The 57,671-nt window shown below is 61.5% G+C and carries 48 protein-coding genes and 6 tRNA genes (2 of these 54 cut by a window edge); 16 read left to right on the top strand and 38 right to left on the bottom strand.

Going from position 1 to position 57,671, the window contains the following annotated elements:
• From CTR2_RS06750 to CTR2_RS06665, 18 genes are all read right to left on the bottom strand, one after another.
• Nucleotides 1-61, bottom strand: partial view of an acyl-CoA dehydrogenase family protein gene (locus tag CTR2_RS06750; protein WP_087086018.1) — the 5' end (the start) only. 1,061 nt of this gene lie to the left of the window's left edge; only the first 61 of its 1,122 coding nucleotides appear in the window; the start codon lies at nt 59-61; the stop codon falls past the left edge of the window.
• 99 nt (nt 62-160) lie between these two features.
• Nucleotides 161-1,036, bottom strand: coding sequence for an SDR family oxidoreductase (locus tag CTR2_RS06745; RefSeq protein WP_087086019.1), 876 nt, complete (start codon nt 1,034-1,036; stop codon nt 161-163).
• Nucleotides 1,037-1,095: 59 nt separating this feature from the next.
• Nucleotides 1,096-2,685, bottom strand: coding sequence for an amidase (locus CTR2_RS06740; RefSeq protein WP_087086020.1), 1,590 nt, complete (start codon nt 2,683-2,685; stop codon nt 1,096-1,098).
• On the bottom strand, nt 2,686-4,251 hold the full coding sequence (locus CTR2_RS06735; protein ID WP_087086021.1) for an amidase: 1,566 nt from the start codon (nt 4,249-4,251) through the stop codon (nt 2,686-2,688).
• A 95-nt stretch (nt 4,252-4,346) separates the two neighbouring features.
• Nucleotides 4,347-5,501 carry an acetyl-CoA C-acetyltransferase gene (locus CTR2_RS06730; RefSeq protein ID WP_087086022.1) on the bottom strand — a complete coding sequence of 385 codons (1,155 nt, stop codon included), beginning with the start codon at nt 5,499-5,501 and terminating at the stop codon, nt 4,347-4,349.
• Complete coding sequence (locus CTR2_RS06725; protein WP_087086023.1) at nt 5,498-6,637, bottom strand: acyl-CoA dehydrogenase family protein; 1,140 nt, start codon at nt 6,635-6,637, stop codon at nt 5,498-5,500. Before CTR2_RS06725 ends, CTR2_RS06730 begins: the two co-directional genes overlap by 4 nt.
• Nucleotides 6,638-6,654: 17 nt before the next feature.
• A complete protein-coding gene (locus CTR2_RS06720; RefSeq protein ID WP_087086024.1) occupies nt 6,655-7,809 on the bottom strand; it encodes an acyl-CoA dehydrogenase family protein in 1,155 nt (384 codons plus the stop codon).
• A gap of 28 nt (nt 7,810-7,837) precedes the next feature.
• Nucleotides 7,838-8,596, bottom strand: a complete 759-nt coding sequence (locus CTR2_RS06715; RefSeq protein WP_087086025.1) for an enoyl-CoA hydratase family protein — start codon at nt 8,594-8,596, stop codon at nt 7,838-7,840.
• Nucleotides 8,597-8,618: 22 nt separating this feature from the next.
• Nucleotides 8,619-9,707 carry an NAD(P)H-dependent flavin oxidoreductase gene (locus CTR2_RS06710; RefSeq protein WP_087086026.1) on the bottom strand — a complete coding sequence of 363 codons (1,089 nt, stop codon included), beginning with the start codon at nt 9,705-9,707 and terminating at the stop codon, nt 8,619-8,621.
• A complete protein-coding gene (locus tag CTR2_RS06705) occupies nt 9,704-10,606 on the bottom strand; it encodes an enoyl-CoA hydratase (protein WP_087086027.1) in 903 nt (300 codons plus the stop codon). The genes CTR2_RS06710 and CTR2_RS06705 overlap by 4 nt, the downstream gene beginning before the upstream one ends.
• 1 nt (nt 10,607) lies before the next feature.
• Complete coding sequence (locus tag CTR2_RS06700; RefSeq protein WP_087086028.1) at nt 10,608-11,378, bottom strand: CoA-transferase subunit beta; 771 nt, start codon at nt 11,376-11,378, stop codon at nt 10,608-10,610.
• Between the two features lie 12 nt (nt 11,379-11,390).
• A complete protein-coding gene (locus CTR2_RS06695) occupies nt 11,391-12,269 on the bottom strand; it encodes a CoA transferase subunit A (protein WP_003078407.1) in 879 nt (292 codons plus the stop codon).
• Nucleotides 12,270-12,285: 16 nt separating this feature from the next.
• On the bottom strand, nt 12,286-13,188 hold the full coding sequence (locus CTR2_RS06690; protein WP_176391782.1) for a VOC family protein: 903 nt from the start codon (nt 13,186-13,188) through the stop codon (nt 12,286-12,288).
• Between the two features lie 294 nt (nt 13,189-13,482).
• The gene (locus tag CTR2_RS06685) at nt 13,483-14,565 is read right to left on the bottom strand and encodes an alkene reductase (RefSeq protein ID WP_087086030.1); all 1,083 of its coding nucleotides are present in this window, start codon (nt 14,563-14,565) and stop codon (nt 13,483-13,485) included.
• 9 nt (nt 14,566-14,574) lie between these two features.
• Nucleotides 14,575-15,222: a nuclear transport factor 2 family protein gene (locus tag CTR2_RS06680; RefSeq protein ID WP_087086031.1), complete on the bottom strand. Its 648-nt coding sequence runs from the start codon at nt 15,220-15,222 to the stop codon at nt 14,575-14,577.
• A 16-nt stretch (nt 15,223-15,238) separates the two neighbouring features.
• Nucleotides 15,239-16,006 (bottom strand): SDR family NAD(P)-dependent oxidoreductase, encoded by a 768-nt coding sequence (locus CTR2_RS06675; protein ID WP_087086032.1) that lies wholly within the window; start codon nt 16,004-16,006, stop codon nt 15,239-15,241.
• A gap of 11 nt (nt 16,007-16,017) precedes the next feature.
• Nucleotides 16,018-16,749: an SDR family NAD(P)-dependent oxidoreductase gene (locus CTR2_RS06670; protein WP_087086033.1), complete on the bottom strand. Its 732-nt coding sequence runs from the start codon at nt 16,747-16,749 to the stop codon at nt 16,018-16,020.
• A gap of 234 nt (nt 16,750-16,983) precedes the next feature.
• Nucleotides 16,984-18,471 carry a short-chain fatty acyl-CoA regulator family protein gene (locus CTR2_RS06665; protein WP_087086034.1) on the bottom strand — a complete coding sequence of 496 codons (1,488 nt, stop codon included), beginning with the start codon at nt 18,469-18,471 and terminating at the stop codon, nt 16,984-16,986.
• A 171-nt stretch (nt 18,472-18,642) separates the two neighbouring features.
• On the opposite strand from CTR2_RS06665, the gene prpC reads away from it, so the two are divergent.
• The 5 genes from prpC to prpF are packed head-to-tail and all read left to right on the top strand — an operon-like array spanning nt 18,643 to nt 24,851.
• Entirely contained in the window at nt 18,643-19,848 is a 1,206-nt protein-coding gene (gene prpC / locus CTR2_RS06660; RefSeq protein ID WP_238707700.1) for a bifunctional 2-methylcitrate synthase/citrate synthase, read from the top strand.
• Nucleotides 19,849-19,876: 28 nt separating this feature from the next.
• Nucleotides 19,877-20,365 carry a GntR family transcriptional regulator gene (locus CTR2_RS06655; protein ID WP_254913525.1) on the top strand — a complete coding sequence of 163 codons (489 nt, stop codon included), beginning with the start codon at nt 19,877-19,879 and terminating at the stop codon, nt 20,363-20,365.
• 25 nt (nt 20,366-20,390) lie between these two features.
• Nucleotides 20,391-23,018 carry a Fe/S-dependent 2-methylisocitrate dehydratase AcnD gene (acnD, locus tag CTR2_RS06650; RefSeq protein WP_087086036.1) on the top strand — a complete coding sequence of 876 codons (2,628 nt, stop codon included), beginning with the start codon at nt 20,391-20,393 and terminating at the stop codon, nt 23,016-23,018.
• A 9-nt stretch (nt 23,019-23,027) separates the two neighbouring features.
• Nucleotides 23,028-23,603 carry a 2'-5' RNA ligase family protein gene (locus CTR2_RS06645; protein ID WP_087086037.1) on the top strand — a complete coding sequence of 192 codons (576 nt, stop codon included), beginning with the start codon at nt 23,028-23,030 and terminating at the stop codon, nt 23,601-23,603.
• 54 nt (nt 23,604-23,657) lie between these two features.
• Nucleotides 23,658-24,851, top strand: coding sequence for a 2-methylaconitate cis-trans isomerase PrpF (gene prpF, locus CTR2_RS06640; protein WP_087086038.1), 1,194 nt, complete (start codon nt 23,658-23,660; stop codon nt 24,849-24,851).
• Between the two features lie 38 nt (nt 24,852-24,889).
• On the opposite strand, the gene CTR2_RS06635 is transcribed toward prpF, so the two are convergent.
• Nucleotides 24,890-25,837 (bottom strand): sensor domain-containing diguanylate cyclase, encoded by a 948-nt coding sequence (locus tag CTR2_RS06635; RefSeq protein ID WP_087086039.1) that lies wholly within the window; start codon nt 25,835-25,837, stop codon nt 24,890-24,892.
• Between the two features lie 234 nt (nt 25,838-26,071).
• Complete coding sequence (gene prpR / locus CTR2_RS06630; RefSeq protein WP_087086040.1) at nt 26,072-28,081, bottom strand: propionate catabolism operon regulatory protein PrpR; 2,010 nt, start codon at nt 28,079-28,081, stop codon at nt 26,072-26,074.
• A 183-nt stretch (nt 28,082-28,264) separates the two neighbouring features.
• On the opposite strand from prpR, the gene CTR2_RS06625 reads away from it, so the two are divergent.
• From CTR2_RS06625 to CTR2_RS06615, 3 genes are all read left to right on the top strand, one after another.
• The gene (locus CTR2_RS06625) at nt 28,265-29,239 is read left to right on the top strand and encodes a Bug family tripartite tricarboxylate transporter substrate binding protein (protein WP_087086041.1); all 975 of its coding nucleotides are present in this window, start codon (nt 28,265-28,267) and stop codon (nt 29,237-29,239) included.
• A 75-nt stretch (nt 29,240-29,314) separates the two neighbouring features.
• Nucleotides 29,315-30,316: a Bug family tripartite tricarboxylate transporter substrate binding protein gene (locus tag CTR2_RS06620; RefSeq protein ID WP_176391783.1), complete on the top strand. Its 1,002-nt coding sequence runs from the start codon at nt 29,315-29,317 to the stop codon at nt 30,314-30,316.
• 128 nt (nt 30,317-30,444) lie between these two features.
• On the top strand, nt 30,445-31,305 hold the full coding sequence (locus tag CTR2_RS06615; protein WP_087086043.1) for an isocitrate lyase/PEP mutase family protein: 861 nt from the start codon (nt 30,445-30,447) through the stop codon (nt 31,303-31,305).
• Nucleotides 31,306-31,438: 133 nt separating this feature from the next.
• On the opposite strand, the gene CTR2_RS06610 is transcribed toward CTR2_RS06615, so the two are convergent.
• Complete coding sequence (locus CTR2_RS06610) at nt 31,439-32,776, bottom strand: aminotransferase-like domain-containing protein (RefSeq protein WP_087086044.1); 1,338 nt, start codon at nt 32,774-32,776, stop codon at nt 31,439-31,441.
• A gap of 90 nt (nt 32,777-32,866) precedes the next feature.
• On the opposite strand from CTR2_RS06610, the gene CTR2_RS06605 reads away from it, so the two are divergent.
• Nucleotides 32,867-33,469, top strand: a complete 603-nt coding sequence (locus tag CTR2_RS06605; protein ID WP_087086045.1) for a DJ-1/PfpI family protein — start codon at nt 32,867-32,869, stop codon at nt 33,467-33,469.
• A gap of 240 nt (nt 33,470-33,709) precedes the next feature.
• Here the strand turns inward: CTR2_RS06605 and CTR2_RS06600 are convergent, their stop codons facing one another.
• Nucleotides 33,710-34,276, bottom strand: a complete 567-nt coding sequence (locus tag CTR2_RS06600; RefSeq protein ID WP_087086046.1) for a TetR/AcrR family transcriptional regulator — start codon at nt 34,274-34,276, stop codon at nt 33,710-33,712.
• A gap of 150 nt (nt 34,277-34,426) precedes the next feature.
• On the opposite strand from CTR2_RS06600, the gene CTR2_RS06595 reads away from it, so the two are divergent.
• Entirely contained in the window at nt 34,427-35,644 is a 1,218-nt protein-coding gene (locus CTR2_RS06595; protein WP_087086047.1) for an MFS transporter, read from the top strand.
• A 44-nt stretch (nt 35,645-35,688) separates the two neighbouring features.
• Here CTR2_RS06595 and CTR2_RS06590 read toward each other — a convergent pair whose 3' ends face one another.
• Nucleotides 35,689-36,612, bottom strand: coding sequence for a LysR family transcriptional regulator (locus CTR2_RS06590; RefSeq protein WP_087086048.1), 924 nt, complete (start codon nt 36,610-36,612; stop codon nt 35,689-35,691).
• A 128-nt stretch (nt 36,613-36,740) separates the two neighbouring features.
• Here CTR2_RS06590 and metE point away from each other — a divergent pair, with 128 nt between their 5' ends.
• Entirely contained in the window at nt 36,741-39,062 is a 2,322-nt protein-coding gene (gene metE / locus CTR2_RS06585; protein ID WP_087086049.1) for a 5-methyltetrahydropteroyltriglutamate--homocysteine S-methyltransferase, read from the top strand.
• A 165-nt stretch (nt 39,063-39,227) separates the two neighbouring features.
• Here metE and CTR2_RS06580 read toward each other — a convergent pair.
• The 12 genes from CTR2_RS06580 to CTR2_RS06525 all read right to left on the bottom strand — a co-directional run bounded on the left by CTR2_RS06580 (nt 39,228) and on the right by CTR2_RS06525 (nt 50,914).
• A tRNA-Cys gene (locus tag CTR2_RS06580) sits at nt 39,228-39,301 on the bottom strand.
• Between the two features lie 15 nt (nt 39,302-39,316).
• A tRNA-Gly gene (locus CTR2_RS06575) sits at nt 39,317-39,392 on the bottom strand.
• A gap of 57 nt (nt 39,393-39,449) precedes the next feature.
• Nucleotides 39,450-39,525: transfer RNA gene (locus CTR2_RS06570), tRNA-Gly, on the bottom strand.
• A gap of 57 nt (nt 39,526-39,582) precedes the next feature.
• Nucleotides 39,583-39,658 (bottom strand) — tRNA-Gly (locus CTR2_RS06565).
• 57 nt (nt 39,659-39,715) lie between these two features.
• Nucleotides 39,716-39,791 (bottom strand) — tRNA-Gly (locus CTR2_RS06560).
• 109 nt (nt 39,792-39,900) lie between these two features.
• Nucleotides 39,901-42,315, bottom strand: a complete 2,415-nt coding sequence (gene lon, locus CTR2_RS06555; protein ID WP_087086050.1) for an endopeptidase La — start codon at nt 42,313-42,315, stop codon at nt 39,901-39,903.
• 155 nt (nt 42,316-42,470) lie between these two features.
• Nucleotides 42,471-43,733 (bottom strand): ATP-dependent Clp protease ATP-binding subunit ClpX, encoded by a 1,263-nt coding sequence (clpX, locus tag CTR2_RS06550; protein ID WP_087086051.1) that lies wholly within the window; start codon nt 43,731-43,733, stop codon nt 42,471-42,473.
• A gap of 176 nt (nt 43,734-43,909) precedes the next feature.
• Entirely contained in the window at nt 43,910-44,518 is a 609-nt protein-coding gene (gene clpP / locus CTR2_RS06545; protein WP_003068910.1) for an ATP-dependent Clp endopeptidase proteolytic subunit ClpP, read from the bottom strand.
• 133 nt (nt 44,519-44,651) lie between these two features.
• Nucleotides 44,652-45,962 (bottom strand): trigger factor, encoded by a 1,311-nt coding sequence (tig, locus tag CTR2_RS06540; RefSeq protein ID WP_003068908.1) that lies wholly within the window; start codon nt 45,960-45,962, stop codon nt 44,652-44,654.
• Nucleotides 45,963-46,297: 335 nt separating this feature from the next.
• Nucleotides 46,298-46,384: transfer RNA gene (locus CTR2_RS06535), tRNA-Leu, on the bottom strand.
• Nucleotides 46,385-46,469: 85 nt separating this feature from the next.
• On the bottom strand, nt 46,470-49,679 hold the full coding sequence (locus tag CTR2_RS06530) for an efflux RND transporter permease subunit (protein ID WP_087086052.1): 3,210 nt from the start codon (nt 49,677-49,679) through the stop codon (nt 46,470-46,472).
• Nucleotides 49,676-50,914: an efflux RND transporter periplasmic adaptor subunit gene (locus CTR2_RS06525; RefSeq protein WP_087086053.1), complete on the bottom strand. Its 1,239-nt coding sequence runs from the start codon at nt 50,912-50,914 to the stop codon at nt 49,676-49,678. The genes CTR2_RS06530 and CTR2_RS06525 overlap by 4 nt, the downstream gene beginning before the upstream one ends.
• Before the next feature lie 192 nt (nt 50,915-51,106).
• On the opposite strand from CTR2_RS06525, the gene hpnC reads away from it, so the two are divergent.
• The 4 genes from hpnC to CTR2_RS06505 all read left to right on the top strand — a co-directional run bounded on the left by hpnC (nt 51,107) and on the right by CTR2_RS06505 (nt 55,484).
• Nucleotides 51,107-51,988 carry a squalene synthase HpnC gene (hpnC, locus tag CTR2_RS06520; protein WP_087086054.1) on the top strand — a complete coding sequence of 294 codons (882 nt, stop codon included), beginning with the start codon at nt 51,107-51,109 and terminating at the stop codon, nt 51,986-51,988.
• A 130-nt stretch (nt 51,989-52,118) separates the two neighbouring features.
• A complete protein-coding gene (gene hpnD / locus CTR2_RS06515; protein ID WP_087086055.1) occupies nt 52,119-52,958 on the top strand; it encodes a presqualene diphosphate synthase HpnD in 840 nt (279 codons plus the stop codon).
• A 7-nt stretch (nt 52,959-52,965) separates the two neighbouring features.
• The gene (gene hpnE, locus CTR2_RS06510; RefSeq protein ID WP_087086056.1) at nt 52,966-54,312 is read left to right on the top strand and encodes a hydroxysqualene dehydroxylase HpnE; all 1,347 of its coding nucleotides are present in this window, start codon (nt 52,966-52,968) and stop codon (nt 54,310-54,312) included.
• A 149-nt stretch (nt 54,313-54,461) separates the two neighbouring features.
• Entirely contained in the window at nt 54,462-55,484 is a 1,023-nt protein-coding gene (locus CTR2_RS06505) for a Bug family tripartite tricarboxylate transporter substrate binding protein (protein ID WP_087086057.1), read from the top strand.
• A gap of 123 nt (nt 55,485-55,607) precedes the next feature.
• Here the strand turns inward: CTR2_RS06505 and CTR2_RS06500 are convergent, their stop codons facing one another.
• From CTR2_RS06500 to CTR2_RS06490, 3 genes are read right to left on the bottom strand one after another with little or no spacing between them, the layout of a single operon-like run.
• Nucleotides 55,608-55,823, bottom strand: a complete 216-nt coding sequence (locus tag CTR2_RS06500; RefSeq protein ID WP_003068886.1) for a DUF2788 domain-containing protein — start codon at nt 55,821-55,823, stop codon at nt 55,608-55,610.
• A gap of 47 nt (nt 55,824-55,870) precedes the next feature.
• The gene (locus CTR2_RS06495; protein ID WP_087086058.1) at nt 55,871-56,719 is read right to left on the bottom strand and encodes a DUF2189 domain-containing protein; all 849 of its coding nucleotides are present in this window, start codon (nt 56,717-56,719) and stop codon (nt 55,871-55,873) included.
• Between the two features lie 45 nt (nt 56,720-56,764).
• Complete coding sequence (locus tag CTR2_RS06490; RefSeq protein ID WP_087086059.1) at nt 56,765-57,514, bottom strand: HAD family hydrolase; 750 nt, start codon at nt 57,512-57,514, stop codon at nt 56,765-56,767.
• 73 nt (nt 57,515-57,587) lie between these two features.
• Between CTR2_RS06490 and hemH the strand changes: the two genes are divergently transcribed.
• Nucleotides 57,588-57,671: the 5' portion of a ferrochelatase gene (gene hemH, locus CTR2_RS06485; RefSeq protein WP_087086060.1), read on the top strand. The gene runs 1,014 nt beyond the window's last position; 84 of the gene's 1,098 nt are visible here — the first part of the coding sequence; it begins with the start codon at nt 57,588-57,590; its stop codon lies beyond the right edge, outside the window.

The following is a 57,671-nucleotide window of genomic DNA, read 5'->3' as shown; positions in this document are numbered from 1 at the left end:
TGCGCACCTGCGCCGTGCTGCTTTTTTCCTGCAGAAACACCGCAGCGCTCTCGGCGATCATTTTTTGTTCTTCGTTCAGACTTAAATCCATGATGGCTCGCGTCCTGAGTTCTTCATCGAATGGGAAGGCCGGGCCCCATGCCCCGGCTGTTTCTTCTGCTTAGGTCCCGTAGACCTTCTGAGGGGCCTTGCCCTCGGCGATCAGTTGATCGACCACACCTGACAGCTCGGCAGGCTCCCAGCGCGCCTGCTTGTCATTGATCTTGCCGGTGAACCAGCCGTCGGCCACGGACAGCTCGCCGCCCTTGGCTTCAAAGCAGCGGCCCGTCACATGCCTGGACTGGGTGCTGCCCAGCCAGACGACGATGGAGGCCACGTTCATGGGGTCCCAGACGTCGAAGCCGGATTCGGGCTTCCTGACCATATCGGGCATGGCGCCTTCGGTCATGGAAGTGCGCGCAGCAGGTGCCAGACAGTTGGCGGTGATGCCGTAGCGCGCCAACTCCGCAGCCTGCACCAGTGTCAGACCGGCGATGCCGGCCTTGGCTGCGGCATAGTTGCTCTGGCCTATGGAGCCTTGCAGGCCCGCGCCCGAGCTGGTGTTGATGATGCGCGCATCCACGTCCTTACCGGCCTTCTTCTGATCGCGCCAGTAGCCGCCAAACACCTTGGCCATGCAGAAATGTCCGCGCAGATGCACGCGCATGACCATATCCCAGTCCTCTTCGGACAGGCTCAGGAACATGCGGTCGCGCAGCACGCCCGCGTTGTTGACGATGACCTGCACATCGCCAAAGGCGGCCAGTGCCGCATCGAGAATCGATTGCGCACCAGCCACAGTGGTGATGTCACCCGTGTTGGCCAGCGCCTTGCCGCCTGCGGCCTTGACTTCTTCGGCCACGGCCTGGGCGGCTTCGGCACGAATGTCGTTGATCACCACATTTGCACCTTCTTGCGCGAAGGCCAGCGCATAAGCACGGCCCAGGCCACCGCCTGCACCGGTGATGACGACGGTTCTCTGGTTGCAAATACCCATTTCTTTCCCCTTTTGCTTGCTGTGCAGAGCAGGCCCGCAGCCTGTCTGCGCTCTTGAAATCACGCTTTGAAAACCGACAGATCAGGCTGACGATGTGCCCAGGGAACAGCTTGTTCCAGCTGCGCGGCCAGCGCCAACAGGCGCCCTTCGCGGCCGAACGGGGCAGCGAAGTGCGCGCCCACAGGCAAGTTGTCCCTGGTCCAGTGCATGGGCACAGACATTGCGGGCTGGCCTGTCATATTGAAAAGCGCGGTATAGGGCGAAGCCTTGACGGCTTCGCGCGCGAATGAGTCATAAGGCTGGTCAAGCGTCAGCACGCCCAACAGCGGCGGCGGCACCGCCATCACCGGGGTCAGAATCAGGTCGTACTTGAGAAAGAATCGGTCCAGGATCTGCCCCGCCGTATCGAAGTTGGTACGCGCCATCAGCATCTGCTCGGCGGTATAGGACTTGGCCTTTTCCAGATACAGCCAGTCCATCTGCTCTACCTCGTCCTGACGCACGGCGCGACCCAGCAGCTTTTCGCGGGCACGGATGCTGGCCATCATGCCCACGGACGTCACCACGCCCAGGCCCGAGAACACCTCAGCCACAGGCAACTCCGGCATGTCCTCCACGATTTCATGCCCCAGCGCCAGGCAGGCCTTGATGGCCTTGTCCACCGCAGCCTGACAGTCCGCATGCACGGGAATGCCAAAGTAGTTCCTGGACCAGACGGCGATCCTGAGCTTCTTGGGCGCCTGCTTGAGGGCGTCCAGATAGCTGCCCTCCACGTCGCGCGGCGGCACGGTGCGCGAGCCTGGCTCGCGCCCCTGCGTCAGATCGAGCAGGTGAGCGCTGTCGCGCACGCTGCGGCTGATGACATGGTTCATGGACAAGCCCATCCAGCCTTCCATATTGGCCGGACCGGCGGGCAGACGGCCGCGGCTGGGCTTGAGGCCAAACAGGCCGCAGTGCGAAGCGGGAATGCGAATGGAGCCACCTCCATCGCTGGCATGGGCCACGGGCACAATGCCTGCGGCAACCACCGATGCCGCACCACCCGAGGAGCCGCCCGTCGTGTGGGCTGCATTCCAGGGGTTGGGCGACTTGCCATAGAGCAAGGACTCGGTCGTGGGCGTCTGGCCGAACTCGGGCGATGCCGTCTTGCCAAAGATATTGAGACCGGCCGCCTTGTAGCGTGCCACTAGGGTGCTGTCGTACTCTGCCACGGCCCCCTTGAAAAAGCGGCAGCCGTTGGTTGTGACCGTTCCCTTCAGATACTGGTTCAGATCCTTGAGCAGGAAGGGCACTCCCCACATGGGCGCCCTGGCCGTGGCTTCGGCACGTGCAGCGCTGCCCAGAGCCGACATCTGCCTGGCCTGATCGCGTGCCAGGTCGTAGTCCTTGATGACCACTGCATTGAGCTTGGGCAAGGCCTGCGTGCGTGCAATCGCCGCTTCCAGCGCTTCCAGCGGCGTGATATCGCCGCGGCGGATCTGTTCTGCCCAGGCGTAGCCATCCACTGCCATCGCCTCATTTTTCTTCTGTGCGGCCATTGCCGGCACGGCTGTTGCTGCGGCCACGGCACCTGCGCCCTGAATAAAGCCACGACGATCCACACCTTGATTCACTGATTCCATGCTCCCCTCCTTCTTGTTGCTGGACATTCAAGCCTTGAGTGCGGACAGGTCCGGCACGCGATGTGCCCATGGCAGGGCTTGCTCCAGCTGCGCCGCCAGGCGCAGCAAGCGGCCTTCGCCACCAAACGGTGCGACAAAGTGGGAACCCACAGGGAGGTGGTCTGCCGTCCAGTGCAGCGGCACGGACATGGCCGGATGACCGCTGATGTTGAACAGCGAGGTAAAGGCGGAGGAGTTCATGGCCTCGGCGGCATAGCTTTCATAAGGCTGATCGAGTCGCAGCGTGCCCAGTTTCTGTGCAGGCACCACGGTGGTCGGCGTCAGAATCAGGTCGTACCTGGACAGGAATGCATCGATCAATTGCCCCGCCTTGTCGAAGCCTGCACGGCCACGGTACAGATCCAGCGCCGATGCCTTCTTCGCGGCCTGCAACGCAGCCCAGTTCAGCGGCTCCATCTCGTCTTCGCGCACCGCGCGGCCCAGCTGCTTCTCACGGTATTCAATGGCACTGAGCAGACCTGCAGACATGCCTGCACCCATGCCACCAAATATTTCGTTCACCGGCAGCTCTGGCATGGCCTCTTCAACAAAATGCCCCAGGGCCTCGCAGGCCTTGGCCGCTTTGTCCACGGCCTCCAGGCATTCGGCATGCACGGGAATCCCGAAATAGTTCTTGCGCCAGACGGCAATACGCAGCTTGCGCTCGGGCTGGTGCATCGCTTCAAGGTAGCCCCGAGAAACATCAGAGGGAGGTCGCACTCGCGAGCCGAACTCGGGCCCGGCACTCAAGTCCAGCAGCAAGGCAGAGTCGCGCACGCTGCGGCTGATGACGTGGTTCACCGACAAACCTGTTGCACCATCCAGCGCTCCTGGCCCTGCAGGCACACGCCCACGACTGGGCTTGAGTCCGAACAGGCCGCAATGTGCGGCCGGTATGCGGATGGAGCCGCCACCATCGCTGGCATGGCCCACGGGCAGAATGCCGGCCGCCACCACAGCGGCAGTCCCACCGGAAGAACCGCCCGTGGTATGCCCAGTGTTCCAGGGGTTGGGCGTGACGCCGTAAAGCTTTGACTCTGTGGTAGTCGTCATGCCGAACTCGGGAGATGCCGTCTTGCCAAAGATGTTGAGACCCGCAGCCTTGTAGCGCATCACCAGCGTGGAGTCCAGCGACGCGACAGCATCCTTGAAGAAGCGGCAACCATTGCTGGTCACGGTTCCTGTCATGCTCAGACCCAGGTCCTTGAGCACAAACGGCAGACCCCACAGCGGAGCTTTGTCAGTCGCCTGTTTGCGTGCATCGCGGCCCATGGCCGAGAGCTTCTTGGCATGCTCGCGGGCCAGTTCGTAGTCTTTGATGACCACGGCATTGAGCCTGGGCAAGGCTTCAACGCGCGCAATGGCGGCATCAAGAGCCTCCAGCGGCGTGACATCGCCTTTGCGCATCTGCACTGCCATGGTGATGGCATCGGCCTGTGCAACGGCCCTGGTGCCGACTTGCGCTTGCGCTGCTGGCAGACCCAGCGCTGCCGCCGTGGCAGTTGCCCCGGCCAGGAATGCTCTGCGATCTGAATCCGTCGCTTTGTCTTGCATGTCTTTGTCTCCGTTGATTTTTTTGGACGACCTGCTAAACCGCTAACACCTGAACTCCAAGGCATGCAGGCACTGCAGTGCCTGCATGAGCGCCATCAGAGACGTTCGATGATGGTGACGTTGGCCTGACCACCACCTTCGCACATGGTCTGCAGCCCGTAGCGACCGCCCGTGCGCTCCAGCTCGTGCAGCAGCGTGGTCATGAGCTTTGCGCCCGAGGCTCCCAGTGGATGACCGAGCGCAATCGCGCCGCCGTTGACGTTGGTCCTGCCATGGTCGTAGCCAGTCTCCTTGAGCCAGGCCATGACCACGGAAGCGAAGGCCTCGTTGATCTCGACCAGGTCGATGTCGGACATGGTCATGCCCGCCTTCTTGAGCGCATATTCCGTGGCTGGAATCGGCGCGGTCAGGTGCCAGATGGGGTCATCGGCGCGCACGCTCATATGGTGAATGCGGGCGCGGGGCTTGAGGTTGTAGCGCTTGAGAGCGGCTTCGGACACCACCAGCACCGCAGCCGCTGCATCGCAGGTGGAGCTGGAGACGGCTGCCGTGATGGAGGGGTAGGCGGGGTCCACCGGCTCCAGCGTGGCCATCTTCTCTAGAGTGGAAAGGCGAGCCGTCTCGTCCATCCTGAAAGTGCCAAAGGGGACGATTTCACGGTCGAAGCGCCCCTCGGCAATCGCATTCAACGCGCGGTCGTGGCTTTCCTTGGCAAACACTTCCATATCGGCACGACTCACACCCCAGTGGTCGGCAATACGCTGGGCGGCATAGAACTGGTTCACGGGCGCGTTGCCGAAGCGGGCCTGCCAGCCTTTGCTCTCGGCAAACGGCGTGCTAAAGCCCAGGGGCTGACCGGCGAGCATGGCCGAGGAAATGGGAATCGCGGTCATGGTCTGCACGCCACCGGCCAGCACCACGTCCTGCGTGCCACTCATCACGGCCTGGGCCGCAAAATGGACGGCTTGCTGGGACGAGCCGCACTGGCGGTCGATCGTGGTGCCGGGAACATTCATGGGCATGCCGGCTGCCAGCCAGGACGTGCGGGCAATGTCGCCGGCCAGAGAACCGATGGTGTCCACGCAGCCAAAGATCACGTCGTCGTAATCGGCTGCGGGAATGTCGTTGCGCTCGACCAGCGCTTTGATCACATGGGCGCCGAGGTCGGCACCGTGCACGGCGGCAAGAGAGCCCTTGCGCTTTCCGGTAGGAGAGCGCAGCGCATCAACGATATAGGCCTGGGCGCTCATGCAGCCACCTCTTCAGCAACGTTCTTAATAGCATCTTGCGCAGAGCAGGAGGCACATGAATCGATTTCTCGATCAAAAGTCGATCCGGGGCCCACCGGGGCATTGGGACTGCGCAGCAGGCCCTGAGTCAGGCGGGCGGCGTGGTATGCCTTGTCGCCCCAGGCAGCGTCCAGCACCCAGGCGCGCTTCATGAACATCTGCAGATCGACTTCCCAGGTGTAGCCCATGGCGCCATGCACCTGCAGACTGTTGCGTGCCGCAAACCAGCTCGCTTCGCTGCACTGGAGCTTGGCGTGCGAGATACGCACGGCCAGATCGGGTTCACCGTGCTGCAGCGCATAGAAGGCACGGTAGAGCACGGGTTTGGCAAACTCGATCTTGGTGACGATGTCCGACAGGTGGTGCTGCACGGCCTGAAAGCTGCCGATGACCTTGTCGAACTGCTTGCGCTGTGCCACATAGTCCACCGAGAGATCCAGCATGCGCTGAGCCAGGCCCAGCATCTGGGCAGCTGCAGCGAGTGCACCGCGCTCGCCGGCCGTGTCCCAGACCTTCTGGCCCTGAGTGCCATCGAGCAAACGGGTGGCATCGGATGCCGTCCAGCGTACCCGTGACAGACGACGCGAAGAGTCGATACTGCTCAGCGCCGTGATCTCGCACTGTGCAGGCCTGACCAGGTGCAGCTCCAGTCCGGTGGCAGTGGCATGGGGCAGCAACAGCACATCGGCCAATGCCGCGTCCGCCACATTGAGGTTGACGGGATGGCCCACGGCCACGCGGCAGCTGCCTGCGGCAATCCTGGACAGCCAGACACGGCTCTCATGTCCTTGCGGCAATGCACACAGCATGCCCACGGCCACATAGGCTGTGTCGGTCAGGGAATCGGGCAGAGCGTAATAGCCCACCTCCTGCAGCAGCAGTGCCCAGTCCACATCGGCCATGCCCATGCCGCCATCGGCTTCGGGAGCGGACAGGCCCATCAAGCCTTGTTCTGCAATCTTGGCCCACAGCTCGGGGCTGCGACCGGTCGGGGTTTCCCAGATGTCGCGCAGCAGCTCGGGGGCTGCTTCGGTCATCAGAAAGCGGCTGATCGAGTCACGGAATGCGATTTGATCTTCGGTAAAGGTGAAGTCCATGGTTGTCTCCCTGCCGATCAGGATTTGGGCAGACCCAGCATGCGCTGAGCGATGATGTTGCGCTGGATCTCGTTGCTGCCCGCGTAGATGGGACCGGCCTGCGAGAACAGGAAACCTTCCAGCCATTCGTTGGCCTCGGCGTCATCGATGAGCTCGGCACGCGCGCCCAGAATGCGCATCGCGGTTTCGTGAATCATGATGTCCAGCTCGGACCAGACAATCTTGTTGGTGCTGGCTTCGGCGCCAATCTGTGCGCCCTTGTTCAGGCGACCCACCGTGTGATAGGAAGACAGCGTGTATGCCTCCGCCCCCTGCCAGGCACGCAGCACGGCATCGCGGATGGAGTGATCGCGGTCGGCATCGACCTGATTGCGCAGATACAGGTCCACCAGCTTCTGCGCACTGCGCTGATAGCGGGCGGGAGAGCGCAGCAGCAGGCCGCGCTCAAAGCCGGCCGTCGCCATCGCCACATGCCAGCCCTTGCCTTCTGCACCCAGCAGGTTCTCCACGGGGACTTCGACATCGTCGAAGAAGATTTCGGCAAAGTGTTCGCGGCCATTGATGGCACGAATGGGACGCACGGTGATGCCGGGCGTATTCAAGGGCACCAGTATGTAGCTCAGACCATGGTGGCGGCTCGACGTCGGGTCGCTGCGGAACAGTCCAAATACCCAGTCGGCAAAGATCGCACGGGTAGACCAGATTTTCTGACCATTCAGGATGAATTTGTCACCCATGCGAATGGCGCGGCTGCTGATGGCTGCCATGTCCGAGCCGGCGTTGGGCTCTGACCAGCCCTGGGCCCACATATCGTCGCAGCGGGCCATACGGGGTAGAAAGCGGGCCTTCTGCTCGGGCGTGCCGAATTCCATCAGCGTGGAGCCCAGCAGCAGAATGCCGTTCTGGTTCACGCGGGATGGCGCATCGGCTGCCCAGTACTCCTCTTCAAAGATCAGCCATTCGGTCAGGTCGCAGCCGCTGCCTCCCAGATCCTTGGGCCAGGTCACGGCGCTGTAGCCGGCGTCGGCCAGCTTGGCCTCCCACTGGCGATGCTGCTCGAACCCCTCTCGGGTGTCATAGCTCTGCAGTCGTTCCGAAGGCACATTGTTCTTGAGCCATTCACGTACCTGGGCACGGAACGCTTTCTGCGCTGGGGTATAGGTCAAATCCATGGTTGTCTCCTCTTCGCGCTAGTGATGCTCAGAATTTGGCGTCGCGCTTTTCCACAAAGGCGCTGCGCGTCTCGGCAGAATCGGGGCTCATATAGGCTTGCAGGGTGAAGCCCTGCTCCCAGCGGTATTTGTCTTCCAGATTGCCGTCTTCGATGCCGGTCAGCGCTTCCTTGGCGATGCGGATCATGGCGGGGCTCTTGGCGGCGATCTTGTTGGCGATCTCCATGGCGACGTCGCGCAGCTGCTCACGGGGAACTACACGCTCGATGGCCCCCAGGCGCAAGGCTTCTGCCGCACCAATCATCTCGCCCGTAAAGAACAGGTAGCGGGTCTTTTGCACGCCGAACATGCGCTGCAGATGGGCCGCACCGCCCATGGCTCCGCGGTCCACTTCGGGCAGGCCGAAGGTAGCGTCTTCTGCGGCGATCACAATGTCCGATGCACCGCAGATGCCGATGCCGCCGCCCAGCACAAAGCCGTGCACGGCGGTGATGACGGGTACCTTGTTCAGATGCACGGCCTTGAACGTGGCGTAGTTGCCTGCGTTGACGTCAAGAATGAGCTTGTCGTTCTCGGCCAGTTCCTTGATGTCCACACCGGCACAGAAGCCCCGGTTCTCGGCACGGATGACGATCACGCGCACCTCGGGCCTGTCGCCAAGCGCCTGGATTTCCCGGGCCAGGCCATTCCAGCCGGCTGCATTCAAGGCATTCACGGGAGCACGGTCTATCACCAGCTCCGCCACGCCGTTGTCATGAATATTGGAATGAAATTGTTGAGTGGACATATCCGGTCTCGTTGGCTTGTTGTTATGCGGGAGTCAATGCGTTCAATGCGTTGCGACGGTCCATGGCCTGGCGGACAATGCCGCCTATCACTTCCTCGCAGCTGTCGAGCCGGCCAATCAGCGCGGCCACCTGGCCGGCAGACATCACGCCCTCTGCGGGATTGCCATCGACCATGGAGCGCTGCAGCAACATGGGGGCATTGGCAGCCATCACGGTCTGGGCGACGGAAGACGAGTCTTCGCGCATGGCCTTCATGAAGATGCTCAAGGCCTGGCCCGTGGTCATGCCGGTCTCGGCCTTCCACTGCAATGCCAGCCCCAGGGCGATGCGCAAGCGCTTCATGGGGCTGGCTTTTTCGAGCATGGCCAGGTATTCGTTGGGAATCATGCGCTGGGGCATGCCATCGACCAGGTGCGAGATGGAGATCTTTTCCGCATCCCTTGCAGCCAGATAGCGCTGCAGCGTGGCGGCTGGCACCTTGGAATCACTGGTCATCAAGAACCGCGTGCCCATGGCAATACCCGATGCGCCATAGGCCAGAGCAGCCAGCAGGCCACGGCCGTCATAAAAGCCGCCTGCGGCAATCACGGGCACCTCGACCGCATCCACTACCTGAGGCAGCAGCACCGTGGTGGGAACGCTGCCGGTATGGCCTCCCCCTTCACCGCCCTGCACAGTAATGGCATTGGCGCCCATCTCGATCGCCTTCTGAGCATGCTTCAGGGCTCCCACTGTGGGCATGCAGACGATGCCGGCATCACGCAGACGGCCTATCACCTTCTTGTCCGGACCACGGCCGTAGCTCACCGCACGCAGGCGGTACTTCACGGCCAGATCCAGCAGTTGCTGGGCATTGGGCTGAAACATGTGAAAGTTCAGCCCGAAAGGTTGATCGTCGGTCTCGCGCTTGACACGCAGAATTTCGGCTTCGATCCTGTCCGCGGGAATGGTGGCGCCGGCCAGAAAGCCGAAGCCGCCGGCGTTGGTGGTACCTACCACCAGATCAGCGCCCGCCACATAGCCCATGGCCGTCTGGATGACGGGGTAGCGGCACCCCAGCAGGTCGCAGATAGGAGTGCGCAGACTGCCCATATCGTTCATATTGCTCATGCCTTTGACTCTTCTTTATTGGCCTTTGCCATGGACCTGGCATCCTGGCCGCCCAGTTGCCCCATGCCCATCGCCTGACTGTGCGCGTGAGCAAAGTGGTGGTAGCCAAAAGCCATTTCCATGGTGGAACGCAGGCCCTGCAGCTCTTCAGCCTTGTTGACGACCATCTTGGTCAGCGCCAGGCCCAGACGCGGCTGTGCCGCCATGCGCTGGGCCATGGCATAGACCTGGTCCTGCAGTTCGGCACGCGGCACCACGCTGTTGACCATGCCCATCTGATAGGCGCGCTCTGCCGGCATGCGTTCGCCCAACAGCAGGAACTCCTTGGCAATACGCGGATGCAGCTCGTGGGCGTGGGCGAAGTACTCCACACCGGGGATGCCCATGCGCACCACGGGATCCTGGAAAAACGCATCGTCGCTGGCCACGATCAGATCGCAGACCCAGGCCAACATCAGACCGCCCGCCACGCATGCCCCCTGCACCATGGCAATCATGGGTTTGGGGATCTCGCGCCAGCGCCGGCACATGCCCAGGTAGACCTCTTGCTCGCGGGCAAACAGCTGCTCGCCCCCAGGCTTGTTGGTGTGATCCCACCACAGATGGGCACGGTCAAAGGACTTGTTGATGTCTCGGCCAGGCGTGCCGATATCGTGACCCGCACTGAAGTGCTTGCCTTCGCCACGCAGCACGATGACCTTGACGCTGTCGTCGTCGGTTGCCTTGCGGAATGCAGCATCCAGCGCATAGGTCATCTGCGAGTTCTGCACGTTATTGAACGTGGGCCGATTCATGGTGACCGTGGCAATGCCGTTGTCCACGCTGTAGAGAACGGGCTCGTCCGTTTCATAGACGGCTTTGTCCTCGCGTGTCACAAATTCGCTGGATGCATCACCCATATCAGACTCCCATGGCCGTAGCGCGCAGATTGTGCGGATCGAGCTGAGCCAGCAAGGCCAGTTGCTCGGGCGTGGGATCAGGTGTCACACCCACGTTCTCGGGAACATGGATCGGAAAGCCCGTGGCCTCCTTGACCTGCACCGCTGTCACGCCGGGATGCAGCGACACCAGGCGCACTTGATGGCTGGGTCCGCCAAAGTCCATCACACACAGATTGGTGAAGATGAAGCGAATGTCGGTGGTCTCCTCCAGCGTCCAGCCCTTGGCCAGGCGCGCAGGGTTGTAGCCCACGCTGCCCACGGCATCGACCTCGCCCGACACAAAAACCTTGGTGCTGTGGTTGGGCACAAAGAAGGAGTTGGCGTGGTTGATCGAATTGCCGGGGAAGCCGCGCACGCCCAGCATCATCGACTTGGGACGGGCGTAGTCGCTGCCCACCATGGAGATATTGCCCTGACCGAAGCGGTCCACCTGCACGGGACCCACCATGGCGTGGCGCTTGCCTCCCCAGACGTTGTCGAAGATGCGCGAAAAACCCATCCAGCTTTCACGCTTGATCTTGTATTCACCTCGTGGACCTACGGGCACGGGTTCATTGACCACCCAGGCCTCGGAGTCCGTCATGATCAGATCGGTGTTGATGGAACGCATGCACAACGAAGCCGCCAGACGTGGCACCAGGCCAATGCCGGTGGCCAACACTTCGCCATCGTTTTCCCAGGCACGTGCCGCGGCGCAGATGACGCGATCTACCAATGCAATTTCACTCATCTCTGTGCCTCCTCAGAACACGGGCAAGGGCAGGCGCTTGATTGCTTCCATGCCACCCACTTTTTCCAGATATTCCTGCTCCGTGCACTGCACGTATTTCTGCTGGTAGCTGCTCCAGCCCCCCTCCTCCTTGCTGCTGGCCGCGTATTCCTTGAAGTGCTTGACATCAAAGCCATACAGAGGAGCACAGGACGATGGGTGGGCACCGCCGGGCAGATGCACGACACCCGTGGTTTCAGAGCGCTCCCAGAACACCAGGCGCGCGGCTTGCTCCGACTCGAAGCTGCTGGACTCGACCAGTTCGTCGCAGCTCACAAACGTATTGGTTGCGGCTCGGGCAAACAGGTCGTCCATATAGATATCGGGACCTGCAATCTGGCAGACACCGCGAGAGTCCGCGCGATCCACGTGCAGCAGGGCTACATCCAGATTGATGGCGGGCATCGCCACCCACTCCTTGCCGTCGTAGGGCGATTCGATAAGGCGGATGGAGCTGTTGTGCTTGAGCACATCGGTGCCCAGACCGACTCGGGTGGGAATGTAGGGAATACGCATGCCGGCAGCCTTCAGGCCCAGCACCATATGACCTTCGTCAATTTCCATGACCTCGATCTCACCACTCTGGCGGGCCTTGCGAAAGTACGGCTCCAGCGGGATGAAGTCCAGCGACACAAAGGCGAAGATCAACTTCTTGACCTTGCCGGCCGCACACAGCATGCCCACATCGGCACCGCCATAGGCCACCACGGTCAGATCCTTGACGGGGCTGCGCAGCAGCTCGCGCACCAGGGCCATGGGCTTGCGCCGGGGCCCCCAGCCACCAATTCCGATCGTCATGCCGTCCTTGATGGATGCCACAACGTCCTTCGCTGTCATCAATTTATTGGCCATGTCTCCAAGCCTCCTATCAGTTGTTTTCAGGGCGGCCCACGCTGAAGTCGTGCCCCCAGAGGCTTACGGTCGTGAACTCGTGCGTGATGTGGTGTTCCCAGTCGATGACAGCGCCGCCATAGCCGAACTCCAGATCGAAGTTGGAGGGCGTCTTCATGTAGAACGAGATCATCTTGTCGTTGGTGTGCTGACCCAGAGTGGCAGAGAGCTTGACCTGGCTCTTTTGCATGCGGTCCATGGCACGGCCCACTTCGGGCATGTTGTCCACCTCCACCATCACGTGCACGCAGCCCGATGCGGAAGGGAACTCGGCCAGGGCCAGGCTGTGGTGACGGCCGTTGGCGCAGTGGAAGAAATGGATTCGTACCGTGGGGCCGGCATCGCCTGCGGGCTTGAAGTTGTAGATGTCCGAAAGACCAAAGCCCAGCACATTGCGCACAAAGGCCACGGTCTTGTCAAAGTCGGGAGCGGGCAGCACGGTGTGTCCCAGACCATAGTCGCCGGTGATGAAGCGCGACACCCCCTGGGGCGATGCGAAATGACTGAAGTCGGACTTGAAGCCCCAGACGATCTCATGACGGTTTCCGGACGGATCCATCACGATGGCCAACTCCTGCACATGGCGCTTGGCACACAACTCGGAGCTGCCCATTTCGTAGTGCACATCAGCGGCCTGCAGCACCTTGAGCGCCTGCTCGAAGGCTTGCTTGTTGGCCACTTCCCAACCGGATGCGGAGTATCTGTCATTGCTGCCAGGCTGAACCTGGAAGCGGAACTGACGCTCATCCATCTTGATCAGCAGATCGCCATCGGCAGTGGTGCTTGGCATCATGCCAAGCACATCACGTGCGTAGCTGACCCAGCGATCCAAATCAGAGCTCTCGGCAACAACGTACGCTAGTCCACGTATTTCCATCATGATGTCGGGGCCTCCAACCCAAATCCTTTAGTGATGCTGAGGATTCTGAAGAGGAGAGCCTTTGCAAACATCGTCCATTGAGACTAACGATTTAGCGCTTCATCACCCAAATTTAATAGCATCCATACAAGAATCAGCATGCTGTTCAGCGGAATAGACTAGATTGCTTTCAGCCCTTTGAAACAGGCCGATCCGACACCCTTGCGACAGCCGTGAAAACCCGCAGTGCAAAAAAAAAGGCCGCACCCCCAGGCGGGAATGCGGCCAACACGATGAACTCAGTTTCTTGATTGATCAGACGATCTGCACTTCTTCTGCAGACGCATAGTCGTTGTAGCCCCTGGCACCGGGGGTGTAGAGCGTGTTGCGGTCAAACCTGGCCAGAGGCAGACCCTGACGCATACGCTGCACCAGATCGGGGTTGGCGATGAAATGCCGCGCAAAAGATACTGCCTTGCCCTCGCCTGCCTGCAACGCGGCTTCGGCGCTTTGCGCATCAAAGCCATCGTTGAGAATCAGGTTCTCGCCAAAGTTCTCACGCGCCAGCTTGAAGGCGTCGATTGAAGGATCGAACACCGCACGCATCACATGCAGATAGGCAATCCCCAGCTTGGCGGCCTGACGCATCAGTTCGGCATGGGTTGCAGCGGAGTTTTCATCCGCAGTGTCATTGAAGGTGTTGCCGGGGTTCAGGCGCAGCCCCACGCGATCGATGCCGATGGCCTCCCCCATGGAGCCCAGGCATTCCACGGCGAAACGTGAGCGACTGCTGGCGTTGCCACCATATTCATCGGTACGCCGATTGGTGCTGGAGTGCAGGAACTGCAGACTCAGATAGCCGCTGGTGCCATGCAGCTCGACGCCATCAAAGCCCGCATCCATGGCGCGCCGAGCAGCCGCAGCATGCTCGGCAATGGCCTTGCGCACCTCTTCCGTCGTCAATGCCTGGGGCAGGTCGAAATCCTGCATGCCTGCAGCATCGGTCCAGATCTTGCCCTGAGCCTGAATGGCGGACGCCGATACGGAACGCACACCAGCGGGTTTGATATGACTGCTGCCGATACGACCGGAGTGCATGATCTGCAGCACGATGGATCCGCCACGCGCATGCACGGCGTCCGTCACACGGCGCCAGCCGCGCACATGAGCGGCAGTTTCGATGCCGGGCTGACGACAGTAGGCTTGACCCGCGACCTCGGGCCAGGCCCCTTCAGCCACGATCAGGCCGGCATCAGCGCGCTGGCCATAGTGCTCGGCCATGATGTCGGTGGGCGTGCCATCGGCATCGGCGCGGTTGCGCGTCATGGGGGCCATGACCACGCGGTTTTGCAGAGCAATCTTGCCCAGCTGGGTGGGCGTGAAAAGCGTTTGACTCATGCCGGCTCCTTAGCGCACACGCATGCGCGGCGCGGGTGTGCCACGGCGCATGCTTTTGAGGAACTGCTCCAGCGGCGCGGGCGCGGCCACTTGCGGCAACTCATCCTTGTCGGGGCGCTGGGCCCAGAATTCCTTCCAGCTCGGGAACAGGTCGTGGAAAGCGCCATGGTAGGGCTCACGACCTGGCCAGCGCATCTTCATGTCGCCAATCGGTGGCTTGTTCAGGTCGGTGGCATACCAGTAACAGGGCAGACGGCGACGGAAATACCACTGGCCGTCAATGCGCTCGTAGTCGTCCCAGTACAACATCTGCATGATGACCCACTCGGCACCGCACTCATGCTCGTTCTTGGAGTAGACCACGCCGGTGGCGTGATCCCGATCCACAAACTCGATGATGTGCTGGCCCAGATGGTGCGAGGTTCCCGTGAACTGGTCACGCAGCGTGCTGTCCTGCCAGGCCATGAAATGCGCCCGCCCCACTTTTTCCTTGCCCACCTTGATATCGGGAGCGAACAGGTTCACATGGGCGTCCATGTCACGCATGTCCAGCGACAGGGAATACTTGCCTGCCAGCTGACGAATAGCATCCAGCGACTCCAGCCTGTCGATACGCTCTTCCAGCTTTTGTGGCCACTGATTCACAGGTTCACTCATCTCTTCAGCCTCTTTCTTACAGCGCCGTCACCAGCACCGCGGAACGGCCGCCATCCACGGGCAGAGCGGCACCTGTCACATAGCTGGCTTCGTCGCTGGCCAGGAACAGCACAGCATTGGCCAGCTCGCCAGACTGACCCACGCGCCCCATGGGAATGAGTTTTTCGGTGTTCTTGCGCGACGCCTCATCGGCCAGCATGCCTGCCGTGGCAGGCGTTTCCACCACCGCCGGGATCACCACGTTCACGCGGATGCCTGCTGCCGCACCTTCGGCAGCCGCTGCACGCGAAAAGTTGATGATGGCCGCCTTGGCTGCCGAGTAACCGGACATAAAAGGTGTACCCAGCGTGCCGCAGATGGAGCTGATATTGACGATGGAGCCGCCCTTGGCCCCCATCAGTTTCAGCGCAGTGCGCGTTCCCCAGAAAGTGCCGTCCACCGAGGTGGAAAAATTGGCATGCCAGTCGGCCGTGGTCATGGCATCGATGCCGCCCCAGGTGTAGGCCATGGCGTTGTTGACCAGAATGTCCAGGCTGCCATGCTTTTTGGCAGTCTGCTCCAGCGCTCCGACAAACTGGGCTTCGTTGCCCACGTCAGCCACGATGGCCTCGGCACTGCCGCCTGCCGCCTTGATCCTGGCCACGACTTCGTCGAGAGGCTGTTTGCGGCGGCCACAGATCACAACGGTTGCCCCCTCCTGCGCGAAACGCTCAGCCGTTGCGGCACCGATACCGGAGCCACCACCGGTCACAAATGCAATCTTTCCTTCCAGACGCTTGCTCATCTTCTCTCTCCTTAGAGGAAGGCGCTGCCGCCGTTGACTGCCACGTTCTGACCCGTCACAAAGCCGCTGTCGTCGCTGGCCAGGAACACGGCCACCTTGGCGATGTCATCGGGCTCAGCCATGCGGCCCATGGGCACGCCGGCGATGATGGCATCGGCCCATTCCTGAGGAATACCCTGCATCATGGGCGTGTTGGTGGGGCCGGGAACCAGTGTGTTTACACGGATCTTCTTGGACGCCAGCTCCTTGGCCATGCCACGGGTCAAACCCATCAGGGCGGCCTTGGAAGCGCAGTAGTGCGCCGGACCGTCACCGCTGACAGCCGAGGTGCTGGAGATATTGACGATGGCACCGCCCTTGCCTTCCTGCATCTGCTTGACGGCGGCACGGGCGCAGTAGAAAGCGCCGTTCAGGTTCACGCCAATCACGCGCTCCCAGGTAGCGTCGGGAATATCGGCAAACTGGTCCACCGAGCCTACGCCTGCGTTGTTCACCAGCACGTCGACGGTGCCCAGCTTTTCGCGGATTTCGACAAACAGCGCATCGACCGCTGCGCTGTCGGCCACGTTGGAGGATCGGGCCAGATGCTTGCCAGACTTGCCTTCCAGGGTCTGCCTGGCTGCTTCTTCATTCAAGTCCACGGCCACCACAGTGGCTCCCTCATCGGCAAAACGCTGTGCAATCGCTCGCCCCATGCCCTGGCCCGCCCCTGTGACCACGGCAACTTTTCCTGCTAAACGCATTCTTGTCTCCTTGTTGATGTGCAATCAAAACTTGGAGACAGCGTAAAAAGAAATCGCCTTCAGCCCATCGTCCAAGAAGACTAAGCGAATTTGCGCGAATAACTATTAAAGCGATAGCAACCGCCGCAATACGGAATTTTGTTCCACTGCATTTTCACGCCTGTTAATCAGTTGGTGACAGCAATCCCGAGTCAGATGCCTCGTCTCCAACTTCGGCGCACATGGCAGCAGCAACTAACCGCCATAGGGGACAAACCCGCTCTCGTTCTCATTGACTTTGAGCGGTTTGGCCACGTACGGGAATGCACGTTGCGGGCAAGCACTGCGCTCGCATACCTTGCAGCCCATGCCGATAGGTGTGGCCGCTCCTATATTGCGCAAATCCATGCCTTGGGAGTACACCAGCCGTGCCGCGTGCTGCAAGTCGCAGCCAAGGCCGATGGAGAAAGTCTTGCCTGGAGCCCCCCAGCCCTGACCAGCATGGCTGATGGTGCGAGCAATCCACAGGTAGACGCGCCCGTCCGGCATGCTGGCGAGTTGGGGCACGATGCGACCGGGCTGGGTAAAAGCCTCGTACACCACCCACAACGGGCAGGTGCCGCCTGTCTTGGAGAAATGAAAATGCGTGGCCGACTGGCGCTTGCTGATATTGCCGGCTCGGTCCACTCGGATAAAGAAAAACGGCACCCCCGGCGCATCGCCTCGCTGCAAGGTGGAGAGACGATGGCAGACGGTCTCGAAGCCCACACCGAAGTGCCTTGCCAGCAAGTCTATGTCGTAGCGAAGGCCTTCGGCCTCACGCAAAAACACTCCATATGGCAACACGAATGCCCCGGCTACATAGTTGGCCAGCCCCATGCGTGCCAGCCGGCGCGTGGCCTCGTCCTGCCAGGACACGCTTTGCAGCGCCCTTTCAATCAGTGAATCAAACTCCAGCAGTGCCAGTTGCGTAGCCAGCTGAAATGCCTGCTGCATGGGGCTCAGTTGCGGTGCCACATACAAGGTGCGCGTGAGAGCATCGTAGCGCCTATGGCTGCCCGCTTTCTCTGCGGTCCCGACATGAGCTCGCAGAACCAATACCCCATGTCGTGCCTGCAACCGGTACTGCAGCCAATCATGCAGATGACCGCCCTGCTCCTCGGCCTGTCGAGCCAGAGCTTCGGCCGCTCTATCGAGCCCGTCGAAGTAATTGCGGTGGGCAAAAAAGAAATCACGCACGGCCTCGAACGGCATCTGGCGCAAGGGCTCAGACAGCAGGCCTGTCATTGCACCATTCCCAGCGACATCTCTGTGAACTGAGGTGTCGGCATCCGGCCCGGCGCGGCCATCACCCAGATGGGCGGTCAAGGCCTCCAGCCGCTCGGCGTCCGCCAAGTGACGCTGGTGCATGGCCAGCAGCATCTGTGCCAGCTGCGGCAGCTTGGCTGCGACCTCACGCAGCTCGGGCAGTGGCACTGCACCTTCTGGCTGAGGCATGGCGGCGACTGCATCGCGCAACTGCGCCAGCAGGCGAGCCTCCTCATCCTCGGAGAACTGCTGGATATCGACGCCCAGAACCCTGTGAATCTTGAGCAGCACGGCCACCGTGAGCGGGCGCTGATCCTGCTCGATCTGGTTCAGATAGCTCGGCGACAACTCCAGCGCTTGGGCCAGTGCAGCCTGCGTAAGACCACGCTCGGCACGCAGGCTGCGCAGGCGTACGCCCATGAAGGTCTTGGCCATTGGATTGCTCCCCGTTTGTCGATCTCAAAAATTCGCAACATTTGCAAAAGCATGCATTCAGCTTCGCAAGCATTCGCCAATTCAGCTCTGTACTCATAAAAAGCAAATGCGTAGATTGCGAAGTATCGCAGACCCAACCGCGTCCGAGTCCACAACTTCAAGGAGACACCCATGAGCACCGCAGCCACGGCATCGGCCACCACAACCAGCGCCAGCCATCAGATTCCGGCAAGCCACACAGCCGGTTTCAAAGCCAAGAAGTCGGTCGCCCTCTCGGGCGTCACGGCAGGCAATACCGCGCTTTGCACCGTGGGCAAGACCGGCAACGATTTGCACTACCGGGGCTACGACATTCTGGACATTGCCGAGGTCTGTGAATTCGAGGAGATCGCCCATCTGCTGGTACATGGCAAGCTGCCCACACAGGCCGAACTCAAGGCCTACAAGGCCAAGCTCAAGGCTTTGCGCGGCCTGCCCGGCAGCGTGAAGACTGCGCTGGAACAGTTGCCCGCAGCCAGCCATCCCATGGACGTGATGCGCACCGGTGTCTCCGCTCTTGGCTGCGCGTTGCCGGAGAAAGACGACCACAATCTTCCTGGCGCGCGCGATATCGCCGACCGCCTGATGGCCTGCCTGGGCAGCATGCTGCTTTACTGGTTCCACTTCAGCAACTCGGGCCGCCGCATCGAGGTCGAAACCGGGGACGACTCCATCGGCGGTCACTTTCTGCATCTGCTGCATGGCACAAGGCCTTGCGAGAGCTGGGTGCGCGCCATGCATACCTCCCTCAATCTGTATGCCGAGCATGAGTTCAATGCCTCGACCTTTACCGCCCGCGTGGTGGCCGGAACAGGCAGCGATATGTACTCGGCCATTACCGGCGCGATCGGCGCACTGCGTGGCCCCAAGCATGGCGGAGCCAACGAAGTGGCGTTCGAGATCCAGAAGCGCTATGACACCCCTGCAGAGGCAGACGCCGACATCCGCCGCCGCGTGGATGCCAAGGAGGTCGTGATCGGCTTCGGCCACCCCGTCTATACCGTGAGCGACCCTCGCAATGTGGTTATCAAAGGCGTGGCCAAAAAGCTCTCGGACGAGGCCGGCAGCAGCAAGATGTACGACATTGCCGCGCGCCTGGAATCGGTGATGTGGGAGGTCAAGAACATGTTCCCCAATCTCGACTGGTTCAGCGCCGTCAGCTATCACATGATGGGCGTGCCCACCGCCATGTTCACGCCGCTGTTCGTGATTGCCCGCACCAGCGGCTGGGCGGCGCACATCATCGAGCAGCGCCAGGACAACAAGATCATCCGTCCCAGCGCCAATTACGTGGGCCCAGATGACCTGCAGTTCGTGCCCATTGAAGCACGCCAGTAAGCCGCCGCGTGCCATGCCTGCCCAGCCCATGCAAGTCCATTCCCTGTGCATTGCCATCGCCGACAAGCTGCGCGAGCGCATTCTGAGCCATCAGTTGCCGCCCGGATCCGACCTCAACGACGGCGCGCTGGCGCGAGAGTTTGGCGTGAGCCGCACCCCTGTTCGCGAGGCCATGAAGCTGCTATGCCATGAAGGTCTGCTGAGCGCACAGCCCCGGCGCGGCATGAGCGTGACCTGCCTGAGTGCCGCCCAGGTCGCCGAGGCCCGCCTGCTGAGCAGCCTGCTGGCTGACCATCTGGCCCAGCAACGCCAGACACAGACCGCCAGCACGCAGCTTTGCGAGCAGTTGCTGCGCGTGTCACAGGCCCGGCTCCAACTGGCACTGGGTACACAGCCCGCCATGCAGCCGACAACCCAAGCGCCGATGCTTGCCCCATTGCCTGCGCCCCTTTCACAATCCCCGCACTGCCACAGTGCCGGCAGCGCAGAAGCCTCACTCTCGGCTCTGGCCTATTGAGACTCCTAAAAGAATCCCCGAGACAATGACCCACCATACCTACCGCAAACCCTTGCCCGGCACTGCGCTGCACTACTTCGATGCCCGGTCCGCTGTGGAAGCCCTACGCCCCGGCAGCTGGACCACACTGCCCTATACCAGCCGCGTCCATGCCGAGAACCTGGTACGGCGCAGCGATCCGGCCCACCTGACCGAGTACCTCACGCAGATCATTGACCGCAAGCGCGAGCGCGACTTTCCCTGGTTCCCGGCCCGCGTGGTCTGTCATGACATCCTGGGCCAGACGGCTCTTGTCGATCTGGCCGGCCTGCGCGATGCGATCGCCAGGCAAGGTGGCGATCCGGCCGCCGTCAATCCCGTGGTGCCCGTGCAGCTGATCGTGGACCACTCGCTGGCCGTGGAGTGCGGTGGCGACGATCCTCAGGCCTTTGAGAAAAACCGCGCCATCGAAGACCGGCGCAATGAAGACCGCTTTCATTTCATCGAGTGGTGCAAACAGGCCTTCAAGAATGTGGAGGTGATTCCACCGGGCAACGGGATCATGCACCAGATCAATCTGGAGCGCATGAGCCCTGTGATCCATGCTATCGATGGTGAAGCATATCCGGATACGCTGGTGGGCACGGACAGCCACACGCCGCATGTCGATGCACTGGGCGTGATCGCCGTGGGCGTGGGCGGGCTGGAGGCCGAGAGCGTGATGCTGGGACGCGCATCATGGATGCGCCTGCCCGAAATCGTTGGCGTGCAGCTGAGCGGCAAGCGGCAGTCGGGAATTACCGCCACCGATATCGTGCTGGCCCTGACCCAATTCCTGCGTCAGCAAAAAGTGGTGGGCAGCTATCTGGAGTTCCATGGCGAAGGCGCACGCAGCCTCTCCATCGGCGACCGCGCCACCATCTCGAACATGGCACCCGAATATGGCGCCACGGCTGCCATGTTTGCGATCGACGAACAGACGATCGACTATCTGCGCCTGACGGGGCGCGAACCCGCGCAGGTGCAACTGGTCGAGAACTACGCTAGACAGGCAGGCCTGTGGGCAGACAGCCTGGAGAATGCCGAGTACGAACGTACGCTGAGCTTTGACCTGTCCAGCGTGGTGCGCAATATGGCCGGCCCTTCCAATCCACACGCCCGCCTGGCAACCAGCGAGCTTGCAGCAAGAGGCATTGCCGGCGAGTGGACGCAAACCGAGGGCCGAATGCCCAATGGGGCCGTGATCATTGCAGCCATCACCAGCTGCACCAATACCAGCAACCCGCGCAATGTGATCGCGGCCGGCCTGCTGGCACGCAATGCGCGCAATCTGGGTCTTACGCGCAAGCCCTGGGTCAAGACCTCGCTGGCCCCCGGCTCCAGGACCGTGCCGCTGTATCTGCAGCAAGCTGGTTTGCTGCATGACCTAGAGGCACTCGGATTTGGCGTGGTGGCCTTTGCCTGCACCACCTGCAACGGCATGAGTGGCGCGCTCGACCCCGCCATTCAGCAGGCAATCGTGGATCGCGACCTCCACACCACAGCCGTGCTTTCGGGCAACCGCAACTTCGATGGTCGCATCCACCCCTATGCCAGGCAAGCCTTCCTCGCCTCGCCCCCGCTGGTCGTGGCCTATGCGATTGCGGGCACCATCCGCTTCGATATCGAGAACGATGTGCTGGGCATCTTTCAGGGCCGAGAAATTCGTCTCCGAGACATCTGGCCCAGCGATGAGGAAATCGACGCCGTGGCCAAGGCTGCCGTCCAACCCGAGCAGTTCCGCGCGGTCTACGAGCCCATGTTTGCCATCCGCTCAGACCAGGGCGAGAAGGTCGAGGCACTGTATGACTGGCGCCCGCAGAGCACGTATATCCGCCGTCCGCCCTACTGGGAGGGGGTGCTGGCCGCTAAGCGCACGCTACGCGGCATGCGCCCTCTGGCCATATTGCCCGACAACATCACCACCGATCACCTCTCGCCCTCCAACGCCATCCTGATGGACTCGGCCGCAGGCGAGTATCTGCACAAAATGGGCCTGCCCGAGGAGGACTTCAACTCCTATGCCACGCATCGCGGCGACCACCTGACCGCACAGCGCGCCACCTTTGCAAACCCCAAGCTCTTCAACGAAATGGTGGTGGATGACCAGGGCAAGGTGCGCCAGGGCTCTCTTGCCCGCGTCGAGCCCGAGGGACTGACCATGCGCATGTGGGAAGCCATAGAGACCTATATGCAGCGCAAGCAGCCGCTGGTCATCATCGCCGGCGCCGACTACGGCCAGGGATCGAGCCGTGACTGGGCCGCCAAGGGCGTGCGCCTGGCCGGTGTGGAGGTCATCGTGGCCGAGGGCTTCGAGCGCATCCACCGCACCAATCTGATCGGCATGGGGGTGTTGCCGCTGGAGTTCCTGCCCGGCACGAGCCGCCACACACTGGGTTTGAATGGCACTGAGAGCTTTGATGTCATCGGCCGGCGTAGCCCCCAGGCCACGCTTACACTTCATATCCACCGAACGACAGGTGCCCGCACCGAAGTGCCGGTGCTGTGTCGCCTCGATACCGCTGAAGAGGTCTCGATTTACGAGGCCGGTGGCGTGCTGCAGCGCTTTGCCCAAGACTTCCTGGCGGACAGTGCCGCAGCCGATTCCACCTCGACGGCTGAACTTGTGAGCTAAGGAGCAGCTATGAGCCAGGCACGCATACTGATTGTCACCCAGCCCAAAAGCCCGGTACGTCATCGCCTGCGTGCCCGGATCAACGCTTTGGGCCTGGATAAGGAACTGGGCGAGCGCCTGTTCTCTCCAGATCACTGGCACCAAACCTGGTGTGGCCCGTTTGACTCCGGGCAAGAGGCACTGCTCGCCTTGCTGGCCGCAGGCAATGCCGTGCAAGAGGCGCAGCTGAAGGCCTTCGAGCTCAACTTCAACCGCGTTCGCGGTGAGGTGGGCGAGCGCATTCACTGGTCTTTGCGCACCCGCGGACGTCCAGAGCCTTTCAACCAGCTGCTGACAACGCTAAAGACCGAGCTGGAATCCCACGGCTTCAAGGATGGCGGCCATAGACCGCATATCACCATCAGCTACAGAGCTCTGCATGCCCTGCCCACTCGGCGTATCGATCCCGTCGACTGGCTGGTCGATGAGATCCAGCTGATCGAGCGAACCGGCACCGGCAAGCAGTTACGCTACCAGGTACTGCATCGCTGGCCATTGGTTTCCGGCCCTCCTCCTCTTCCCCAACAGCTGCGCCTGTTTCACTGATTCAAGATTCACGCCCTGACTTGAGCCTTGAATACCTTGTTTGTTTGCCATTCCATGTCCCTCACTTCGCAAATCCGCATTCCCGCCACCTATATGCGCGGAGGCACCAGCAAAGGTGTGTTCTTCAAGCTTCAGGATCTGCCCGAAGCAGCCCGGCAGCCCGGCCCCGTTCGCGACGCCATCTTTCTGCGCACCCTGGGCAGCCCCGATCCCTATGGCAAACAGATTGACGGCATGGGCAATGCCTCATCCTCCACCAGCAAGGGCGTGATCCTCAGCCAGAGCGCAAGCGCCGATCACGATGTGGACTATCTGTTCGGCCAGGTCTCCATCGACCAGCCTTTTGTGGACTGGAGCGGCAACTGCGGCAACCTGAGCGCTGCCGTCGGCCCCTGCGCCATTCACATGGGGCTGATTCCGGCCGAGCGCATTCCGCACAACGGCGTTGCCATCATTCGCATCTGGCAGGCGAATATCGGCAAGACCATCATCAATCATGTGCAGATCCGCGACGGTCAGGTGCAGGAAACCGGGGACTTCGAACTTGACGGCGTGACCTTTGCCGCTGCCGAAGTGGCCCTGGAGTTCCTGGACCCCGCCGATGAAGGTGAGGACGGCGCAGCCATGTTTCCCACCGGCAATGTCAGCGACGAGCTGGACGTGCCTGGCGTCGGCCGCTTTTGCGCGACCCTCATCAATGCCGGCATTCCGACCATCTTTCTCGATGCCAGAGAGCTGGGCTATACCGGCTGCGAACTGCAGGATGCCATCAACAGCGATGGCCCCGCCCTGGCCAGGTTCGAAGCCGTCCGCGCCCATGGCGCACTCAGGATGGGCCTGATCAAGGAGCTGGGTGAAGCTGCCACACGCCAGCACACGCCCAAGATAGGCTTTGTGGCTCCCGCGCAAAGCTATATCGCCTCAAGCGGCAAAGCCATTGACGCCAAAGATATTGATCTGGTGGTGCGGGCACTGTCCATGGGAAAGCTGCACCACGCCATGATGGGCACGGCCGCCGTCGCCATCGGCACGGCTGCGGCCATACCCGGCACGCTGGTCAATCTGGCGGCGGGCGGCGGCGAGCGCCAGTCCGTACGCTTCGGCCATCCCAGCGGCACCCTGCGTGTGGGGGCCGAAGCCAGGACCGACCAGGGTCAATGGCAGGTCACCAAGGCCTTGATGAGCCGCAGCGCCCGCATTCTGATGGAAGGCTGGGTACGGGTGCCGGGCGAGGTGCTGCAGGCCTGACACCGGGTATTGCCCTGCCGGGCACTTGCGGCATAGGCTCAAGCGCTCAAGGTCACGCTTTCAATCCGGTGGCGGCCTTTGTTCTTGGCCGCATAGAGTTGCCGGTCCACGGCTTCGATAAAGCCGGCAGGTCGATCATGCTCTGCCGGCAACACCGTGCCCGCACCAATGCTCACGGTCACCCTCCGGCCATGGGGCGACAGCGCATGCACGATGGACTGCTTCTGGATCAGGCGCTGGCAGCGCTGGGCCACCTTTTGCGCGGTTTCGGCGTCGGCTTCGGGCAGCAGCACCACAAACTCCTCGCCACCGTAACGCGCCACCAGGTCACGCTGTCCGTCCAGCGCCAGACTCAGGGTCTGGGCAATATCCACCAGACATTTGTCACCCTGGATATGACCGTACAAATCGTTGTACTGCTTGAAAAAGTCGACATCGAACAGCAGCATGGACAGGGGCTTGCCATCGCTGCGCGTGCGCTCCCATTCCTGCTCGAAACTGGTATCGAAGCAGCGCCGGTTGGCAATGCTGGTCAGACCATCCCTGAAGGAGAGCACTTCCAGCTCCTTTTGCAGGCTCAACAGTCTTTCCTCGGTCTTCTTGCGCTCGCTGATGTCGAACATGAAGCCGATCAGCGCTTCGGCCTCGCCTTGTTCGTTGCGCACCACATGGACCACATCGCGAATCCAGACATAGCCGTTGTCCTTGGTCAGCGCGCGATAGTCAGCCTCATGGTCCACGCCGGCCTGGGACTGGCTCACACAGGAATTCACCACATACTCGCGGTCGTCGGGATGCATGCGCATGGCCCAGTCTTCGACGCTGACCCAGCTTTCACGGCTCCAGCCGAGCAGACTCTCGATCTGAGGGCCGATATAGGCGAACTTCATGGTCGCCCAGTCGATCTTCCAGGGAATGGCCTTGGTGGACTCCAGCAAGGTTCTATAGACCGCACTCTCGTTCTCAAGCTCGCTCACGTCGGACATAACCCGTCTCTCTCCCGATCTCAATCGATAAAACATCAGGCCCGGCTGTGGTTCCGGCCTCGATCCGGCCCATCAAACAGCCTGCAGTCTTTCACTCCCTGAAAGCCCGAGGCACAGCCCAAATTCCGCTTGCAGATGATTGTTGCCCCGGTTGCCGCAATTCACGCCATGCACTCGCGATATTGGCCGAAATCATACGTATGGCGAGCCGCTGGCACCGACGCAGCAACGCCGCTAAGCCTTCATGCGCCGCCACAAAGTGGCCCTGCTGATGCCGAGAATTTCACAGGCCTGGCGCTGATTGCCACCGACCGACTCCAGCACCTCGCTCAATCGCTTCTGTTCGGCAAGGCGCCCCGCGTCTCTGAGCTGTGCCTGCCGGGCGGCGACAGGCTCGGCCAGAGTCAGGCCGTCGGCGCACTCCGGGAAGACTTCAAGCAAGCGCGCCATATCCAGAAGGCCACCCCGGCCTGAGCCCAGGTAATCGCTGCAGGCCAGCAGGCGCTCCACCCAGTTGTCCAGTTCACGGACATTGCCAGGCCAGTCATGCGCCGCAGCCCTGGCCAGCAGTGCATCGAGCTGCTGCTCCACTCTGTCACGCAGTGCGCGGGGTAGCCCGCTTGCAGCGCTCAGGCGCTGAGCCAGCATGGCGCGGCCCAGTTCCGCGACATCGCCGGCACCACGCGTTTGCAGCGATGGCGTGCTCAGGCGCAGCACCGCCAGCCGGTAGTAGAGATCACGCCGAAACCGACCGCGTTCCACCTGATCCGCCAGATCCGCATGGGTGGCGGCAATCACGCGCACATCCACGGGAATCGGCGTGGTGGAACCTACGCGCAGCACCTCGCGCTCCTGCAGCACGCGCAACAGCCGAGATTGCAGCGCCAACGGCATGTCGCCGATTTCATCGAGAAACAGGGTCCCGGTATGCGCAGCCTCGATCAGCCCGGTCTTGCCGCCGCGCCTGGCCCCGGTGAAAGCGCCCTCCTCGTAACCGAACAGCTCGCTCTCCAGCAGGCTTTCGCTGAGCGCCGCGCAGTTGACCGCCAGAAACGGCTGCTCCGCACGCCGTCCCGCGCTGTGAATGCCTTGCGCCACCAGCTCCTTGCCTGTCCCGCTTTCCCCCAGGATGAGCACCGTCGCATCGCTGTTCGCGTACTGCCTGGCCAGCAGTCGCACGCGCTGTGCAGCGGGGCTGCTGCCCAGATAGTCCTCAATGCGCCAGCGCACACCGGCGGCTCTTTGCCGCTGACTGGCGCGCAGGCTGCGATCGGCCCGCTGGATGACGGCGGGATCGCGGCAGACCAGCAAAGCGCCGGTCACCAGCCCGTTCTCCACAATTGGCGCACGTCGCACCACCAGGGTACGCAGGGCCAATTGCACCACCTCTTCTCCACCCTCCTCGCCCGCCAGTGCTCGGGCCGTGCCCAGGGACGGAGCCACCTCGTCCAGCATGCGGCCATGCAAGGCCTCGACCGGAGCCCCGAGCAAGGCGGCCATGCGTGGGTTCAGCGCGCAGATGCGACCGCGCTCGTCCACGGCAGCCACACCGTCCTGCAGTTGGTGTAACACGGTTTCCAGCCTTTGATGCCGGTCGCGCTCGGCACGTCGATGACGGGCCAGCAGCATGGCGTCGCTGAGCGCCTGACGCACCGAAATATCGGAATACAGCAAAACGCTGGCCATGCCCGCCTGCTCAGCCAGATCGGCCACCAGCCCCGGCGCCACCACGGCTCCAACGCCCGACGCCCTGAGTTTCTGCACGCAGGCCTGCGCGTCATGCGGACCTTGATAGGCGATCTGGACCAGACCCAGGCCGAACAGGCTGTCGAACTGGGCCACCACGGGAGACGGCACCTCGAAGTTGACCAGACCCACGCGCGGAGCTTCTTCGGTGGTCTGCAACTTGGCCTGGCGCAGCGCCTGCAGCAGATCCAGGCCACGCACTTCTACCATGGCCAGCGGAATGTCCACGCGCTCTCGAATCCAGGCTCCACTGGCTCCCGCCCCCACCAGGGCATCGATGGGCTGGCGCAGATTGAGCGCCTGCACCTGGGCCACCGCATCGTCGAAGGAGGCCGAGATATGCGAGAACCTGGCCTCGCCCGACCAGGGCTGTGCCAGCCGCTCCAACACCCGCCCCACACGGTAGCGGCCTACGGTGACGATGTGCGGCAAATGCAGCTGGCCGGCTGCCGGCATCCGTTTGAAGCCTTCGTTCGATATCGAATCTGTTTCATTCATGAAAACAATTATTTCATTATTGAAATAAAACCCATACACCACCCCGAGCCGGCACTCCACAAAACCACAGAAATTCCAATGATTTCAAGCACTTGATATCCAAAGGGTTTTCCCTAAACCCGACTGGCACAGTGCTTGCAGTAACAGCCCATACCAATAGGGATTTGGATCCAGGAGATACCCATGTTTTTGAACCGTCGCAATCTTGTTGCCCAGGCCTTGACTCTTTCCGTGCTGGGCGCAGCTGGTCTGGCCCAGGCCGCCGACTGGCCCACGCGCCCGATTCGCCTCGTGGTGCCGTTTTCCGCAGGCGGCGCCAATGACTTGATGGCTCGCTCGGCGGCCGAAGGCGCCTCCAAGATCCTCGGCCAACCCGTGGTGATCGACAATCGCCCCGGCGCAGGTGGCACCGTGGGTGCCGATATCGTGGCCAAGGCCCAGCCCGATGGCTACACCCTGCTGGTCAGCGCGGCCGGCGTCATCTCCAACAGCATGATCAAGAAGACCATGCCTTTCAAGGATGATGCGCTGCAGCCCGTGGTGATGATCGGCCTAGCGCCTTCGGTGATCGTGGTGCCCAAGAACGCACCCTATAACAATCTGCGCGACTTCGTCGAAGCCTCGAAGAAAGGTGCTGGCTTCAACTTTGCCACCGCAGGCACAGGCAGCACACCGCACTTCGTGGCAGAGATGCTGAATGTGAAATACGGCGCCAAGCTGCAGCCCGTGCCCTACAAGAGCGGCTCGGAAAGCACCACGGCCGTGCTGGGCGGCCAAGTCGAAGGCACGTCCGAAGCCAGCATCATCGCGCTGCCGCACATCATTCATGAGGGCAAGTTCAAACCTCTGGCCACGACCTGGACCCAGCGCATCTCCGCCTACCCGCAGCTCTCCACCGCCGTGGAGCAGGGCTTTGCCGACCTGCAGATCGCGCATTGGGCCGGCATTCATGCCCCCAAGGGCACGCCACCCGCCATTCTGGACAAGCTGGCTGCTGCCGTGGACAAGGCCATGAAGGAGCCTGCCACCGTCGAGAAGCTCAAGGGCCTGGGCATCGAGCCGGTTGGCGGCACTCGTGCGGAGTTCGTGAAGTTTACCGATGCCGAGCGCAAGCGCCTGGGCGAGATCGTCAAGGCAGCTCATATGCAGGAAAAATAAGATTCACAAAAAACATAGCGACCAGCGTATGACCTGTACACGCTGAACCCTAAAAACAGTACTGAGAGCTGATTCATGATTTCCCGTAGAAACGCCTTGCTCCACGCCACTGCCTACGCCGCCGCCACCACCGCCTTGCTGGGCGGCTCCTCTGCCGCTCTGGCTCAGGGTTCTGAAGCCTGGCCCACCCGCACCGTCAAGCTCATCGTGCCCTATGCGGCAGGCGGCTATGCCGATACGCGCGCGCGTCTGATCGCCGACTCACTGGGCAAGGTGCTGGGCCAGCCCGTGATCATCGACAACCGTGGCGGTGCCGGCGGCGTGACGGGTACGGATGCCATCGCCAAGGCCAACGACGGCCACACCTTCGGCTTCGGCTCGCCCGGCCCCCTGGTCACCAACCCCATGCTGATGAAGAAGATGCCTTATGACGCCAGGACGGCGTTCAAGCCCATCATCCTCATCGAGCAGGCTCCCCTGTTTCTGACCACCGCTCCCAACCAGCCTTTCAAGAGCGTGCAGCAACTGCTGGCCCATGCCAAGGCCAAGCCCGGCGATCTGACCTATGGCTCCTCGGGCGTGGGCGGGGCCCACCACCTGTCGGGCGAGTTGCTCGCCTACCAGACCCAGACCCAGCTGACCCATGTGCCCTACAAGGGCGGCTCGCTGGCGGCCACCGACCTCATGGGCGGCCATCTGGCCATGATGTTCGAGATGGGTTACTCGGCCCTGCCTTCCATCAAGGCCAAAAAGATCAATGCCCTGGCCGTCTCCAGCAAGACCCGTCTGGCCGTGCTGCCCGAGGTGCCCACGCTGGACGAAGCCGGGGTCAAGGGCTTTGAGTCGTACAACTGGCTCGGCATGATTGCGCCGGCCGGCACGCCCGACGCCGTGGTGGCCAAGCTCAACCAGGCCGTCAACGAAGCGCTCAAGACCGACAAGTCTCTGCGCCAGATGATCGAAAGCAGCGGCGGCCAGATCATGGGCGGCACGCCCCAGGCCTATGGCAAATACCTGGAAGCCGAACGCGCCAAGTGGGGGCCCGTGATCAAGAACGCGAATATTTCGCTGGACTAATCCCCCTGAGCCGCTTCGCAGCCCTGGGCGCGAGGCGGCTGCTGCCAGGCAGCGCCCTGCCTCGTCAAGGCTGACGGCCGGCCGCGCAGGGCAGATAAGCATCAGAGTCTTTTTTATCAAGAAATCTCATGAACCCCAAACAACAACTCAAAGCCCTGGCCGATGCCCGCCGCGGCGTCATCGTTCCCGGAGCCTTCAACGCCATGTCGGCGCGGCTGATTGCCGATCTGGGCTTTGAAGCCATCTATGTGACCGGTGCTGGCGTGACCAATATGTGGTTCGGCATGCCCGACCAGGGTTTCATGGGTCTCAGCGATATCGCCGACCATACGGCCCGCATCCGCGACGCCGTGGAGGTTCCGCTGCTGGTTGATGCCGACACCGGCTTTGGCAACGCCGTCAACACCTACCATGCCGTGCGCACGCTGGAGCGTGCCGGTGCCGACTGCATTCAGCTCGAAGACCAGGTCAGCCCCAAGCGCTGCGGCCACTTCAATGGCAAGGCCGTGATCGAAACCAGCGAAATGCTGGGCAAGATCAAGGCCGCCGTCGATGCGCGCCGCGACAGCGGCACTCTCATCATGGCCCGTACCGACGCGGCCGCCGTCCACGGCTTCGAGGCCGCCATCGAGCGCGCTCAGCAGTTTCAAGAAGCCGGCGCCGACATCCTGTTTGTCGAAGCCGTCACCCAGGCCGAAGAAGTGCGCGCCCTGCCGCTGCGTCTGCAAGCTCCCCAGCTCATGAATATGGTCATCGGCGGCAAGACCCCCATCTTCAACGCCGACGAACTGGGCGAGTTGGGCTATGGCTTTGTTCTCTACGCCAATGCCGCACTGCAAGGGGCCGTAGCCGGCATGCAAAAGTGCCTGACGCTGCTGCGCGACGATCACAAGGTCGATGAAGACCCCGCCATCGTCGCACCCTTCCTTGAGCGCCAGCGGCTGGTGAACAAGGACTTCTGGGATGGGCTGGAGCAAAAGTACCAGTAATCCGGTTTCCGGACCCGCGCCTGAATCGCGTGCAACGTTGATACATCAGGCGTCGCATGCCATGTTTTCAGGGCGGTGTGACCATGGCCGGCAGCCCCGAACCGGTTGCGCAGGGAGCTCTGGGCGCTGTCGTCTATTGCAGCGCGGCTCCATCCAGCGCCAGCCTGACCTGCATCAAGGCATGCCGCAGTTTTTCGAGCGGCACCGACCCCAAGGCCAGCCGCAGTGCTTGCGGCACTTGCACGCCAGTGGCAAAGGGTTCGGCCGTTGACACGGAAATTCCTGCAGTCTGCAGTGCCATCGCGACCTGATCGGCTCTCAGATCTTCAGGCATGGGGAGCCAGACAAAATACGAACTGGGGTGGCGCATACAGGGCAGCCCCTTGAAGACCTGCGTCACCTGTTTCTGACGCATCTGGGCATCCTCTCGCTTCTGAGCTTCCAGCCTAGCAACAGTCCCGTCTCTCAACCAACTCACAACCATGGCGGTCATGACTCCGGGGGTGTTCCAGGTCGTTGCGCGTATAGCTCGTTCTATCCGAGATATCCAGGCTGCCGGTGCAGCCACGAAGCCCACCCGCAAACCCGTGGCGACACTCTTGGAAAAGCCTGAGACATATACCGTGGACTCAGGCAGCAGCGCGGCCAGGGGCGGTGGTGCATCCTGCGCAAGAAAAGCATACGCGGCATCTTCGATCAGCAACAGACCATGGCGACGGATCAACGCTGCAAATGCATGACGTCGGTTGATGCTCATCACCCATCCAAGCGGGTTATGGAGAGTCGGCATTGCATAGACCGCGCGCACCTTGCGGCGTTGGCACAGCAACTCCAGCGCGTCGAGATCCGGCCCCGAACCAGCTGCCGGAATGGCAATCAGTTCAAGCCTCAGCTGTTGCGCCAACACTTTGAAGCCCGGGTAACTCAAAGCGTCAACCGCCACTACATCGCCAGGTTGCAGCAATGCCATGGCCGTGCTTGCGAGGCCATGCTGCGCTCCATCCACGATAAGCACCTGTTCGGCAGGAACCGTCAGCCTACGGTTTTCAAGGTATAGGGCGATAGCCGCTCGCTCATGGGCCCGGCCGCCGTGCGGCTGATAACGCAGCAGCGCCTCCAAATCTCCACTGGCGGCAAGTTGACGCAAAGCGGAGCGCAACAACTCGGCTTGACCAGGAAGAGCCGGAGCGTTGAAGTTCAGGTCCAGCATGCCTATCGCAGTGGCATGCTGGTCGATACCAAGGCCACGTGGCAGCGCTGTTTCGCGCACAAAAGTTCCTCGCCCCGTCTCGCCGCTGACCAGGCCCATGGCCTGCAGTTCGGCATAGACACGAGTCGCCGTGACCAGGGCCAGTCCTTCCCGGGATGCCAGTTGCCGGTGGGTGGGCAGGCGTGTGCCCGGTGCCAGCCGGCCTTCGCGAATTTCCGAGGCTAGTTGGTCCACCAGCTGCTTGTATCGGGCAATCGGCATATAGAACCTGTATCCATGACAATTATTTGAGTGTATTGAATTCCACCTCTAGCATGACCATCGATACAAGTTCACATCCGGAACATCCCAATGCATATCGCAATCCTGACTTTCGAAGGCTTCAACGAGCTTGATTCACTCATTTCCCTAGGCATACTCAACCGCATCAAACGACCCGGTTGGCGAGTGTCGATTGCCTGCCCGAGCGCACGCGTCAAGTCAATGAACGGAGTGGTCATCGAAGCCCAAGCCACTCTGGAGGATGCAGGTGCTGCAGATGCGGTCATCGTGGGCAGCGGAGTGCAAACGCGTGAGGTCGCGCGCAATGCCGACCTCATGTCAAGGCTCAGGCTGGACCCTTCACGGCAACTGATTGCCGCACAGTGCTCCGGCACGCTGATACTGGCCAAGCTCGGCCTGCTGGATGGCGTGATGGCGTGTACCGACCTGACAACCAGGCCCTGGGTTGAAGAAGCTGGCATACGCGTGCTGGAGCAGCCCTTCTTCGCGAACGGCAACGTGGCTACCGCTGGAGGCTGCCTGGCAGCGCAATACCTTGCCGCATGGCTTATTGCCCGTGTCGAGGGGATAGAGGCCGCCAGGAGTGCATTGCATTACGTGGCCCCGGTGGGTGAAAAAGATGTCTATATGGCCCGGGCCATCGCCAATATCTCGCCTTACCTGCCGGCCTGACTTGCTGCATCAGCGTGATCGCTGATGCGCGCTGAAGACCTCGGACAACTCGAATGCGGCCGGTCGCGGCTCCCGGTAAAGCCTCCGAGCCCGGACTCTTTGCAAATTCCGGATTGTTCGCTTGCACAAAATCGCTGATGTCCTCATCTCGAGAATACCCAGGCAGTCAAACGATCCTCATTCCGGCTACTGTCGGCAACGCAGCAGCAGGCATGGCTGCAGCACGGCCCTGACAATGGATCACGCCGCCTTCCAGCCTTGCAGCATCAAATCGAGCGCCTGCAAGGCCTCGTTCAGGCGCTCGGGTGGAGCACCCTCCTCGGCAATCCAGAACGCCGCTTCGATCAGGCAGCCGTTGAGCAACCTTGCCAGCGCCGCTGCACTGGCATTCACGATGACGCCCTTGTCGATGAGTTGCTGCAAAAAACCGGCGATAAAAGCAATGCATTGCTGGTGCTGCTGCCCCTGGTCGGTACCGGTGAGTACGGAGCGCGCATCCTGCAGCACGATGCGACGAATCTCAGCCTCCTGCGCCATGGCCAGATAGGCCCGGCAATAGGCCAGAAAGCCTTCCCATGGATCGGCATGGCCTCGCAGCACAAGCTCCAGCCGTTGGTCCATTTCTTCATCCATCTGCGCCACCACGGCAGCCAGCAGACCGGGCTTGCCACCAAAGTGGTGATAGAGCGCGCCGCGCGTCAGACCCGCCTGCGCGGTCAGCTCGTCCATGGCTGCCTGGGCGTAGCCATGCTGGGCGAAAGCGCTGCGCGCCGCGCTGATCAGCTTGGCCCGCGTGGCTTCGATCATGCTGGCACGACTCTGGCGGACTTGGGTCACTGCGAACTCCCGGCAATATTCACATACAAAGCGTATGCCAATCATACGCGCTACATCCCAAGCTCCTAGAATGTCACTCGCATACACAATGTATGCAAATGAATCTATGCAAGGGTTTCCATGTTGAATGCTTACCGCAAGCTGTTCACGGCGCCGGGCAGCACGGGCTTTGTGCTGGCCGGGCTGCTGGCGCGACTGCCGCTGTCGATGACGGGGATTGGCTTGATCACCATGCTGTCGCAGCAGCGCAGCGCCTACACGCTGGCAGGCATGGTGTCGGCCTGTTTCGCGCTGTCGATTGCCGTTCTGGCACCGCGCATCTCGGCGCTGGTTGACCGTTACGGCCAGTTCAGGGTGCTGCCGTTTGCAGCCGCCAGCAGTGCGCTGTCGATGCTGGCCCTGCTGGCCTGTGCCCACTGGCAAGGGCCGGACTGGCTGCTGCTGGTGCTGGCCGCTGCCGTGGGCAGCCTGCCCAGCATGCCGGCCATGGTCCGCGCCCGCTGGACGGCAATCTACAGCGGCACGCCTCAGTTGCAGACCGCGTTTGCGCTGGAAGGCGTGCTCGACGATCTGGCCTTTATCGTCGGCCCGCCGCTGTCGGTGGGCCTCAGCATGCTGCTGTTCCCCGAGGCCGGCCCGCTGGCTGCGGCGCTGTTCCTCATCATCGGCGTAGGCCTGTTTGTGGTGCAACGCCGTACCGAACCACCTGTCAGCCAGCACACAGGCTCGGAAAAAGACAGGTCGTCGTCGATGCTGCGCCAGCCTGTGGTGCGCACGCTGGCACTATTCATGCTGGCGCAAGGCGTCATCGTGGGCGTGATCGACGTGGCCAGCGTGGCCTTCGCCACGGCCCAGGGCCAGCCTGGCATGGCCAGTGTGGTGCTGTCCTTCTATGCACTGGGCTCCTGCGCCATGGGCTTGCTGTTTGGCACGCTGCGCCTGCAGATGCCGCTCAGCCGCCAGATCGTCTGGGTTGGAGCATCGGTCGCCATCTCCGCCCTGCCCTTGCTCCTGGCCAGCAATCTGACCGCGCTGACGCTGGCCGTGCTGCTGGCAGGCATTACCTTTGGCCCGACGATTACAGTAGCCATGAGCCTGGTGGAGCAGCAAGTACAAGCCAACCGCCTGACCGAGGGCATGACCTGGCTGCTGACCGGCCTCGCCAGCGGCGTGGCCCTGGGTGCAGCCGCTGCCGGCTGGCTGATCGACCACTGGGGCGCACAGCAATCGTTTGTGCTGACACTGCTGGCGGGCGGCGCCATGTGGCTGTGGGGCGTGCAAGCCGGACGGCAAGCCGACCGGGCGTCGGCACCGGGAATGACAGCCATCAACCTATGAATCAGCCACCATTGCTTATCCAGCAATCGATTGCAGCTATCTTTTCAAGAGTCTTTCTGAGAGGGTGCCGCAGCCGGCAAAGCCAGGCCAGGTGCTCGTGCCAGCGCAATAAAGGCCTGTAGATAGTCGGTATGCAACTCTGACTCGCGCGCACCGAGGTAGATTTGCTTTGCTATCCCCTTGCTGCCCAGCTTCACGGGTACGACTGCCATCTTTTCGGCATATTCCAGAGCCAGCCAGCGCGGCAGGGCCGCGACACCCCGGCCGCTGGCGACCATCTGCATCATGATGTCGGTGGTCTCTATGGTTTTATGGCGCCTGGGGGCAATGCCTTTGGGCAGCAAGAACTGGGTGTAGATGTCAAGCCGGTCCACGGCCACGGGGTAGGTGATCAGCACCTCGCGAGACAGATCATCGGGCTTGACATGGCCGGCCTGGGCCAGGGCGTGATCCGCCGCCACGACCAGCACCTGCTCATAGTCAAAAACGGGCTCGAAGTGCAGACCCGGCTTGAACAGCGGATCGGGCGTGACCAGCATGTCGATCTCATAGCCGAACAGCGCACCGATGCCGCCAAACTGAAACTTCTGCTTCACGTCCACATCCACATCGGGCCAGGCGGCCAGATAGGGTGAGACGATTTTCAGCAGCCACTGATAGCAAGGATGGCATTCCATGCCGATGCGCAAGCTGCCGCGCTCTCCCAGGGCAAATTGCTGCAAACGCGACTCGGCCAGATCCAGCTGAGGAAGCACGCGATTGGCCACCGCCAGCAGGTATTGACCCGCCTGCGTCAAGCGCAGGCTGCGCCCTTCACGCAACCAGACATCGGTGCCGAGCTGGGCTTCCAGCTTTCTCATGCTGTGGCTCAGGGCGGACTGGGTGACGCACAGCACATCGGCTGCCGCAGTCAAAGAGCCTTGTTTTTCAACCTCTTGCACGATGGCGAGATGGATACGCTCAATCATCTGTGAACACAATTCATGGATACATGAGAAACAACCATTTTACTTCATGCATCGATTCCAAGAACATCCAGTCCGCTGGTCCTAGCCACTCTGGCAATGGGCCAAAGATCACTAGATTGGATTTCTGCATGACGACTATTCACAACCTGGGCTTTCCTCGCATCGGTGCAAAGCGCGAACTGAAGTTCGCACTGGAGTCCTACTGGAGAGGCGAAACCTCGCGCGATGTGCTCAAGGCGCTGGGCGCCGAGCTGCGCCAACGCCACTGGGCCGCTCAGCAAGAGCTGGGCTGGGTTCCCGTGGGTGACTTCGCGTTCTACGACCAGGTACTGGACATGAGCTTTACACTGGGCAATCTGCCCGAACGGGTGCAAGGCTTCGAAGGCGATGCGCTGGACAACTACTTTCGCGTAGCCCGTGGCCGTTCGGCGGTCACGACCGAATCCCGCAGTACCGGCCACACCCACTGCTGTGCTGGCGTCGCCGCGGGCGAGATGACCAAGTGGTTTGACACCAACTACCACTACATCGTGCCCGAGTTCAGCTCAGCCACCGAATTCAAGCTCGATGCGTCGCGCCTGCTGGAACAACTGGCCGAAGCCAGGACACAAGGCATACAGGCCAAACCGGTCCTCATAGGCCCCGTCACCTATCTGGCGCTGGGCAAGGCCAAGGACGGCACCGGCAAGCTGGAGCTGCTGCAACGCCTGCTACCCGTCTATGCACAACTACTGGATGTGCTGGCGACCCAGGGCGTGGAATGGGTGCAGATGGACGAGCCCATCCTGATCACCGAACTCGATGCCGACTGGCAACATGCGTTCAACACCGCATACCACCACCTCAAAAGCAGCAAGATCAAGCTGCTGCTGGCCACGTATTTCGGCCAGTTGGCCGAGAACAAATATCTGGCAGCAAACCTGCCTGTAGCCGGCCTGCACATCGATGCCATCAACGGCCAGGACGATGTGCAACAGCTGCTGGGGCTGCTGCCCGCGCACAAGGTGCTGTCGCTCGGCGTGATCAACGGCCGCAATATATGGAAAACCGATCTGGCTGCCGTGCTGGACTGGGTGGAGCCGCTGGCAGAGCGCCTGGGCGACCGCCTCTGGATTGCGCCATCCTGCTCCTTGCTGCATGTACCCGTGGATCTGAACAGCGAACAAAGGCTGGATGCCGACATCAAATCCTGGCTGGCCTATGCTCTGCAGAAACTGGATGAGCTGCGCGTGCTGGGCAAGGCTTTGTGCGATGGCCGAGATGCTGTCGCAGCCGAACTGGCCGACAACGCTGCCGCTCTGGCCGCGCGCCGCAGATCGCATCGCGTCCACAATCCTGCGGTGCAGGCTGCGGTCAAGCAGATCAGCGCCAGGCTGGGTCAGCGCCAGAGCAGCTACGAAGCACGCGCCCCCAAGCAATCCCGGCTGCTGAAGCTGCCAGCCTTTCCGACCACCACCATCGGCTCTTTTCCCCAGACGGCAGAGATACGCCAGGCGCGCAGCGAATTCAAGGCCGGCCACCTGGATTTCGCCCGCTACCAAGGCGCCATGCGTGCCGAGATTGAACGCTGCGTGCAAGAGCAGGAGGCTCTGGGGCTGGACGTGCTGGTGCATGGCGAGGCCGAGCGCAACGACATGGTCGAATATTTCGGCGAGCAGCTCGACGGCTATGCCTTCAGCCAGTTCGGCTGGGTGCAGTCCTATGGCTCGCGCTGCGTCAAGCCGCCCATTCTGTTCGGCGACATCAGCCGCCCCAAGGCCATGACGACAGAATGGATCCAGTACGCCCAGTCCTTGACCCGCAAACCCGTGAAAGGAATGCTGACGGGCCCGGTCACCATCCTGAACTGGTCATTCGTGCGCGATGACCAGCCGCGCGCCACATCCTGCTATCAGCTGGCTCTGGCGATTCGCGCGGAAGTACTGGATCTGGAAAGAGCCGGCGTGCGCGTGATCCAGATCGACGAGGCTGCATTGCGCGAGGGCTTGCCATTGCGCAAATCACAATGGAAGGAATATCTGCACTGGGCCGTGGAGTCCTTCCGCATCAGCGCCAATGGCGTTGCCGATGAAACCCAGATTCACACCCACATGTGCTATTCGGAGTTCAACGACATCATTGCGTCCATTGCAGCCATGGACGCCGATGTGATCACCATAGAGACTTCGCGCTCGGACATGGAGTTGCTTGAGGCCTTCGAGCACTTCGATTACCCCAATGAGATCGGCCCGGGCGTCTATGACATCCACTCTCCCAATATTCCCACCAAGGCAGGCATCGTGCAGCTCATGCAGAAAGCAGCAGAACGCATTCCCGCCGAACGCCTCTGGGTCAACCCCGACTGCGGCCTCAAGACACGTCAGTGGGCCGAAGTGATTCCTGCACTTCAGCACATGGTGGAAGCTGCCAGAACATTGCGCCGGTCTGTCAAAGTAGCCGAATCCGCCTGAAAGCAGGCGGCGCTCCAGCCTTCTCCCAGTTGCCCAGGCATGCCCTGGGCTTTTTCATACCGAAATGCACGGCCGCAGTTGAATCGGATGACGCAGATTCGGCATCAAGCGCACAAAGCAAAAAGCCCTGCAGACTTTCATCTGCAGGGCCTTATGCCACAAGTTTGGAGGCGCGAACCAGAGTCGAACTGGTCTAACCGGATTTGCAATCCGGGGCATAACCGCTTTGCTATCGCGCCGCTATCACAAAAACCTGGAGCGGGAAAACGGGTTCGAACCGTCGACCTATACCTTGGCAAGGTATCGCTCTACCAACTGAGCTATTCCCGCATTCAAAAAGCCTTCGCTTTCTGATGCGAACCTGTATTGCTACAGGCTCTGAAAACCTGGAGCGGGAAAACGGGTTCGAACCGTCGACCTATACCTTGGCAAGGTATCGCTCTACCAACTGAGCTATTCCCGCATTCAAAAAGCTTTCGCTTTCTGATGCGAGCCTGTATTGCTACAGGCCCTGAAAACCTGGAGCGGGAAAACGGGTTCGAACCGTCGACCTATACCTTGGCAAGGTATCGCTCTACCAACTGAGCTATTCCCGCATTCAAAAAGCTTTCGCTTTCTGATGCGAACCTGTATTGCTACAGGTTCTTAAAACCTGGAGCGGGAAAACGGGTTCGAACCGTCGACCTATACCTTGGCAAGGTATCGCTCTACCAACTGAGCTATTCCCGCATATCTACCGAAGCCCAACATTGTACAACGTTGTTTGCTGCGATGGATGAATTGTAGCGCAGTTCTGAGCCCTCCCAGAAAAAACGCCACAATTTTCACAAAACAAGCATCAATGCTTGATGGCCGCCTCTACCGGCTTGGCATCGGTGGACGCCACGGCGGCTACAGCTTCCTCAGTCAAAGGATCCGGCACGCGCTCCAGGGCCACCTTGAGAACCTGATCGATCCACTTCACAGGAACGATTTCCAGACCGCTCTTCACATTATCGGGAATGTCCTGCAAATCCTTGGCATTCTCTTCAGGAATGAGCACGGTCTTGATACCACCGCGCAGAGCAGCCAGCAGCTTTTCCTTGAGGCCGCCGATCGCCGTGACTTCACCGCGCAAGGTGATTTCACCGGTCATGGCCACATCAGCTCGCACGGGAATGCCAGTGAGAGCCGAGACAAAAGCTGTCGTCATCGCTGCACCGGCGCTGGGGCCATCCTTGGGTGTGGCGCCGTCAGGCACGTGCACATGGATGTCCTTTTTCTCGAAGGCTTCATCCTTGATGCCAAGCAAACGAGCGCGACTGCGCACCACGGTGCGAGCAGCTTCGACCGACTCCTTCATCACATCGCCCAGAGAACCTGTGCGCGTAATGACGCCCTTGCCAGGCATGGTGGCGGCTTCGATGGTCAGCAGATCGCCGCCGACTTCGGTCCAGGCCAGACCCACAACCTGCCCCACCTGATTGGCATGCTCGGCACGGCCATAGCTGAACTTGCGCACGCCCAGATATTCATTGAGGTTGTCGGCATTCACCTCCACCTTGGGCTGAAGCTTGCCAAGTTGCAAGCCCTTGACCACCTTGCGGCAAATCTTGGACAGCTCGCGCTCAAGCGAACGCACGCCCGCTTCGCGGGTGTAGTAGCGCACGATGTCACGAATCGCGGCTTCGGTCACTTCCAGCTCGCCGTCCTTCACGCCGTTGTTGGTGATCTGCTTGGGCAGCAGATAGCGGATGGCGATATTGGTTTTTTCGTCTTCGGTATAGCCCGACAGACGAATCACCTCCATGCGATCCAGCAAGGCCGAAGGAATGTTCATGGAGTTGGAAGTCGCCACAAACATCACGTCGGACAGGTCGAAGTCGACCTCCACGTAGTGGTCACCAAACTTGTTGTTCTGTTCGGGGTCCAGCACTTCCAGCAGCGCGCTCGAAGGATCGCCACGGAAGTCCATGCCCAGCTTGTCGATTTCGTCCAGCAGGAACAGGGGATTGCGCGTACCGACCTTCTCCAGGCTCTGCAGCACCTTGCCGGGCATGGCGCCAATATAGGTACGGCGGTGACCGCGAATCTCCGCCTCGTCTCGCATGCCGCCCAGCGCCATGCGCACGTACTTGCGTCCTGTGGCCTTGGCAATGGACTGCCCCAGCGAGGTCTTGCCCACGCCGGGAGGACCCACCAGGCACAGAATGGGCGCCTTGACCTTGTCCACACGCTGCTGCACGGCAAGATACTCAAGAATGCGGTCCTTGACCTTTTCCAGGCCAAAGTGATCTTCGTTCAGCACTTCCTCGGCATTCGCCAGATTGTGCTTGATCTTGGTCTTCTTGCTCCAGGGCAGGCCGGTCAGCACTTCGATGTAGTTGCGCACCACCGAAGCTTCAGCCGACATGGGGGACATCAGCTTGAGCTTCTTGAGTTCGGCCTCAGCCTTTTTGCGAGCCTCGGCAGGCATCTTGGCGAGCTTGATCTTTTTCTCGATCTCCTCGATGTCGGCACCGTCCTCACCCTCGCCCAACTCCTTCTGGATGGCCTTGACCTGCTCATTCAGATAGAAGTCGCGCTGATTCTTCTCCATCTGGCGCTTGACGCGGCCACGGATGCGCTTGTCGACGTTGAGGATATCGACCTCGCGCTCGAGTTGCTCGAACAGGTTTTCCAGACGCTCCTTGATATCCACCAGATCCAGCACCGCCTGCTTGCTCTCGAGCTTGAGAGGCAGGTGCGCCGCAATGGTGTCCGTCAGACGACCGGCATCGTCAATGCTGGCGATCGAAGTCAGGATTTCCTGAGGAATTTTCTTGTTGAGTTTGACGTACTGGTCAAACTGCTGGGTCACGGCGCGGCGCAACGCTTCGATTTCGCTTTGCTCATGGGCATCGCCTTCGGGCTCCACGGGCGTCACAGATGCAGTGAAGTGAGACTCTTCATCGGCAACCTGCTTGACCAGCGCGCGCTGTTGGCCTTCCACCAGCACCTTCACGGTGCCGTCGGGCAGCTTGAGCATCTGCAAGATGGTGGAGACACAGCCCACATCAAACATGTCTTCCGCAGCAGGCTCGTCCTTGGAGGCCGTCTTCTGCGCCACCAGCATGATGCGGCGGTCGCCTTCCATGGCCAGCTCCAGAGCCTTGATGCTCTTGGCACGCCCCACGAACAGCGGAATCACCATATGCGGAAACACCACCACATCGCGCAGCGGCAGCAGTGGCAGGTCCAGCTCGGTAGAAGGCAAAGGGGTTTGTCCAGACATAGGTATCCTCGGTTTCTCAGCGGAAGATGGTCCGCTTACCGGTGTATTTCAACCCCTGGGGGCAAATTGTTTTTGCCGCCCCAGGGGCATTGCCTTTCAGCCGCAGGCTACAACGCGGGCCCATTGGAGGGCCCGCCTTGCACGCAAGCACAGTATCAGGCCTTTTTGGCCGCTTCGCGGTAAACCAGCAGCGGCTCCTTGCCGTCTTCAATGGTAGCTTCCTCCACCACTACCTTTTCCACATTCTCGGCGGTCGGCAACTCGAACATGGTGCTGATCAGTGCCTGCTCGACGATGGAGCGCAGGCCGCGGGCACCGGTCTTGCGAGCCAGGGCCTTGCGGGCGATCGCCTTCAAGGCCGCGGGGCGGATCTCCAACTCCACACCCTCCATGGCCAGCAGCTTGCTGTACTGCTTGACCAGCGCATTCTTGGGCTCGGTCAGGATCTGTACCAGTGCGTCTTCGCTGAGTTCGGCCAGCGCCGTCACCACGGGCATACGCCCCACCAGCTCGGGGATGATGCCGAACTTGATCAGATCCTCAGGCTCGATCTCGAGGAACATCTCCGAGATGGAGCGCTGCTTCTTGCTCTTGACGGTAGCGCCAAAGCCTATGCCCGAAGCCTCGGTGCGGTTTTCGATGACTTTTTCCAGTCCCGCGAACGCGCCGCTGCAGATGAACAGGATATTGGTGGTGTCGATCTGCAGAAAGTCCTGGTTCGGATGCTTGCGCCCGCCCTGTGGCGGAATGCTGGCCATCGTGCCTTCGATCAGCTTGAGCAGCGCCTGCTGCACGCCCTCGCCCGATACGTCACGCGTGATGCTGGGGTTGTCAGACTTCCGGGAGATCTTGTCGATTTCATCGATGTAGACAATGCCACGCTGAGCACGCTCGACGTCGTACTCACAGCTTTGCAGCAGTTTCTGAATGATGTTCTCGACGTCCTCGCCCACATAGCCAGCCTCGGTCAGCGTGGTGGCATCGGCCATCACGAATGGCACGTTGAGCTGACGCGCCAGCGTTTGAGCCAGCAAGGTTTTGCCCGAACCTGTGGGACCGATCAGCAAGATATTGCTCTTGCTGAGCTCCACATCGTCCTTGCCGGCCTTGTCCTTGTGATTCAGGCGCTTGTAGTGGTTGTAGACCGCCACGGCCAGCGTACGCTTGGCCTGCTCCTGACCGATCACATAGTTGTCGAGATTGACCTTGATTTCGGCGGGCGTCGGCAGATCGCCGCGACCTTCCTTGGCATCGACGGCAGGCTGTTCGTCGCGAATGATCTCATTGCACAAGTCGATGCACTCGTCGCAGATGAACACGGACGGGCCGGCGATCAGCTTCTTGACCTCGTGCTGGCTTTTGCCGCAGAAGGTGCAATACAAATTCTTTTCGGTGGAAGAGCCTTTTTTATCGGCCATGGGGGCTGTGCCTCGTTACGAAAAAACGAAAATTAATGATAACCAAAGACAAGGCGGCGTAGGCCATCAGGGACAAACGCCGCCGAGCAAGTCCCGGGAGCCAGTCAGCTGCTCCCAGGTTTTTCATTGCTAGCACCCGCAAGCCCAATCAGACATGGGGCTCGGTGCTATGCATTTCAGGAACGCTTGCTGATTACCTGGTCAACCAGGCCGTATTCCTTAGCCTCATCGGCGGAAAGGAAATAGTCACGCTCGGTGTCGTTCTGAATCTTTTCCAGGGGCTGACCGGTACGCTCGGCGAGTATTTTGTTCAGGCGCTCGCGGGTCTTGATGATTTCGCGGGCATGAATTTCGATTTCGGTCGCCTGACCACGTGCACCGCCCAGAGGCTGGTGAATCATGACCTGGGCATTGGGCAGTGCATAGCGCTTGCCCTTTGCTCCGGCCGACAGCAGGAAAGCACCCATGCTCGCCGCCATGCCGGTGCACAGCGTCGAGACATCAGGCTTGATGAAGTTCATGGTGTCAAAAATCGCCATGCCTGCCGTCACACTGCCGCCGGGGGAGTTGATATAGAAGGAAATGTCCTTGTCAGGATTTTCGCTTTCCAGGAACAACAACTGGGCTACCACCAGGTTGGCGGTCTGATCGTTAACCTCGCCCACCAGGAAAATCACGCGCTCCTTGAGCAGACGCGAATAAATATCATAGGAGCGCTCACCGCGACCCGACTGTTCAATGACCATGGGCACCATGCCCAAACCCAATGTATCCAATGCGCTCATGTTTTCTCCAGTGCTATGCGCCTACTGTAGCCGCATTCTGAAAAGAAAATGGGGCTTGCGCGCAAAAGCACAAGCCCCGCAATTCAAGTTATCGGAACTTGCCTAGGGCAAGCACCGATAAAAGATCCAGCCCTTAGGCTTGACCCATCAGTTCGTCGAAAGAAACGGCCTTGTCGGTCACCTTGGCCTTGCCCAGCACGAACTCGGTCACGTTGTTTTCGATCACAACGGCTTCCACTTCAGCCAGACGGTTGCGGTCGCCGAAGTACCAGCGCACCACGTCTTCGGGCTTCTCGTAGCTGGATGCCAGCTCTTCCACATGAGCCTTGATCTGCTCGGCAGTGGCTTGGAGGTTGTTGGTCTTGACCAGCTCGGCCACCACCAGACCCAAGCGCACGCGACGCTCGGCTTGGGGCAGGAAGATGTCTTCAGGGATTTCAGCCTTGGCTGCGTCCTTGATGCCGCGCTGCTCCAGTTCGGCGCGCGCACCTTCCAGCAGGCGACCCACTTCAGCTTGCACGGAAGCCTTGGGCAGATCCAGCTCGGCCACGGACACCAGGGCGTCCATCACGGCTTGCTTGTTGCGGCCTTGAACGCGGAACTTCACTTCGCGCTCCAGGTTCTTCTTGATGTCGTCGCGCAGGGCCTCAACAGAGCCGCCGTCCACACCCAGAGTCTTGACGAATTCTTCGTTCACTTCGGGCAGGTTGGGAGCTTCCACCTTCTTGACGGTCACCAGGAAGTCGGCAGTCTTGCCAGCCACATCGGCACCGTGGTAGTCAGCGGGGAAGGCCAGGGGGAAAGTCTTGGACTCGCCAGCCTTCATGCCGCGGGTTGCGTCTTCGAATTCCTTGAGCATCTGGCCTTCGCCGACCAGGAACTGGAAGTCTTCAGCCTTGCCGCCGGAGAAAGTCTCGCCGTCGATCTTGCCTTCGAAGTCCACGGTCACGCGGTCACCGTCCACGGCTGCTTCACCGGCAGCGCGCTCGGTGAAGGTGCGACGCTGCTTGCGCAGAATGTCCACGGTCTTGTCGATGGCTGCGTCGTCCACGCTGGTGGACAGCTTTTCCACTTCGGCTGCAGTCAGATCGCCGATCTTGACTTCGGGCATGACTTCAAACACGGCATCGAATTGTGCTTCGCCTTCGGGAGCGCCTTCCTTCTCGGTGATCTTGGGCTGACCGGCAACGCGCAGATCAGCTTCGTTCACGGCAGCGGCAAAAGCCTCGCCCACCTTGTCGTTCAGCACTTCGTATTGCACGGAGTAGCCATAACGCTGAGCCACAACGCTCATGGGCACCTTGCCAGGACGGAAGCCGTCCATCTTCACGGTGCGCGCCACCTTCTTCAGGCGAGCATCAACTTCAGACTGGATCGCAGACAGGGGCACGCTCAGCGTGATCTTGCGCTCGAGCTTTTCAAGAGTTTCAACGTTAACGGCCATGATTTTTCCTAAGAGGGATGAGGACCGTGCAGATTGCCAGGCAACCCGCACCGTATTGCGCAAAGTCACAGTGCGCGCATACCCAACGACATGCGGCACCACAAATTTCCAGAGCCTGCCCCGGTCATTTGCCCCAGCGTCTGGCGCCAGGCATTTGTTCAAATCAGGAACAGGCGAAGCCGACCATTATAACGAGGCGCTGCGCAGGCTCCGCCATCGCCCTACAGGGGTTTGCCTTAAAAGCTGACGCCGCGCCTGCAAAGCAGGGGCAGGAAAAGAAAAAGCCCGTAACGGCTTGGGGTTACGGGCTGGAGGCGGCAGGGACTGCCAATGTCTGGTGCGCGGAGCCGGACTCGAACCGGCACGGTGTTGCCACCGTCAGGACCTAAACCTGGTGCGTCTACCAATTTCGCCACCCGCGCGGTCAGCAATGCGCAAATTTACGCTTACTGAGGTCAAGACGCAGATTCTAGCCGCAAAATTGGCTGTCTTTCTTTCAGAACAGGCTCAGGCCGTTTCCTTTCTGATGCGGAAAGCCGCCGCATACATGGCGGGCAAGGCCAGCAGGGTCAGCACGGTCGCCACAATCAGACCGCCCATGATGGCCACAGCCATGGGGCCCCAGAACACGCTGCGCGACAGCGGAATCATGGCCAGTACGGCAGCCGCTGCAGTCAGCACGATGGGGCGCAGGCGATGCACGGCAGCTTCCACAATCGCATCCCATGCCGGCACGCCCTGGGCACGTCCGCTCTCGATCTGATCGATCAGGATGACCGAATTGCGCTGAATCATGCCCATCAAGGCCACAACGCCCAGCAGAGCCACAAAGCCAAAGGGGCGATTCAGCAGCAGCAAGGCCGCAGCCACACCAGGGATGCCCAGCGGGCCGGTGATAAAGACCAGCAGCGAACGGCTGACGCTGCGCAGCTGCAACATAAGCAGGGTGAAAGTCAGGAAAAGCAGCACCGGGACTCCTGCCACGATGGCCCCCGACCCCTTGGAACTTTCCTCCACGGCACCGGCCACTTCGATCCGATAGCCGGTGTCGCCCGCAGCATGCCAGCCAGCCTCCATCTTGCGCAGCTGCGGCAACAGCTCGTTGGTCAGCGTTGCACCTTGCAGGCCTTCGCGCACATCGCCTTGAACGGTAATCGCGAAGTTGCGCTTTTCGCGCCACATCACGCCCGGCTCCCAGACCATGACGGGCTTGGCAATCTGCGTGAGCGGAATGGACTGCCCGTTTGCCGTGGTGACATAGACACCCGCGATATCGGTAATGGCATCGCGGTCCTGCTTGGGCGGGCGCATCACGATATCGATCAGCTTGTCGCCTTCACGGAACTGCCCCACGGTGGTGCCGCTGAAGTTCATGCCCGTGGCGTCGGCGATCGACTGGCTGGTCACACCCAGGGCACGCGCCTTGTCCTGATCGACCTGCAGGCGGATGACCTTGACGGACTCGTTCCAGTTGTCGTTCACGCCACGCATATCGGCATTGGCCTGCATGAGCGCCTTGACTTCATCGGCGTAGGTGCGCAGCTTGGCGGGGTCCGAGCCCATGACACGGAACTGCACCGGATATTGCACGGGAGGCCCGTTGGGCAGCAGCTTGGAGCGCGCCCGCACCTCGGGGAATTCCTCAGCCATCAGCGCCGGCAACTGTTTGCGGATTTCCTCGCGTGCCTTCAGGTCTTTGGCCACCAGAATGAACTGGGAGACGTTGTTCTGCGGAAAAACCTGGTCCAGCGGCAGATAGAAGCGCGGTGCTCCAGAGCCTATCCACTCGCTGACGGACTCCACTCCGTCAAGCTGCAAAAAGCGCTTTTCCACGCGCAGCGTCACCTCCTTGTTGGCCTGCAAGGAAGTGCCCTCGGGGAACCATATATCGACCAGCACTTCGGGGCGACTGGAATCTGGGAAGAACTGCTGCTGCACCTTGCCCATGCCCGCCAGACCCAGCACGAACACCAGCACCGTCGCGCCGATCGTCAGCCAGCGGTGCTGCACACACCAGTTCACCATGCGGCGAAAGCGGTTGTAGAACGGCGTATCGAACAGCTCATGCTCACCTGCATTGGTGTTGATGCCTGCTTCTTCGGCAGACACCTCACCGGATGCCACTTCGGGCGGCAGCTTGGCGGCATGCGGCGGCTTCTTGAGCAGCAGCAGGCCCAGATAGGGTACGAAGTACACCGAGGCAAACCAGCTGAGCACCAGCGCAATCACCGTCACCGCGAAGATGGCGAAGGTGTATTCACCCGTCATGGACTTGGCCATGCCGATGGGCAGAAAGCCCGCTGCCGTGATCAGCGTGCCGGTCAGCATGGGCTTGGAGGTGATTTCATAGGCAAAGGTGGCGGCACGGTACTTGTCGTAGCCTTCCTCCATCTTGCGCACCATCATCTCCACGGCAATGATGGCGTCGTCCACCAGCAAACCCAGCGCAATGATGAGCGAACCCAGCGATACCTTGTGCAGACCGATATCCCAGTACCACATGGCCAGGAAGGTTGCGGCGAGCACCAGCGGAATGGTGATGCCGACCACCAGTCCGGGGCGCGGGTCGATATACCAGCGCTTCCACAGCGGATGCTGGCCCGGGCGCTTGTGCAGGCCCAGGCTCAGAAAGCTCACGGCAAGCACCACGACCACCGCCTCGACCAGCACCTGGAGAAACTCGCTAACCGAATCCGCCACCGCCTTGGGCTGGTTCTGCATATTGCTGAGCGTCACGCCCACGGGCAGGCTTTTGGCGATGCGATCCGTGGCCTCGGTCAACGCCTTGCCCAGGGCAATGATGTCGCCGCCCTTGACCATGGACACTCCCAGCGCCACCGTAGGCTCGCCCTGGAAGCGCACCATGACATTGGCCGGATCGGCATAGCCGCGGTGCACCTCGGCGATATCGCCAAGTCTGAACTGCGCCCCGCCCTGACCGATGATGGGCATGGCACGCAGTTGCTCCAGATCGTTGAACTGGCCTTGCACACGCAACACAATGGTTTCGGCAGGCGTCTGCAAGGTACCGGCCGATGCCACGGCATTTTGCTGGTTGAGCTGATCAAGCACCTGCTTGAGGTTCAGCCCCATCTGCGTGGCGCGGTGCGACAGCTCCACATAGACCTTTTCGTCCTGCACGCCGAACTGCTCGACCTTGGCCACATCGGGCACCTGCAGCAGTTGCTGACGCACATCGTCGGCCAGGGTCTTGAGCTCGGCATAGCTGAAGCCCTTGGCCTGCAGCGCATAGATCACGCCATAGACATCACCGAAATCGTCGTTGAAAAACGGCCCCTGCACACCCTGCGGCAGGGTGTAGCGCATATCCCCCACTTTCTTGCGCACCGTATACCAGAGCTGCGGCACCTCCTTGGGGGGCGAGTAGTCCTTGACCTGGAAGATGACCTGCGACTCGCCGGGCTTGGAGTAGCTGCTGATCTTGTCGGCATAAGGGACTTCCTGCAGCGTGCGTTCGATCTTGTCCGTCACCTGCTGAGCCACCTGCTCGGCAGTCGCACCAGGCCAGTAGGTGCGAATGACCATGGCACGGAAGGTGAACGGAGGATCCTCGTCCTGGCCCAGCTGAAAAAAGGCCGTAAAGCCCAGCAGCATCAGCACGACAATGAAATAGCGTGTCAGCGCCACATGATCGAGGGCCCAGCGAGACAAATTGAAATGCGCACCACCGGTCTTTTTGTGTCCAGTGCCGCTCATTTGCCCGCCTCCCCAGCCACCGCAGGCTGAGACGCTCCAGACTCAGGAGCATTCTGCGCTTTATTTACCTGCGTTCCAGCCTGATCTGACTCAGAATTCTGCACCGGCTTGGCGTATTTATCGCGATACACCGTCACCTTCTGACCAGGGGTCAGCACATGGGCGCCTGTGGCCACCACCTGCATGCCGGGTTGCAGGCCCGAGGCAATCACCGCCTCGTTACCGTCGGCGCTGGCAATCTGCACCGGCTGCAGCTTCACCGAGCTGCTGGCCGCGTCGTACAGCCAGACGGCCGTACCCTGACCGTTGCCACCCTCCTGGCGCAAGGCCGTGGTTGGCAGCTTGATGACCTGGCTGCCTACGGCTTCGCGGCTCACGCCCATGCCCTCGGGCATGACTTGCACGGTGGCGCCCAGTGCCGGCAGGTCCGTTCCCTGCAGGGCGGCCTTGACCACATAGGTGCGTGTGGCCGGGTCTGCGCTGGCCGCCACCTCACGCACCTGGGCGTTGATCACGCGCGACTCATCCGACCAGGGCCTCACCTTCACACCCTGGCCAGGCTTGATGGCGCTGCGCCGGTCTTCCGGCACGCTGAATACCGCATCGCGCGCGCCATCCTGGGCAATCCGCACCACGGGTGTGCCGGCAGCAACCACCTGACCGGGCTCGGCCTCCACGCTGGTGACCACGCCATCGGCATCGGCCAGCAACTGGGTGTAGTTCTCCTGATTGGACTGGCTCGAGAGCTGGGCGCGGGCCTGATCGAGCGAGGCCTGGGCTGCCTTCAGATTGGCCTCGTAGCGCTCCATCTCTGCAGCGCTGATGAAGTTCTGGGCGCGCAGCGTGCGAAAACGCTTGGCATTGGCCTCGGCCAGATCGCGCTGCGTGGTGGCCGAGGCAAGCTGGGCGCGCGCGGCATCGGCACTGAGCTGATAGTCACGCGCATCCAGGCGCGCCAGTACCTGTCCAGCCTTCACATGCTGGCCCAGTTCCACTTCACGCCTGGTGATCTTGCCCGCCACACGAAAGCCGAGGCGAGACTCGACACGGGCCCGCACATCGCCAGAATATTCCTGGGCAGACTCGATCTGCCCCTCACCCACGGTCACCAGCTTGACCGCGCGCACCGGCTCGGGCGCAGCCTCTTTCTTGGAGCAGGCCGACAACATGGCCGCAGCTGCCACGATGGACAGTGCAACCAAGGGCGCGGCAGGCCGGCGCGGCAAAGACAACATTGCAAAACGACGAGAAGACGAAACAGCCATGGTGTTCTGGGCTTGTAAAAATAGGAAAAGCGCAGCCGCCGGACAGGCCGCTGCACCAAAGTCAGCGCTGATTGTGCACGCACGTGCGCTTTTGCGCCGTCTTTTTATGGGCTGTCGCCAGCCGGCAAGTCCACCCGGTCCACAATACGTGGCGTGAACCATATGCCCTCAGCGAGCCCCGCCGCCAATGCGCCGGCCGGCATCAACCATTACGAAAACTTTCCCGTCGCCTCCTGGTTGTGCCCGCCGCGCCTGCGTGCGCCCATTGCCGCCATCTACCACTTTGCGCGCACCGCCGACGACCTGGCCGACGAGGGCCAGCACGGCGCCGGGCAGCGCCTCGCACAGCTGCAGCAATATGGCGCCGATTTGCAGCAGCTGGGCAGCGCCGGCGAAGCCGCCATGCTGATGCGTACCGCCTGGCCGCATATCTTTGGCCCGCTGGCAGTCCAGGTTCAGGCCCATGGTCTGCCCAAGCCCTTGCTGGCCGACCTGCTCAGCGCCTTCGAGCAGGATGTGCGCATGACGGCCGCCCAGACCCGCTATAACGACATGGCCCAGTTGCTGGACTACTGCCGCCGCTCGGCCAACCCTGTCGGCCGCCTGCTGCTGCATCTGTATGGCGTGGTCAACGCCAAGGCACTGATTCAGAGCGACGCCATCTGCACCGCCCTGCAGCTCATCAACTTCTGGCAGGACCTGAGCCAGGACTTGCCGCGCCAGCGCCATTACCTGCCGGATGCCGATCTGGCCCGCCACGGCATTGCACGAAGCGCGATCCGGCCGGACGCAGCGGCATTGACGCCCGAGCTGCAGTCCCTGCTGGGCGAGCTCAACCGCCAGGCCCGCAGCCTGATGAACCATGGTGCGCCGCTGGTGCATCAGTTGCCCGGCCGCACGGGCTGGGAGCTGCGCCTGGTCGTGCAAGGCGGTCTGCGCATTCTGGACAGACTGGACGCCATGCAGGGGCGCAACCTCTATCAGCGCATCAAACTGGGCAAGCTCGACATGGTCGCCATGCTCTGGCAAGCCGTGCGCATGTGAGCAAAAGATACCCCTATCCCCTGATGGGCCTATGTAAGGCGCTATTGAATTTGAAGCCTGACCAAGCGCATGCCGCGCATTTCACTGTTGTGTCGGCCAACAGCCCGCGTCATGGGACAATGCTCCCCCTATGAATCCGGATCAGTACGTCCAAGACAAAGCCGCCTCTTCGGGCAGCAGCTTCTATTACGCCTTTCTCTTCTTGCCCAAGGAGCGCCGCGCCGCCATCACGGCTTTCTATGCCTTCTGCCGCGAAGTGGATGACGTGGTCGACGAGGTCACGGACCCCGGCGTGGCAGCCACCAAGCTGGCATGGTGGAAGACCGAGGTGCACAGGGCATTCACCAGCCAGTCCGCTCATCCGGTGATGCAGGCACTGATGCCCCACGCCAAGACCTATGGCATCGAAGAGCGCCATCTGCTGGCCGTCATCGAAGGCTGCCAGATGGATCTGGATCAGACCCGCTACCTGGACTTTGCCGGTCTGGAGCGCTACTGCCACCTGGTCGCCGGCGTGGTCGGCGAAGTCGCTGCCCGCATCTTCGGCCAGACCGAGGAGCGCACCACCGAATACGCCCACACGCTGGGCCAGGCCCTGCAGCTGACCAATATCATCCGCGATGTGGGCGAAGACGCCATGCGCGGTCGTATCTACCTGCCCATCAGCGAGTTGCAGCAGTTCGACGTCAAGGCCCACGAGATCAACAAGCGTGAGTACTCGGAACGCTTCACGGCCCTGATGCGCTTTCAGGCCGAGCGCGCCCACAGCCTGTATGACAAGGCACTGGGCCTGCTGCCCGATGCCGATCGTCACGCACAAAAGCCCGGTCTGATGATGGCGAGCATCTATCGCACCCTGCTGCGCGAAATCGAGTCCGAAAACTTCCAGGTGCTGCACCAGCGCATCAGCCTCACGCCGCTGCGCAAGTTCTGGCTGGTCTGGAAGATGCAGGCACTGGGCCGCATGTAAGCGCGCCATGCAAGTTGCCATCATCGGTGGCGGCTGGGCCGGCATGGCTGCCGCAGTACAGCTCTCGCTAGACGGCCATCAGCCCACGGTTTTCGAGGCCGGCCGCCAGCTCGGTGGTCGGGCCCGCAATCTGGAACTGCCGGGCGGCACCATCGCCGACAACGGCCAACATATTCTGATCGGAGCCTATGCCGAATGCCTGCGGCTCATGCGGGTCGTGGGCGTAGCGCCAGAGCATGGCTTGCTGCGCAGGCCACTGGCCATGCGTTACGCCGATGGCAGCGGCCTGTCCTTCCCCGACCTGCCGGCGCCGCTGGACGCCTTGATCGGCATTGCCACAGCCAGCGGCTGGTCGCTGCGCGAACGTGCCGCCCTGCTTGGGCGCGCCCTGCGCTGGCGCGTTCAGGGCTTTCGCTGCACAGAGGCTGCAACCGTTGCCGATATCTGCTGCGGTCTGCCAAGGCGCCTGCTCGACGAATTCATCGAGCCTCTGTGTGTATCGGCCCTCAACCTGCCCGCTGTGAAGGCAAGTGGCAGCATCTTCCTGCGCGTGCTGCATGATGCGCTGTTTGCGGGCTCTGGCGGCTCGCACTTTCTGGTGCCGCGCTGCGGCCTGGGCGATCTTTTTCCGGTCCCGGCTGCGCAATGGCTGCAAGGCCGCGCCCATGCGGTGCATACGGCCAGCCGGATTCAGGAGCTGATTCCCCATGGCCGGCAATGGCTGCTGCGTGCATCCAATGCGGCACTGACACCAGCGCTTGAGCAATTGCGCTTCGATGCCGTGCTGCTGGCCTGCCCACCTCAGGAAGCAGCTCGCCTGGCCCTGCTGGCTGCCGAAGACCAGCGACTTCCCGCACGCGACGGCGTGCATTACCAGCACTGGGCACAGACTGCTCAGGCGCTGGAGCACACGGCCATTGCCACGGTCTATGCGCGCACCAGCCATCGCCTTGCAGCCGGGCTGCCCTGGCTGGCACTGCAACCGGACGAGCAGGCACCGGCCCAGTTTGTGTTTGACCGCGGGCACCTGCAATCCTCCGATACCGTCCAGCAAGGTCTGATGGCTTTTGTCGTCAGCGACTGCCGCACGGACCGCGAAACCCTGGAGCAACAGGTGCTGAAACAAGCCCGTCAACAGCTGGGCTGGCAGGACATTCAAGCTGTGCTGACCGTGGTTGAAAAGCGCGCCACATTTGCCTGCAGACCCGGCGTGAAGCGCCCGGGCATGGAGCTGGGCCATGGCCTCTGGGCTTGCGGCGACTATGTGAGCGGGCCCTACCCGGCGACGCTCGAAGGCGCGGTGCGTTGCGGGATCACGGCAGCCGACGAGTTGGTCCGGATGGACCAGGACTGAGCAGTTCTAGAGCAAACCCTATGAGGACAATCCTGATGCCTGGATAGTCCTGCTGTACCAGGTTTGACAGCGATTTGACAGCCACAGTTGCAACCATGGCCTGAGAGGCAATCTCTCAGCCGCATAAAGCCAAAAGCAACGGAGACAACATGGCATCCACCTTCGACAAGTCCACCCGCGAAATTCTGAGCATCTCGCGTCGCCATCTGCTGACCGGCGCCGGAGCCCTGGCCTGCAGCAGCCTGCTGCCTGGCATGGCCCGCGCTGCCGATGACAGCTGGCCCAACCGCCCGATTCGCTTCGTCGTGCCGTTTGCGCCCGGTGGCAGCTCTGAAATCGTGGCCCGCTCCACCGCCGCAGAGCTGTCCAAGACCATAGGCCAGAACGTATTCGTGGACAACAAGCCCGGCGCCGCGGGCAATATCGCCATGCAGGAAGTGGCTCGCGCCGATGACCAGAGCACGGTCATCCTCGGCCATATCGGCACGCTGGCCGTCAACCCCTATATTTTTGACAAGCTGCCCTGGGATCCGAAAAAGGACTTTGTGCCCGTGAGCCTGCTGGCCAAGGTGCCAAGCCTCTATGTGGTGCACCCCGATCTGCCTGTCAAGAACATTGCCGATCTGGTGGCCTATGCCAAGAAGAACCCCGGCAAGCTCAGCTATGGCTCGGCCGGCAACGGCAGCGCGGGTCATCTGGCATTCGAATACCTGAAAATGACGGCCGACATCTTCATGCTCCATGTGCCCTATCGCGGCACCGGCCCCATGATGACCGACCTGCTCTCGGGCCGTCTTGATGCGGCCTCGGTCGGCGCCGCCGCGCTGCTGCCCTTCATCAAGGCCGGCAAGGTGCGCTGCATCGCCACCGGCTCGACCAAGCGCCTGCCACAGCTACCCGATGTGCCCACGGTGGCCGAGCAGGGCTTTCCGGGCTTCGAGATGACCCAGTGGTACGGCATGCTGGCCCCTTCCAGCCTGCCTCGCGCCCATGTGGACAAGCTGGCCGCAGAATGCGCAAAGGCCGTCAAGGCACCCGATGCGCTCAAGCGCCTGCAGGGCGACGCAGCCGAGCCCATTGGCAGCACGCCGGAGCAGTTTGCCCAGTTCATCGCCACCGAGCAGAACCGCTGGCAAAAAGTGCTCAAGCGCGCACAGGTGAAACCGGGTTAACCCACCGAGACATCGCTTCTTCCCCCCCTTCTCTTCGGAAAGGGGGCGAGATCCTCACTACGGGGCTGGCCTTGCCGCTGTACCGAGCCGGTCAGCGCCCCATGGCACAGCTCGTGGCGCAGCTCAGCGGCTCTCGATCCACCACTGGATGATGATCTTGGCGAGATAGCCCACAAAGCCAACGCCCAGGCCCAGAAAGATCACAAAGGTGCCGAACTTGCCTGCCTTGGATTGACGCGCCAGTTGCAGGATGATGAACACCATGAACAAGATGAAGGCGCCCACACCCCAGGTCAGGAAAAAGTGGGCAAGCTGTTCTTCCGTATATCCGAATATCACGACAACCAGGTCCTTACAGCCTTTGCCAGGCCCTGGTCGCGCAGCGCTCAGACGGCAGGCACCATCGCGTCATCCCTGGCGGGGAATGCAGAAGCATCCACCAGGTCTCGATAGGCGTGCCAGCTGGCATGGCCCAGCAGGGGCATCACAACCACCAGCCCCAGCAGATAGCTGCCAAGGCCCAGCAAAGTCAACATCACAATCAGCGCCGCCCACAAGGCCATAGGGCCAGGGTTGGCCAGCACCACGGACCAACTGGTCAACACGGCCTGGCGCACGGTCACTCGCCTGTCCAGCATCAGCGGCATGGCCACCACGCTGGACGCAAAAATCGGAGCAGCCAGAAAGCTGCCCAAAGCCATCCATTGCACAAACAGCTGACCATCCCTGGCCAGCACCACATGCGCAATGAAATCCTGCAGGGTCTGCACGCGCACGGGCGACATCACGGTGATCAGCGATGCCGAAATCAGCACCCAGCCCGTGGCGGCCAGCGCCAGCAAGGCACCGAACCTGACCATGCACCAGTACCCTCCCCGGCCCGTGGCATGGCAGCTCTGCCACTGCGTCCAGGTGCGGCGGATCAGACCCCAGTCTGCCACCTCACCGCGTTCGACAGCCCGGCTGATAGCGTAGAGGCTGGTGGCCACCAGAGGCCCCACCACCAGAAAGCCCGACAAGGCCCCTGCCATCAACCAGAAGCGATTGTGCCCCAGGGTCAGGATTGCCGCACCGATCAGGATCAAGGCCAGACCATGCGCCAGACTGATTAACGGAGCGTTAGAAATGTCCTGCAAGGCTCTGGACAGCCATACCAGGGGCCGGCTCCAGGCAATGGTTCGCACAGGTGCCAGCGGAGGCGGCGTGAGAAGACAGGCAGACAGGCAGGTAGGCATAGGCGGTCCTTCTTCGCTGACCCGCACTGCTCCCGCTCGTCCCGGTCAACGATCTGCCAGCCCCTGACACAACTGCCAAAGGCTGGCGACTGTGACGTGGGGTTCAGGTCCCACGCAAGGCCATGCTACCTGCCCACGGTTGAGCCAGACTGCGTGCATACCCGCATCCATGGCACCCTGGGCATCCAGTTCCGCATCGTCGCCGATGTGCAGCACATGCTCTGGGGCCACGCCGGCCGCATCCGCTGCGGCCTGAAAAAAGCGCGTCTCGGGTTTGGCCATACCCGCTCCGCTGGCAGACAGCGAGGCGCGAAAATGCTCGCCTATACCCACCACATGCACATTCGCATTGCCATTGGACAGGGCCACCACCGGCCAGCGCTGCGAGAGAAACTGCAGCGCCGGCAAGGCATCTTCAAACAGCTCGACCCGCTGGCGAGCGGCAAAGAACTCGTCAAAGGCCGGTTCGGCCAGGGCAGGATCGTCACCGGCCCGGGTCAGCGCCAGCCGGATGGACTCGCGGCGCAGGCCGCTGAGGTCGGCTTTCAGATCCGGGCGCAATGCCACGATTTCATGGCGCAGGGCCCGCACCTTGTCCGTATCGCCCAGGTGCTCGGCCGTACCGGGTGCATGCTGCGCGAGCCACTGCAGCAAAACGGCCTCTGCCTTGGCAATCGTGGGCCAGATGGGCCAGAGCGTGTCGTCCAGATCCAGGCTGATGGCGCGAATCTGGCCGCTGTGGCGCAGGCGCTGAAGGGTTTCAATGGCAGGGGCTGTGGTGTCTTGGGATTGCATGCCCCTAAGAATAGCGGCCCGGCTAATGCCGCAGAGCGGCTGCGCCTATCCGATTAGCTGACACAATTGCCCCATGCCATCACGCTTTGCGCCCGAACCCCGCTTCCGTCACGATCAATCCGCACGCACCGGCATCCTGCTGTGCAATCTGGGCACG

Origin of the sequence: Comamonas thiooxydans, from assembly GCF_002157685.2 — a bacterium.
In the GTDB taxonomy this organism is placed as follows: Bacteria; Pseudomonadota; Gammaproteobacteria; order Burkholderiales; family Burkholderiaceae_C; genus Comamonas; species Comamonas testosteroni_H.
Note: the sequence above shows the minus strand (reverse complement) of the source record. Positions and strands in the feature narration are given on the sequence as shown.

Coding starts and splice junctions, on each gene's coding strand:
- clpX (WP_087086051.1), bottom strand. CDS start 43,733: ATGGCCGATAAAAAAGGCTCTTCCACCGAAAAGAATTTGTATTGCACC.
- CTR2_RS06690 (WP_176391782.1), bottom strand. CDS start 13,188: ATGATGGAAATACGTGGACTAGCGTACGTTGTTGCCGAGAGCTCTGAT.
- tig (WP_003068908.1), bottom strand. CDS start 45,962: ATGGCCGTTAACGTTGAAACTCTTGAAAAGCTCGAGCGCAAGATCACG.
- prpR (WP_087086040.1), bottom strand. CDS start 28,081: ATGAATGAAACAGATTCGATATCGAACGAAGGCTTCAAACGGATGCCG.
- CTR2_RS06525 (WP_087086053.1), bottom strand. CDS start 50,914: ATGTTGTCTTTGCCGCGCCGGCCTGCCGCGCCCTTGGTTGCACTGTCC.
- CTR2_RS06680 (WP_087086031.1), bottom strand. CDS start 15,222: ATGAGTGAACCTGTGAATCAGTGGCCACAAAAGCTGGAAGAGCGTATC.
- CTR2_RS06600 (WP_087086046.1), bottom strand. CDS start 34,276: ATGATCGAAGCCACGCGGGCCAAGCTGATCAGCGCGGCGCGCAGCGCT.
- CTR2_RS06655 (WP_254913525.1), top strand. CDS start 19,877: ATGCAAGTCCATTCCCTGTGCATTGCCATCGCCGACAAGCTGCGCGAG.
- CTR2_RS06740 (WP_087086020.1), bottom strand. CDS start 2,685: ATGTCCAGCAACAAGAAGGAGGGGAGCATGGAATCAGTGAATCAAGGT.
- CTR2_RS06715 (WP_087086025.1), bottom strand. CDS start 8,596: ATGTCCACTCAACAATTTCATTCCAATATTCATGACAACGGCGTGGCG.
- CTR2_RS06720 (WP_087086024.1), bottom strand. CDS start 7,809: ATGGATTTGACCTATACCCCAGCGCAGAAAGCGTTCCGTGCCCAGGTA.
- clpP (WP_003068910.1), bottom strand. CDS start 44,518: ATGAGCGCATTGGATACATTGGGTTTGGGCATGGTGCCCATGGTCATT.
- hpnE (WP_087086056.1), top strand. CDS start 52,966: ATGCAAGTTGCCATCATCGGTGGCGGCTGGGCCGGCATGGCTGCCGCA.
- CTR2_RS06695 (WP_003078407.1), bottom strand. CDS start 12,269: ATGGCCAATAAATTGATGACAGCGAAGGACGTTGTGGCATCCATCAAG.
- CTR2_RS06490 (WP_087086059.1), bottom strand. CDS start 57,514: ATGCAATCCCAAGACACCACAGCCCCTGCCATTGAAACCCTTCAGCGC.
- CTR2_RS06635 (WP_087086039.1), bottom strand. CDS start 25,837: ATGTCCGACGTGAGCGAGCTTGAGAACGAGAGTGCGGTCTATAGAACC.
- CTR2_RS06590 (WP_087086048.1), bottom strand. CDS start 36,612: ATGATTGAGCGTATCCATCTCGCCATCGTGCAAGAGGTTGAAAAACAA.
- CTR2_RS06605 (WP_087086045.1), top strand. CDS start 32,867: ATGCATATCGCAATCCTGACTTTCGAAGGCTTCAACGAGCTTGATTCA.
- CTR2_RS06700 (WP_087086028.1), bottom strand. CDS start 11,378: ATGAGTGAAATTGCATTGGTAGATCGCGTCATCTGCGCCGCGGCACGT.
- CTR2_RS06725 (WP_087086023.1), bottom strand. CDS start 6,637: ATGGACTTCACCTTTACCGAAGATCAAATCGCATTCCGTGACTCGATC.
- CTR2_RS06625 (WP_087086041.1), top strand. CDS start 28,265: ATGTTTTTGAACCGTCGCAATCTTGTTGCCCAGGCCTTGACTCTTTCC.
- CTR2_RS06685 (WP_087086030.1), bottom strand. CDS start 14,565: ATGAGTCAAACGCTTTTCACGCCCACCCAGCTGGGCAAGATTGCTCTG.
- metE (WP_087086049.1), top strand. CDS start 36,741: ATGACGACTATTCACAACCTGGGCTTTCCTCGCATCGGTGCAAAGCGC.
- CTR2_RS06745 (WP_087086019.1), bottom strand. CDS start 1,036: ATGGGTATTTGCAACCAGAGAACCGTCGTCATCACCGGTGCAGGCGGT.
- CTR2_RS06665 (WP_087086034.1), bottom strand. CDS start 18,471: ATGGCCAAGACCTTCATGGGCGTACGCCTGCGCAGCCTGCGTGCCGAG.
- hpnD (WP_087086055.1), top strand. CDS start 52,119: ATGAATCCGGATCAGTACGTCCAAGACAAAGCCGCCTCTTCGGGCAGC.
- CTR2_RS06615 (WP_087086043.1), top strand. CDS start 30,445: ATGAACCCCAAACAACAACTCAAAGCCCTGGCCGATGCCCGCCGCGGC.
- CTR2_RS06670 (WP_087086033.1), bottom strand. CDS start 16,749: ATGCGTTTAGCAGGAAAAGTTGCCGTGGTCACAGGGGCGGGCCAGGGC.
- CTR2_RS06620 (WP_176391783.1), top strand. CDS start 29,315: ATGATTTCCCGTAGAAACGCCTTGCTCCACGCCACTGCCTACGCCGCC.
- prpC (WP_238707700.1), top strand. CDS start 18,643: ATGAGCACCGCAGCCACGGCATCGGCCACCACAACCAGCGCCAGCCAT.
- lon (WP_087086050.1), bottom strand. CDS start 42,315: ATGTCTGGACAAACCCCTTTGCCTTCTACCGAGCTGGACCTGCCACTG.
- CTR2_RS06675 (WP_087086032.1), bottom strand. CDS start 16,006: ATGAGCAAGCGTCTGGAAGGAAAGATTGCATTTGTGACCGGTGGTGGC.
- CTR2_RS06530 (WP_087086052.1), bottom strand. CDS start 49,679: ATGAGCGGCACTGGACACAAAAAGACCGGTGGTGCGCATTTCAATTTG.
- acnD (WP_087086036.1), top strand. CDS start 20,391: ATGACCCACCATACCTACCGCAAACCCTTGCCCGGCACTGCGCTGCAC.
- CTR2_RS06705 (WP_087086027.1), bottom strand. CDS start 10,606: ATGGGTGATGCATCCAGCGAATTTGTGACACGCGAGGACAAAGCCGTC.
- CTR2_RS06710 (WP_087086026.1), bottom strand. CDS start 9,707: ATGAGCAATATGAACGATATGGGCAGTCTGCGCACTCCTATCTGCGAC.
- CTR2_RS06610 (WP_087086044.1), bottom strand. CDS start 32,776: ATGCCGATTGCCCGATACAAGCAGCTGGTGGACCAACTAGCCTCGGAA.
- CTR2_RS06730 (WP_087086022.1), bottom strand. CDS start 5,501: ATGAGCGCCCAGGCCTATATCGTTGATGCGCTGCGCTCTCCTACCGGA.
- CTR2_RS06505 (WP_087086057.1), top strand. CDS start 54,462: ATGGCATCCACCTTCGACAAGTCCACCCGCGAAATTCTGAGCATCTCG.
- CTR2_RS06735 (WP_087086021.1), bottom strand. CDS start 4,251: ATGCAAGACAAAGCGACGGATTCAGATCGCAGAGCATTCCTGGCCGGG.
- hpnC (WP_087086054.1), top strand. CDS start 51,107: ATGCCCTCAGCGAGCCCCGCCGCCAATGCGCCGGCCGGCATCAACCAT.
- prpF (WP_087086038.1), top strand. CDS start 23,658: ATGTCCCTCACTTCGCAAATCCGCATTCCCGCCACCTATATGCGCGGA.
- CTR2_RS06645 (WP_087086037.1), top strand. CDS start 23,028: ATGAGCCAGGCACGCATACTGATTGTCACCCAGCCCAAAAGCCCGGTA.
- CTR2_RS06495 (WP_087086058.1), bottom strand. CDS start 56,719: ATGCCTACCTGCCTGTCTGCCTGTCTTCTCACGCCGCCTCCGCTGGCA.
- CTR2_RS06595 (WP_087086047.1), top strand. CDS start 34,427: ATGTTGAATGCTTACCGCAAGCTGTTCACGGCGCCGGGCAGCACGGGC.